This is a genomic window from Paramesorhizobium endophyticum (assembly GCF_014640615.1).
In the GTDB taxonomy this organism is placed as follows: Bacteria; Pseudomonadota; Alphaproteobacteria; order Rhizobiales; family Rhizobiaceae; genus Paramesorhizobium; species Paramesorhizobium endophyticum.
This window is the reverse complement of record NZ_BMHH01000024.1, coordinates 1-57671: the sequence shown is the minus strand read 5'-3', so window position 1 is coordinate 57671 and position 57671 is coordinate 1. Positions and strand designations below refer to the sequence as shown.

Here is a 57671-nt window from a genome sequence, read left to right as displayed (position 1 = left end):
TCGCCCGGCGGCAGGATGCGCTGCACGACAAAGGACTGGTTCTTGTCGAGCGGCACGATGCCGTCGAGCGCCTTCACCTGATAGCCTTCCGGCACGTTACGGCCAAAGACCGTCACGGCGCCGCCGTTCACCTGGATGTTGCGCGAGCCTGTATTGTCCTCGCCCATGCCCGGCGCGGGAGCGTCGGTGACCTTGGTGTCTTCCTTCGGCAGCTCCCTCTCCGTGCGGGCAATCGTGCGCGGCAGCGTCTCGTCATACCGGCCCTTGTTATCATAGACGCGCAGGACATATTTGAACCGGGTCTTGTCGTTCTCGGTTTCCGGCATCACCCATTCCGCCTCGCCATTGATGGCGACGGATATGGTCGCCACCGGCTCGTCCCTTAGCGGCTTGTCCGCTTCCAGAATGCGGATTTCCGAGCGCGTGATGAACGCCGGATAGTTGGAGGTCGCGAGGAAGCGCACCGGTTCGCCAGCCTTATATGCGCGCCGGATCGGCGTGGTCGAGACATTGAGGGTCGGCTTGGCCTCGAGCCCGTCGAACTTCACCTGGATATCGACGGCGGCAAGGCCGGTATCGGTCTTGCGCTGCTTGTCGGCCTGGGTCTTGCCGGGCTCCGCCTTCTTTCCGGATTCGGCAAGCGTCTCCCCGTCCACGCTGATGGAGAACGGGATTTCGCCTTCCTCGCCGGGGCTTTCCTGCTCGGTGTTGGGCGCGGGCGCGACATTGCTGACCGTGCTGTTATCGAGCACCTTGCCGCGAAGCCGGTCCTCGGCGTGAGCCTCGATAACCGCCGCATGGGCCGCAGCCAGGGCGCAGCCTGCCAGAAGCAGGTTGCGCTTTTTCGTGATCACGCGGGCGAAGGTGGATGACGTCGAGGACATCGTTCTCATTGACCTGCCTCCACGCGGGTTTCGATGTTGAGTTCGTACCGGCCCCTGACCGATTTCCATCGTTTGGCGATGTCCTCCTGCAGGGCTTCGATACGCTCGCGGGCAAGTGCCGCATCCGCAGCCGCGCCATAGCTGAGCCGCAACGTCGACGGCTCGCCTTCAAGCGCCTCGAACAGTTGCTCGAGGCCCTTCAGCCACTTCTGCTTCAGGCTGGTGGTGCCCGGCTCGAAGGCCGCGTCCGTCAGGTCGAGACGGACGACGCGACCGATCGAGGCGCCAAAGTTCAGCGTCGACATCTTGCCGGCGGTCAGGCGGATGACGCGCGGGTTTTCCGTCGTCAGCCGGTAACCGGCAGGCAGGGTGCGCGGATCGAGCTTCATGATGAAGTTCGTGCCGATACGGTTGTCGGGCAGGTCGGCGCAGGCCACGTGGAAGCGGCCATGCTTGTCGGTCGTCACCAGCGAGCCGCGGACCGTGGCGATGCGCACGCCCGGCAGGCCCGGCTCGCCCTTGTCCTGATAGCCGTTGCGGTTCTGGTCATCGAACACCTTGCCGACGATGTCGCCGCAATCGAACACCGGCTCGATCATGATCTCGACATCGGCCCGCGCTTCCGGAGCGAGAGACTCGCCATCGGGGGTGTGGACGGTCGCCTTGTTGGTGTGCTTGCCCGGCCCGGCGGTGCTCAGCGCCAGCATGGAGAGCCGGATCTTCACAACCGCGTTCGGACCGAGTTCTACATCGTCGAAGCGCACCTGCCGGCCATTGACGACGGGCTTGATCTCCACGGGATCGGTTCGAGTGGGCTCCTCGTACCAGATGGTCGCCGACCCATCGACGTAGCGGAAACCGGACGGGATGGTGTCGGTGACGCTGACGAGCCCCGCATTGCGCGTGGAGTGGTTGGTCACCGTGATGGTGAACGGAGCCTTCTCGCCACGCTTGATCTGCCGCAGCCCGGCCTGCTTGAGGATCGTGATGTCCGACGGCTGGACCGGCGGGATCGTCACCTTCGATGTCGACGTCGTCGAGGGCACCTCGCCGCCGCCGCCAACGATCGTTCCCTTGGCGGTCGCCGAGTTTTCCATGCCGTCCGTCACGCCGGCGGCGTTGTCGATATCCTCCTGCGTCAGGGCATAGGTCGCCGTGAAGACCTGTTTGCCATAGGCCTCCAGCGTCACGCTTTCCGGTTCGAAGGCGGAAAGCTGGCCCGCGGCGCGCTCGCCGTTGAAGGTCGGCCCCTCGTCAACCGGCGAAACATTGTCAATGACCTGGCCACCGGTATTGGTGATGGTGAAGCTGTAGGTGATCGTGTCACCGAGGCTTGCATAGCCATTATTGTCATTGTCGTTGAACTTGCCGGTCTTCTCCACCTCGAGGCGGGAAGCTTCGACTGGCGGAACCGTGACGGTGTCAGGCGGGCTGTCGATCGGCGTGCCGCCATCAGGAGGCGTACCGGTGCCGGTCGCGGTGTTCTCCACCTTGCCGCCGTCAATGTCGCGCTGCGTCGCCGTATAAGTCGCCGTGAACGTGGCTTCCTCACCCGGAGCAAGCGTCTGCGGACCCGGCGTTACCGTCAGGTTGTTCCGCTTCAGCATCGGGTCGTTGACGGTCACGTCCGTCATCGTCACCGCGCCGGTGTTTTTCACGACGAAGGTGTAGACGATCTCTTCACCCGGATCGACAAGCTTGTTGCCGTTCGTGTCCTTGAGCTCGCCGGACTTGCGCATCGACAGGCCTGTCGCTTCGTTCGGCGGCACGACGACCGTCGAGGGCGGGCTTTCGATCGGCGTGCCGCCGTCAGGAGGTGTGCCGGTGCCGGTCGCGGTGTTTTCCACCTTGCCGCCATCGATATCCTCCTGCTTGGCCGTATAGGTCGCCGTGAAGATGGCTTCCTCGCCCGGAGCAAGCGTCTGCGGACCAGGCGTTACCGTCAGATTGTTCCGCTTCAGCATCGGGTCGTTGACGGTGACATCGGTCATCGTCACCGCACCGGTGTTCTTCACAACGAAGGTGTAGATGATCTGCTCACCCGCATCGGCAAGGTTATTGCCGTTCGTGTCCTGCAGTTGGCCCGACTTGCGCATCGACAGACCCGTCGCCTCGTTCGGCGGAACCGTCACAGTGTCCGGCGGGCTGTCGATCGGCGTCTTGCCGCCCGGAGGCGTGCCGGTGCCGGTCGCGGTGTTCTCCACCTTGCCGCCGTCGATGTCTTCCTGCTTCGCCGTATAGGTCGCCGTGAAGATGGCTTCCTCACCCGGCGCAAGCGTCTGCGGGCCTGGCGTTACCGTCAAATTGTTCCGCTTCAGCATCGGGTCGTTGACGGTGACATCGGTCATCGTCACCGCACCGGTGTTCTTCACAACGAAGGTGTAGACGATCTGCTCACCCGCATCGGCAAGGTTATTGCCGTTCGTGTCCTGCAGTTGGCCCGACTTGCGCATCGACAGTCCCGTCGCCTCGTTCGGCGGAACCGTCACAGTGTCCGGCGGGCTGTCGATCGGCGTCTTGCCGCCCGGAGGCGTGCCGGTGCCGGTCGCGGTGTTCTCCACCTTGCCGCCGTCGATGTCTTCCTGCTTCGCCGTATAGGTTGCCGTAAAGATGGCTTCCGCACCCGGAGCCAGCGTCTGCGGGCCCGGCGTTACCGTCAAATTGTTCCGCTTCAGCATCGGGTCGTTGACCGTGACATCGGTCATCGTCACAGCGCCGGTGTTCGTTATCACGAAGGTGAAGACGATCTGCTCACCTGCATCGACAAGGTTATTTCGGTTCGTGTCCTGCAACTGGCCAGACTTGCGGAGTTTCAGCCCCGGAACCTGGTCCGGCGGGACCTGTTCGGTGTCCGGATTGCTCTCATACGGCGTGCCTGATGGCGTCGTGCCGGTCGCCGTCGCGGTGTTGACCACCTTGCCCGCGTCGATCTCCGCCTGGCTTGGCTCATAGCTCCGGGAGAGATGGAAAGTGAAGCTTTCGCCCGGCGCAAGCGTCCGCGGGGCCTCGACCACGGTCAGTCCAGCCGCCACCAGCTTCGGATCGTTAACAGTGACGTTGTTCATCGTCACGGTGCCGGTGTTCGTCACCTTGAAGGTGTAGTCCACCGTTTCGCCCGTATCGATGACATTGTCGCCGTCCAGATCGTTCAGCGTGCCGACCTTGTCGATTGTCAGGCGCGGCATCTGATCGGGCGGCACGGTCGCCCGGTCCTCATTACTTTCCACCGGCGTGCCGGTCGGCGTCGTGCCCGTGGCCGTAGCCATGTTCACCACATCGCCCGCGTCGACATCGGCCTGCGAGGGCGGATAGACCGCCGTGAACGTCACCGATCCGCCGGGCGCAATCGTCTGGGGTCCCGGCGTCACCGTGATGCTGCGGTCGGCCAGCAGCGTGTCGTCCACCGTCACATTGCTTAGCGTCACAGCGCCGGTGTTCGTCACCAGGAACGAGTAGCTGATCGTTTCGCCAAGATCGATGTGGTCGTCGCCATCATTGTCGTTGAGCACGCCCGACTTCTTGATGGTCAGCCCCGAAACCTGGTCCGGCGGGACCTGTTCGGTGTCCGGATTGCTCTCATAGGGCGTGCCTGATGGCGTCGTGCCGGTCGCCGTCGCGGTGTTGACCACCTTGCCAGCGTCGATCTCTGCCTGGCTTGGCTCATAGCTGCGGGAGAGATGGAAAGTGAAGCTTTCGCCCGGCGCAAGCGTCCGCGAACTCTCGATCACGGTCAGACCAGCCGCCACCAGCTTCGGATCGTTAACAGTGACGTTGTTCATCGTCACGGTGCCGGTGTTCGTCACTTTGAAAATGTAGTCCACCGTTTCGCCCGGATCGATGACATTGTCACCGTCCAGATCGTTCAGCGTGCCGACCTTGTCGATCGTCAGGCGCGGCATCTGATCGGGCGGCACGGTTGCCCGGTCCTCATTACTTTTCACAGGCGTGCCGGTCGGCGTCGTGCCCGTGGCCGTAGCCATGTTCACTACATCGCCCGCGTCGACATCGGCCTGCGTGGGCGGATAGAGAGCCGTGAACGTCACCGATCCGCCAGGCGCAATCGTCTGGGGTCCCGGCGTCACCGCTATGTCACGGTCCGCCAGCAACGTGTCCGCCACCGTGACGTTATTGAGCGTTACGGTGCCGGTGTTCGTCACCAGGAACGAGTAGCTGATCGTTTCGCCAAGATCGATGCGGTTGTCGCCGTCATTGTCGTTGAGCACGCCCGACTTCTTGATGGTCAGCCCTGGCGTAATATTCGCCGTGACCTCGAAGGAATCCGGCTCACTCTCCACGGGCGTGTTGGCCGGCGTGACGCCTTTCGCGACGGCAGTGTTGAGCACCTTGCCGGCGTCGATGTCGGCCTGCACAGGCGTGTAGGTGCCGTGGAACACGAAGGTTCCGCGCGGTCCCAGCACTTGCGGGCCTTCAACGACCGTCACCAACGGATCGTCGATCGTGACGTTCGAGAGCGTCACCTTGCCCGCGTTGGTGACGGTGAAGGTGTAGGAGATCGTCTCGCCCAGATCGAGGAGCTTGTTGCCGTTGCTGTCGTTGAGCGTGCCCTGTTTCTCGAGGACGAGCCCCGGCGTCTGGTCGGGCGGCACCGTATAGGAATCGGGCTCGCTCCTCACCGTATCGCCTGATGGAACCGTGCCTACGGCATGGGCGGTGTTCTTGACATTCCCCGCGTCGATATCTGCCTGGACGGGTGTGTACGAGCCATGGAAGGTGAACGTGCCGCCGGGCAGAAGCGTCTGCGGCTCTTCGACCACCTTCACGAGCGGATCGTCCACGGTCACGTTCTTCAGCGTGACATTGCCGGTGTTCGTGACGAGGAACGTATAGGTGATGTCCTCGCCCTCATCGATGAGGCCATCGCCGTCCTTGTCCTGAAGCGTGCCGGTCTTGTCGATGGTAATGCCGGGCGTACGATCCGGCGGAACCTGGGCGGTGTCCTCAGGGCTTTCGATCAGGTTCCCCTCGGGGTCGGAGCCCGTGGCGGTCGCCGTGTTCTTGACGAACTCGCCCTCGATATCAGCCTGCTCAGGCGTATAGACAGCGGTGAACACTACCTGTCCGCCGGGAGCCAGCGTCTGCGGACCGGGCGTCACGGAGATGCTGCGCGCGGCGAGCAGGTCGTCCTTCACGGTGACGCCGACCAGCGTGACATTGCCGGTGTTGCGCACGGTGAAAGTGTAGGTGATCGTCTCGTCCGGATCGATCTTGTTGTCGCCGTCCTTATCGTTGAGCAGGCCTTCCTTGTCGATCGTCAGCGCAGCGCTCTGGTCGGGCGGCACCGTCTCCTCGTCCGGATTGCTCACCACCGGATCGCCAGAGGGCGTGACGCCCCTCGCGGTGGCGGTGTTCTTGACCTCGCCGGCGTCGATTTCGCCCTGCACAGGCGTATATTCCGTCGCCGTGAAGACAAAGCTTGCGCCGGGCGCCAGCGTCTGTGGGCCTTCCACGATCGTCACGCCCACCACCGTCAGCTTCGGATCGTCGACCATGACGTTGTCGAGCGTCACGGCTCCAATATTGGTGACGCGGAAGGAATAGCTGACCGTCTCGCCCGGATCGATCTTGTTGTCGCCGTCGAGATCGTTGAGCTTGCCGATCTTGTCGATGAGCAGCCCGGCATTCTGCGCCGGCGGCACGGTTTCCGTATCCGGATCGCTCCGGAACGGGCTGCCCTGCGGCGTGGTGCCAGTGGCCGTGGCCGTGTTGACGATTAGGTTTGCGTCGATCTCCGTCTGCCCCGGCTGGTAGCTGCCGGAGAGGTGGAAAGTGAAGCTCTGGCCGGGAGACAGCGTCTGCGGGGCCTCGAGCACGGTCAGGCCCGCCGCCTTCAGCTTAGGATCGTCGACTGTGACATCCGTCATCGTCACCATGCCGGTGTTGGTGACCGTGAAGGTATAGTCCACTGTCTCGCCGGGACCGACCTTGCCGTCATTGTCCGTGTCGTTGAGTTCGCCAACCTTGTCGATGGTGAGGCCGGGCGTCTGCTGCGGCGGCACCGTCTCGGTGTCGGGATCGCTTTCAACTGATGTGCCTGATGGCGTCGTGCCGATGGCTTTCGCCGTGTTCACGACATCGCCCTTGTCGATGTCTGCCTGATCGGGTTCGTAGGTGGCCGTGAAAGTCACCACGCCGCCGGGCGCGAGCGTCTGCGGGCCCGGATCGATGGCGATACCGCGGTTGGCCAGTAGCGTGTCCTCGACGGTGACGTTGTTGAGCGTTACCGCGCCGGTGTTGCGGACGATAAAGCTGTAGCTGATCGTCTCGCCGAGATCGATCTTGTCGTCGCCGTCGAGATCGTTGAGCTTGCCGATCTTGTCGATGGAGAAGCCTGGCGTCTGGTCCGGGGGCACCTGCTCGGAGTCAGGATTGCTCCGGTAGAACGTGCCGGACGGCGTGTTGCCGGTGGCCGTCGCGGTGTTGATGACGAGGTTGGCGTCAATCTCCGACTGCTCAGGCTCGTAGCTGCCCGAGAGAGTGAAAGTGAAGCTCTGGCCGGGAGTCAGCGTTTGCGGGGTCTCGAGCACCGTCAAGCCAGCCGCCTTCAGCTTCGGGTCGTCGACGGTGACGTTCGACATCGTCACGGTGCCGGTGTTGGTGACCGTGAAGCTGTAGTTCACCGTCTCGCCCGGATCGATGACGCCGTCGCCGTCCGTGTCGTTGAGCGTGCCGACCTTGTCGATGATCAGGCGTGGCGTCTGGTCGGGCGGCACGATTTTTGTGTCGGGATCACTGTCGATGGCCGGCCCGGAAGGCGGCGTGCCGGTGGCATGGGCCGTGTTCACGACATTGCCCTTGTTGATGTCCTCCTGCGTCGGCGTATAGCTGCCGTGGAAGGTGAAGGTGCCCTTCGGCGCGAGTGTCACCGGGTCTTCCTCGACCTCCACCAAGGGGTCGTTGACCGTGACATCAGTCAATGTGACCGTGCCGGTATTGGTGACGAGGAAGGTGTAGGAGATCGTCTCGCCCAGATCGATGAGGCCATCGCCGTCCTTGTCGTTGAGTACGCCTTCCTTGTCGATGGTCAGGCCCGGCGTCTGGTCGGGCGGCACGGTAGCCGTCGAGGGATTGCTCGGAACGGGATCGCCCACGGGCGGCGTGCCTGTGGCGGTCGCGGTGTTCACCACGCTGCCTGCGTTGATGTCGGCCTGAGTGGGCGTATAGGTGGCCGTGAAGGTCACCACGCCCCCGGGCTGGATCGTCTGCGGTCCCGGCGTCACGGAGATGCCAGCGCGGGCAAGAAGATCGTCATTGACGGTGACGTTCGTCAGCGGCACGTCGCCAACGTTCTCGACGCGGAACGAATAGTTGATCGTCTCGCCCAGATCGATGAGGTCGTTGCCGTTGCGGTCGTTGAGCTTGCCGGTCTTCTCGAGCTTCAGCTCGGGCGCCTGGTCGTTGTTGATGATCGTGCAGATCGCGTTCTGCCCGTTCACGAGCGTCAGCTCGCTATTGGTGAGGATCGTCTCCGCGCCGCCATCAACGGCGCAGCTATAGGTGCTGGCAAGATAGCCGGGCTGGTTGTCCTCGCCGAGGATGAAGGTACCGGCGGGAACCGAGGCGTTGGTGACGGCCGGCTCGCCCATCTTCCCTACGATCACCTTCGTGAGCGGCGACTTGCCCGTCGCGCGCAGCGTGAAGTCTGTGGGGACAGCGGTACCCTTCTGGTCGTTGATCACTTCCTTGCGCAGCGTGATCTTCGGCTGGCAGATGTTGCCCGCGTCGATCTGCGCCATGAAGCCGCCCACGCCGCCGGTATTAAGCGTGTGGACGATGATCTCGTTGAGGCCCGTCTTGAAGTTCTTGTTGAGCGTGCCGGATGCGCCCCTGCCGGTGGCATAGGCGGAGGTCGCGGAGATGCCCTGCGCGGCTCCGTTCACATAGACCTGAACGACGTTATCGTCAGCGTAATAGTTCATCTTCAGGCTGAGCGAAGACGGATCGACAGCCGCATCCAGATTGAACTGGTAGCGGTAATAGGCGTCATAGGGTCCGTTCGGCGTGCCGGTCGCGCTGCGCGCAATCCAGCGCGCATTGCTGTAGGGCGAAGTCGCCCAGCCGGAATTCGGGTTGCTGACCACCGTCGCGGCGCCGTAGGCCGAGCTGGCCGGCAGCGTGCCGTTCGTGTTGTACGCGACCTGCCAGTAGGTGTCGAAGCCGCTCGGCTTGGCCCCGCCCGCGCCATTATAGGCCGTGTTGAAGAACGCGCCCGGCGTCGTACAGGAAATCGTCTCAGGGAACTGCGGCGTATAGGGCGGCGTCGGCAAATCCACCGAGCATTCCGTGCAGTCCGGCGGCACGTCGCCGCCGCTGACGAGGTTACGGATCTGCGATATGCCGAGCGGGACGGGCGCTGCGACCATCAGGTCGATCTCGACCTCGACGGTTCCGCCTGCCGGGACTTCCGGCACGCGCAATTGCACCGTTGACGCACCTGCCACCGGATCGGTGAATCCATCAGCGCCCGAGACGCGGGTCATGGTCGCGCCGTTCGGGATGTTCTCGATGAAATCGAAATCCTTGAAGGAAGCGCCGCTCACATGGGTGAGCGTGACCCTATAGGTGAGCACTTCGCCCGCCTCGGCCACATTGTTGGCGTTGATGCTTTCGTTGATGAGTTCCTTCTTGACCTTGACGACCGGCTGGCTGTCGGGCGGCATCACGAGCGTATCGGGCTCGCTTTCGATCGGATCGCCGAAGGGCGGCGTGCCGACGGCCGTCGCCGTATTCGTGACCTGGCCAGCCTCGATATCGTCCTGGAGCGCCGTGTAGGTGGCGGTGAAGGTGATTTCGGCGTCGGGCTGCAGCGTCTGCGGCCCCGGCGTCACCGTCAAGCCGGCGCGGGCAAGGAGATCGTCCTTTACCGTCACATCGGTCAGCGGCACATTGCCGGTGTTCTTGACCAGGAAGCTATAGGTGATCGTGTCACCGGCATCGACGAAGCCGTCGCCGTCCCGGTCGTTCTTGAAAGCGCCGGTCTTGTCGATGGTCAGCGACGGATTCTGATCGTCATTGACAATCGTACAGATAGCGTTCTGCCCGTTTGCGAGCGTCAGCTCGTTGTTTGCAAGAACCGTGGACGCACCGCCGTCGACCGCGCAGCTATAGGCGCTGGCGACATAGCCGGGCTGGTTCACCTCGGCGAGCGTATAGGTGCCCGCGGGGATCGAGGCGTTGGTAACCGCCGTATCGCCCATCGGCCCCTGGATAGCATTTGTCAGCGGCGATTTGCCGGTGGCGGTGAGCGTGAAATTGGCGGGTGTCGCGGTGCCTTCCCCGTCATTGATCACTTCCTTGCGCAGCGTCAGCTTGGGCTGGCAGATGGAGTCCGAGGTAATCTGCGCCATGAACGCCTGTGCGCCCGGGCCGGACTTGACGTGCACGATGATGGTGTTGAGGCCCGTCTTCCAATCCTTGTTGAGGATCCCGCTGGCGACCCCATTAGCGGCGAAGCCAGCATAGAAATAAGGGTCTGCCGAGCCATATCTGGAGCGGATATTCTGCGCGACCCCGTTCACCCAGACTTGATAGACGGAGTTATCGGAATAATAGTTCATCGCCAGGGCGAGCGACTTCGGATCGACCCCCGGATCGAGGTTGAACTGGTAGCGGTAGAATACATCGACGTTGCCCGTGTGCCCTCCATTCGCCTGATGCGCAATCCAGTTCGCGTTGCCGAAAGGCGATTTGATGTAGTTGGCGGGCGGAGCGGAAACGACCGTTGCGGCACCATAGGAAAGGGTGGCCGGCGGGGTGGTGACGTTCGCCGCGGTGAGCGCAACCTGCCAGTAATCGTCGGAGCCGCTGGCTTTCATGCCGCCGCTACCGTTGAAGGCGGTGTTGAAGTACGCACCCGTTGTCGAGCAGGAGATGGTTGGAGGGCTGACCGGCGAATATGGCGGTGTGGGTGTCGCCACCGAGCAATCCGCGCAATCCGCGGGCACATCGCCGCCGCTGACGAGATTGCGGATCTGCGACACGCCGAGCGGGATGGGCGCGGCGACCGTCAGGTCGATCTCGACCTCGGCCACGCCGCCGACAGGCACTTCCGGCACACGCAATTGCACCGTAGACGCGCCCGCCACCGGGGCGGTGAAGCCATCAGCGCCCGAAACGCGGGTCATGGTCGCGCCGTTCGGGATGTTCTCGATGAAATCGAAATCCTTGAAGGCGATGCCGCTCTCATGGGTGATCGTCACCTTGTAGGTGAGCACCTCACCGGGCTCGGCGATATTGTTGGTGGTGACGCTTTCGCCGATCAGCTCTTTCTTGACGCGCACCTTCGGCGCACCGGCCTTGTTCGTGTCGGTCGCGCTGTTGTTGGAGGGGTCGGAATCCGTCAGCCCGGCGGGCGGAGCGACGGTCGCCGTGTTGACGAGGTCGCCGGTGAAATCCGCCGGCACGCTCATCGTCATCTGATAGGTCAGAGATGCTCCCGCGGGGAGGTCCGCCGTGGTGGACATTGCGCCCGTGCCGCTGGGCGCGCGGCAGACCGCGCCGCCGGTGGCATTGCCGCAGGTCCAGCTTGCCGTGGTGATGCCGGCGGAAAGAGGATCGCGGATCACGGCATCGGTGACGGCGGTCGGGCCGTTATTGGTGACGGTGATGTTGTAGGTAACGTCGGTGCCCGGACCATATTCCGCCGCGCCGTCATCTTTGGTGATGGCAAGGTCGGTCGCGGTGGTGTTGGTGAAGCGGCAGAGAATATCGGCCTGCGGGCGCACGCTCGCCGCCGGAATGGTGAGCGCGGGCGAAGTGAAGCTGCCGATGACGGTCGGGTTTCCCGTGCCGCCGGCGTTCCGGTCGGTACAGACCGCAGAGGAGACGCTCCAGCCGGCAGGAATGACCTCGCTCAGCACCATGTTGGCGCCGGGACGTGCATTATAGGCGGGCGTCGAAACGGCCGTGCCGGGAGTCGTAGTGGTCAGCGTGGCCGACGGCACCGCCGTGCCGTTCGCCTGCACCACATTGCTCATATTGAAATTAAAGCTGCCCGTGCCGTTCTGGCTCACCTTCTCCATGGTGATGCAGGCGGGACGCGCATATAGCGAATTGCCAATGTAATCACCGGCGAGAATACCAGTGGCTGTAATTGTCAGGGTCCTGACGGTATCTGCCGAATTTCCGCGCAGCGTACCGGCCGCTTTCATTTCATCGCTTCGGGGGATGTACCGGAAAGCACCCGTCGAGGCATTGTAGGCCATATCGGCATACAGCGTGGAGTACCCCCCCGGAACGAGAGAGAAGTCAGCTGTAGTTGCCGTGCCGCCCGACACTGTGACTCTGATCGAGGGTAGCGTGGTGGCCGTATATGTGTTTCTGCCGCCGACATCCCAAACTGCGAATTGAATCCAGTTTGCCGGAATCGGCTGCGCGAAGGTCCAGGTAATCGAGTAGTCCCTGCCCATCGTTGTCCACGCGGGATCCCATCCGGTGGGGGAGCCAGTTTTGGTGACTTGACCGGTGATGCCCAAAGGGGCAAACGAGAAGGTCGCTCCCGGAGTTATCTCGCGGGGCGAGCACGCCCCCGACACAGGCGGCGGCGCCATCGTGTTGGTATCGCTGGCGGAATTGTTGCCGGGGTTCGTATCGGTCACGCCGTCAGGGGCGGTCACCGTGGCGGTGTTGGTCAGCGCGCCGCTATAGCTCGACGGTATGCCTGTGCTGAATGCGTAGGTGACGGAACTGCCAGCCGGCAGATCCGCCGTGGTGTTGAGCGAGCCCGTGCCGCTCGGCGCGCCGCAGACCGCGCCGCCCGTGGCATTGCCGCAGGTCCAGGTGCCGGTAAAACCCGCAGGCAGTGGATCGCTGACTTTCGCGCCGGTTACGCCATGGGAACCATTGTTGGTAACGACAATGGTATAGCTCGCGTCGAGGCCGGGAGTATAGACTGTGACGCCATCATCCTTGGTAATTGAAAGGTCGACAGGCAAATTCACGGGCGAATTCACGCACTTCGCGCCATCGCCCCCCGCTGCTGCCATATTGGAAATAAGCGTAGCAGCACCGGTATTCACATCGAACTGGTAGAATCCGCCATTATTATTCCGGCCAAAAACGCCATTCGTAGCGCCAATCATACTTCCGAAAGCATCCGCTCCGGATAGGCCCGTGTTTCCTATTTGCGTCACCGCGCCTGTCCGCGGATTGACCGCGTTAAGGATGCCGGTCACCTGGTCGTGCGCATACAGGAATCCGTTGTGCCACGCCCAATCTCCCGAGGCGAATGATCGGCTCATCGTGATGAGCGTGGCCGTTCGGGTTGACAGATCAACCCGGAACATCTGATTGGAGGTGGAATTGTGCTTTAGATAAAAATAGCCGTCCGCACCGATCTCGCCCGAGGCGATACCGCTGCCATTCAAAAGACCGCCGCCGGCGTTAATCCCGCCCCCTCCAATGACCCCTAAATCCTGTACGGAACCATCGGCACCGACGCGCAAGAGCTTATAGGCACCCGCACTGGCATCCCACCGCGTCGCATAGATATAATTGGTAGAAGGGTCATACGCCATGGCGTTGTAGCCAAGGCTATTCGGCCCGCCTATAGGCGTAAGGGTGAAGGGGGTCGTGGTGGTATCCGTGCTTACCAGTTGCGTCGCACCATCCTGACCAAAATAGATGGTAGGCGCACAGGCCGGAAAAGTCGGCTGGGCAGCCTGCGCCCGCGCTTCACTATTTGAAAAGCCCACTAAGGCCGCCGAAACCGTCAACATCGCCATGGCAGGCATGAAGGCGCGCTTTGCAATGGCAGGCTTGAAACGGCGCACCATCGTCGGCAGCAGGGCAATGTGAAACATGAGCGGTCCCCTCGAATGCGAATCCATCCGATGACCGCGCTGCCTCATGCAAAAGGACCGTCCAAACCCAGGCAGCAGCCTCTTGCTGCCTGATTCGCTTCCGGCCGAGGCTTTTCGAGCATCGGATAGTCAATCAAGGGGTAGGTGAAGACTGATTTGCGCCGGGCTGTATTTCAACATCCTACGGTTTTCATAAGCAGTCGCTGAAAAAGAGACTTCGAAATGAACGGCGTCGTTAACAACGGCTTAATAGAAGGGCAAGAATTTGCGAGAAAGCTTTTGGGGTGGATGGGCGGAGCCGCTATTTCTGCCGTCCTGACGGCGGAAAGGTCGAGGCATGGATTCCTGTGACAAGCACAGGAATGACGGATGGTTTGGCTGGCGGTGATACCCACCAACCTCGTAGTTTGCATGACTGCTTCATGTCGCGACCTGCCTCTCGGTGGCAAGCGCTACCGGTTCCGGGCGAGAGGACACCCTCCACCACGTCCTGTGCTCGTCACAGGAATCAAGGTCTCAACGTTTAAAACCGCACGGCGTTTTAAGCTTGCCTGAAAGCATTCTGCATATGTATCGTAGAATTCATGGCACGGCGTGGGTATGTTTATATATTGGCGTCGCAGAAAAACGGAACGCTTTACGTCGGGATGACGAGCGATCTAGCAGGCAGGCTGTTGCAGCACCGCTCCGGGCAGGGCTCGAAATTCGCTTCCCAGTATGGGGTGATGCGGCTGGTGTGGTTTGATGAGTTCGAACTCATCACAGCCATCACCCGAGAAAAGACCATCAGAAATGGCCGCGCCAGTGGAAAGATCAACCTGATCGAGCAGAACGATCCTCATTGGCATGATATAGCCTGGCAGCTTGTATAATGGCCCCCTGCGCGGCGCCGCCCTATTTCCTGCCGCGGATCATGGAGGGGGTCTTGCCCTTCATCTTCTTCATCGCCGTGGTCAGGTGGCTCTGGCTGGAGAACCCGCTCAGATAGGCCACCTCCGCGATCGGCATGTCGCGCTGGGTCAGCAGCCTTTCGGCATGGGCGAGGCGCAAATTCAGGAGATAGCCATAGGGCGCCTGCCCGAAGGTCTCGGTGAAGGCACTGATGAAATGGCTGGGGGAAAGGTCGCAAATTTCGGCGAGATCGGCCACGGTCAACTTCCGCGCAAGATTTTCGCGCATGAAAGCCTGCACCTTCCTCGCATTATAACGGGATAGCTCGGTCTTGAGCTTTGTCGGCGACTTTTCGTCCATTCCCACCGCACGGACCGCGATGCCGCGATCCAGATCAGCCTTGCGCCGTCCCTCTATGGAACTGGACGAAACGTGATTTGCCGTTGTCACTTTATTTTGAACCGCCCCGGTTGTCATTCCGGAACCGGCCGCCCCCTGGCACACCGATTCTCCGCCCACATTCTCTATATTTAAGTATATTCTGATTCTCTGTAAATTGGCAAAAAATTGGGAATAGTTTGGCGAATTTGTGTCACGTCAAGGCGGCGAGCGCGCTGGTAGGAAATAGCGGGCCATTATTCGCACTTGACCCGCTCCCCATATCAGGAGATGTTTCTCTGATTCGTGTGTACAACTTTAAGGGGCAGGGGCGGCAGGCAGAGGAGGCCCTTCGGCATGAATTACAGCAACCGCTCGATTACCGATGTACAGGTTTCCGGATTGCGGCATCATGAAGGTTCGGACGGCATAACGGTAAGCGGCGTGGTTCGGCTTCAGCTCTCCGCCGAGGACGGCAACGAATTCGGCCCTTGCGCCACGATCGAGCTTGCCGCCGATCTTCCTGAAAACGCCACCTTCATCGACGTCGAACGCCAGCTCCTCACCGGAGCCATCGGCGTGCTCACCCGCCTCGCCTCCCTAAGCCCGGAGGAAGCCGGCGCCGAACTGCAGAAAAGCCGGTTCCGGGAATATCTGCCGAAGACGCCGTAACGAAGGCGATGGGGGAGCGTTTGGGTACCCACCAGCGCACTTTCTTACAGACCGATCATTCCCCCGTCACCCGCCAGATCACGTCGCCCACATCGTCGGCTACCAGCAGCGAGCCGTCAGGGCCGATGGTCACGCCGACCGGGCGCCCGTGGGACTCCTTCTCGTCGGCGGAAAGGAATCCGGTGAGGATGTCGCGCGCCGGTCCGGAGGGTCTCCCGTTCTCGAAGGGCACGAACACAACCCTATAGCCGCTCAGCTTGCTGCGGTTCCAGGAACCGTGCTGGCCGATGACCATGCCGTCAGGGAAACCGGGCAGCGTGCCCGATGGCATCCAGCAGAGGCCGAGCGAGGCAGTGTGGCCGCCCAGCGCGAAGTCCGGCCTGATTGCTTTGGCGATCATGGCGGGGTCCTGCGGCACGCGGTCGTCCACCGTCTGCCCCCAATAGCAATAGGGCCAGCCATAGAACCCGCCCTCCTGCACCGAGGTCAGATAATCGGGCGGCGTCTCGTCGCCGAGCCCGTCGCGTTCGTTGACCACGGTCCAGAGCGTTTGCGTCGTCGGCTCCCACGCCATGCCGACAGGGTTGCGCAGGCCGGAAGCGAAGATGCGCGTCTTGCCGGTTTCGAGATCGAGCTCATGGATCGCCGCCCTCCCCTCCTCGGCTTCCATGCCCTCCTCGGCGATATTGCTGAGCGAGCCGACGCCGATATAGAGCTTCCTGCCGTCAGGGCTCAGCAGCAGGCTGCGTGTCCAATGGCCGCCGGGCTTCAAATCGTTGAGCTTCCTGCCGTGAGCCGTAACGCGAGTTTCGCCGGTCTTGTACGGAAACGCCACCACGCCATCCGTATTGCCGACATAGAATGTCTCGCCCAGCAGCGCCATGCCGAAGGGCTGGTTGAGGCCTGAGAGGAAAGTCTCGCGCGTTTCGGCAACGCCGTCTCCGTCAGCGTCGCGCAGGAGGGTGATGCGGTTGGCGCTCTCGCCCACCGCGCCTGCGCGCTTCATGGTGCTGTATTGCGCATAGTCGAAAACCGAGCGGATGCCGCCCGGCGTGCTCAGCGCCTCCGCCGTCAGCACATCGCCATTAGGCATGACATGGATCCAGCGCGGATGCTTCAAGCCGCGCGCGAAGGCATTGACCTTGAGGCCCGGCGCGGCCACGGGCGTTTCATGCTCAGCCCAGCCCTTGGCGGTGGGCATTTTCAGCGTCGGTATCCCCTGCGGCCTGGCGGGCGGAATGGCCGGCGCGGTGCCGAAGGCCTGCACTTTCGGCCCGTCCTTGCGATGGCGCAGATAGACCGCCGCATCGCCCACCACAGCCACAAAGCGCGCGAAAAGATCCGTAAAGCCCATAAACCCCTCCATATCGTTGGGCGGAGTTTATGGGATAGGCGGCCAGAAATCCAGCGAAAGAGCCGCGCTCAGGCGCACATCGCCTTCAGCGCCTCCGGTCTCTCGATGATCACACTGCGCGCGCCGTCGAGGCGGATCTGGCCGTTGCGGCGGAATTTGGAAAACACGCGCGAAACAGTTTCGATGGTAAGGCCAAGATAATCGCCGATATCGGCGCGCGACATGGGAAGCTCGATTTTCCGCTCGCCCTCCTGCCGGTCAGCCATGTCGAGGAGGAAGGCAGCCACACGCTCGGCGGCGTTCTGGCGGCCGATCACGAGAAGATGCTCCTGCGCCCGCACCAGGGCCGACACCGCCGCCGAGAGGACACTGCCCGACAAATCGGGCTCGACGGGCGTGCGGTGAACCCGGATCGCCGAATTGCACAGCGCCTCGGCGAAGAAGCGATGATGCCCTTCGGATTCGAAGCCGAAAACCTCGCCCGACAGGTGGAAAGCACTGATCTGGCGGCGTCCGTCCGAGAGGAGGCGATAGATGCGGACGGCTCCAAACTCCACCTGATAGAGCGCGGTCGCCCGCTCGCCCTGAGCGTAAATCTCCTTGTTCGGCGAATAGAAGAGCAGCTGATGCGGCTGCGCGGCCACGAAGGGCTTGTGCATTTGTCTGGGAGCGGTTTCGCTGTGAGCAAGCATCCTGGAACCTCCGATTGGGTCGACCCATCAGTGGCCCGGATCGCCTCGCGGGGAAATTCGGTTATGCCCGTACGGGAAATTACTTAGACAGTTCGCCGCATGATCTTATCCGAAAAGTCTGCAACTTTTCGGGATTATGCTATGGCTCGCTTTCACCCAACACACCGCGCACCGCCTCGACAAGCGTGCGCCCGAGAAGTGGCTTCTCCACCAGGCGGACGGGATGACCCACGACCGTGCCCTCGGCGTGGTTGACGAGCAGCACGACGGGCCGCCCCAGCGTGGAAAGCGCGGGCAGGTCGCCCGGCTTCGCCGCCACGGCGCGGTCGTCTGCAACGATGCAGCCATAGCGGATGATGTCATCAGGATGCGGCAATTGCCCCGCCACCTCGACACGATGCCCCTCCGCCTCGAGGACGAAGCCCAGCGACTGCCGGAAAGCAGAATCCGCCGCGACGACGAGAATGGTGGTACCGATCAGCAAGGCAATTTCCTGAGTTGGCTGGGAATGCGCCATTCGACATCATGTCCAGACGCAAACCAAACTCGCCTTGCGATAAATCAAATGCCTTTCCATCGGCGCAATGGATGGCTTCCCTGCAGCTGCGTTGAACAGCAGGCCATATCATGCTGCAACTGCTCCATCTGCCAAGACAGTTGCAGGCATGACCAACCTATGGTAGGCGTCACGCGTTAAAGATCAAGCATGTCATAGGCTTAATCGAAACGGGACTTGATGGCGGCGTAGGGCATTTACCAATTGATAGCCTGCCGCTTATGAAACTTGAGGGGGTGTAGCCGGCCGGAGGCAACATGGCTAGACCAACGATAGTATCACTCTCGACGATCCCGTCGCGTTTCCATCTACTGGAGCCGACTCTCTTATCCCTGCTGTCACAGAGCCTCAAGCCCGATGATATCCGGCTCTATATCCCGCAGGCATATCGGCGCTTCCCTGGCTGGGATGGCCGTCTTCCTCGCGTCCCACCGGGCATAAAAATTGTTCGATGCGAGAAGGATTATGGCCCCGCGACCAAGGTGCTTCCGGCAGCGGCCGATTTACAAGGACAAGACGTAGATATCCTCTTCTGCGACGACGATAAAATCTATGAGAGCAGTTGGCATCAACGGTTCAAGGACGCCGCGGCGCAGCAGCACCCGGACACCTGCATTGTGGAAGTGGGCGAAAGCTTTCCCGACATCGCGGATAACTGCCGTCCACCCGACCGGCTTCCTCGCGGCGGAAAGCGGCGGAAAGACCTGAATTACCGTCTGCGACGAATTTTCAGCCTCTTCAAGTACAAACCATATCTTACCGTAAGCGGTTATGTCGATCAGATTTCCGGCTACGCTGGCGTGCTTGTCAGACCGGAATGGTTCGATGAATTGTTCTATGACATCCCGGACGTGATGTGGACCGTCGACGATCCATGGATTTCCGGACATCTGGAGCGCGTGGGCATACCGATTTGGATGAACGGATATCCGAAACGGCCCGCCGATTCGACGAACGGCGCAATAGATGCGCTGCACAGCCTCGTGGAACAGGGGCATGACCGCGTCAGCGCCGACTTGCTGGTGATTGAATATTTCCGCCAAAAATATGGCATCTGGAAGCCGTGCGGTGAGATAGACAAATACTACAAATGCCGGGCAAGCTCATCGATGAAGGAGCTCGCCCACCGCGGGCTGGAAAAGGCGGGCAAAAATTAGGGAAACGGTCCCGAAATGGGCCGGTCTTTCCTCAACCCCCGCTATCGCGCACTTCCAGCACCATCCGCACCAGCTCCGGCAGGTTCCGGGCCTGCATCTTGCTCATGACGTTGGCGCGGTGCACCTCGACCGTCCGCGGGCTGATATTGAGATCGTAGGCGATGGATTTGTTGGGAAGCCCGGCGACGATGCCCTCCATCACCTGCCGCTCCCGTTCGGAGAGCAGACTCAGGCGCAAGCGTATGCGGGCGGCCGTATCGCTGTCCCGCGGCTTCTTCTCCAATTCGGCTACGGCGCGGCCGACGGCTTCCAGTAGCACTTCCTCCTCGAAAGGCTTTTCGATGAAGTCGAGCGCACCCGCCTTCATCGCCTCCACCGCCATCGGCACATCCCCATGGCCGGTGATCACGATTGCCGGCAGCATCGCGTTCTCCTCGCGCAGGCGGCGCAGGAGGTCGAGACCGCTCATCTCGGGCATCCGCAAATCGGTGATGAGACAGGCATTGTCCAATTCCTTCGCGATGGCGAGAAAAGAGGGCGCCGAGGCGTGGACGCGCGCGGCATAGCCAGAAACCGTCAGGAGGAAGGCCAGCGACTTCCTCACCGGCTCCTCGTCATCGACGATATGGATCACAACTTCACTGCTCATGGCCTGCCCGCTCCTTGACCGCCGGGAGAGTGAAGCGGAAGCTCGCCCCTCCCTTCTCATTGCGCTGCATCGTCAGCTCTCCTCCATGAGCCTCGATGATCCTTTTCGATATGGAGAGCCCTATTCCCATGCCGCCAGGCTTGGTGGTGACGAAGGGCTGGAAAAGCTGGGCGACGATCTCCTCCGAAACGCCGGGGCCGGTATCCGAGATTTCAACCATGACTTCCCCCTCATTGACGGGCTCGGTGCGCACCACCAGCTCGCGCTGCGGGCTTTCCTTCATCGCATCCATGGCGTTGCGCATCAGGTTGATCAGCACCTGCTGGATCTGCACCCGGTCGACCAGGAAAAGCGTCTGCTCCGCCTTGAAATCGAAGACCGTCCGCACCCCCAGCTCACGCGATCCCACCAGCGCCAGCGCGCCCGCTTCCTCGATCAGCTTGTGAATATCCTCCGGCTTCTTCTCGGTTTCGCCACGGGTGACGAACTCACGCAAGTGACGGATAATCTGCCCGGCGCGCAACGACTGCCGCGCGGTCTCTTCCAGTGCCTCGCGCATGCGGGAGGCGAGCGCATCGTCCATGTTCCGCAGGAGGCGGATGCAGCCCTGCACATAATTGGCGATGGCCGAAAGCGGCTGGTTCAGTTCATGGGCAAGCGTCGAAGCCATTTCGCCCAGTTCGTTGAGGCGCGCGAGGCGGGCAAGCTCGCCCTGGATTTCCTCAAGCCGCGCCTCGGACTCCGCCCGCTCGGTCAGGTCGCGAATAAAGCCGGTGAAAAACACCTGCCCCCCGGTCTTCATCTCGCCGACGGCAAGCTTCATCGGGAAGGTGGAGCCATCCTTGCGCCGGCCCACGACGATGCGGTCGATGCCGATGATCCGGCGTTCGCCCGTATTGAGATAACGGTCGATATAGCCGTCATGCTGGGCCTGATAGGGCTCCGGCATGAGAATCTTGATGTTCTGTCCGACGGCTTCAGTTTCGGTATAGCCGAACTGGCGGATTGCTGCCTTGTTGAAGGAGAGGATGACACCGTGCATGTCGATCACCACAGTGGCATCGGGCACCGTGTCCAGGATCAGCCGAAGATGGGCTTCCCGGGAATTGAGGTTCCGACGGGCCTGACGGTATTTCAGCCCGGTGAAAACAACAAATCCCAGGAGGACAAGGTCCACCAGGAGCCATGTCATGTCGAAAACGGTCAATTCCTGTCACTCCGCAATGCGCGGCATTCTTAAGGCCCGCAACCGGAATGACCAAGGTCAAAAGATGAGATATTGTGCCGCGCCCCTGACAGTTATTTCCTGAGCCAAGGCGTCGAAGGGCTCCAGAAGATGATGTCTGCTCCCAGATAATCGTCAGCGAAGCGGATGAACTCGTCCCTGGTGAAAGGCTTGCCGGTTTTGGGATTCGTGTAGGTGAGCGTCGGCTGCTGGACGGCAAAGGCGGCAAGGTCCAGCTTGCCCTTGTAGCGATTGAAGAAGGGATAGGAATTCTTCATCTGCGCCTTGCGGAACGGCACGATGTCGGGTCCGCCAAGCCCGATCCGGTGCGCCGCTGCATAAGCAAAAATGCGGCCCATATAATTATGGTCATTGTTCCATTCGCATGGCCAGAAATTCACATATTGCACGACATGCGATCGGGTAAAGGCATCTCTGGCCGCTTTCAGGTTCGCCATTTCCGCGTCGAAATATGAATCGCAGCTGAAGCCGGATTTGTCATGTTTCTGGTCGATATCGGCAGCTGTTTCCGGCAGATTTATGCCAAACACCCTGCCGTCAAACTTCGCGGCCAGCGCCTTTAAAAGCGCCTGATAGCGCTCGCGCACGGCGGGGTTCCATTGCATCGCTAGCCAGCCTTGAACAGGCGCCCCCATGCCGGGTTTATCCTTCTGTGCTGCGAGGCCGCCGCCATATTTCGGTTCAGTCAGCAGATAATCGGGAATATCCCGGTCGCCGGGCAAAAAGAAACGGTCTTGTATCTGGATGAAGAGCTTCTTGTGCATGGCATTTGCAGCGGCAAGATCGCGCTCGATATGCGAAAAATCATATTGCCCTTTGGCGGGCTCCAGCGATTTCCAGGTATAAACGACTTGCGCGCCGTCGATATCGGGGCGTTCGAGAAGCGCTCGCGCGTCTTCAAGAGCGCCTGAGTCCAGAAAGAGAAAATTCGCCGGCGCGGCAACGGCTGCACTGCCAAGCGCCAGAAAAACCGTCAGCGCCGCGCTTGAGAGGATCGGTTTCATGTTTCCTCCAAGGCCGCAGCAAACACCTCGGAAATGCCGGAATTATGGCGGTCAGGCGGCGGCCTCCAGCCAGCCATGAATGCCGCGCGCGGCGGCCTTGCCCGTTGCGAGGCAGGCGCTGAGGAGATATCCGCCGGTGGGCGCCTCCCAATCCAGCATCTCCCCGGCGGCGAAAACGCCGGGAAGCGGTTTCAGCATGTAATCCTCGCCGATGCTCGTCCATGCGATGCCGCCCGCCGAGGAAATGGCCTCCTCGATGGGCCGGGGTCGCAGAACAGGAACGGGCAACGCCTTAATAATGCGGGCAAGATGTTCGGGATCGAAACCGGCAGATTCGGGCACGATTTCCCGCACAAGCGCGGCCTTGACGCCTTCGAGACCCGCTCCTTTGCGCAAGCGGTTGGAGAAGCTCATCTTCGCGCCCTGCCGGGCAAGGTCGTGCGCGAGGCGGTCGGCCATGCGACCCGGCGCCAGGTCGAGATGGAGCACGGCGCTGCCTTCCTTTTCCAGCCGGTCGCGCAACGCCGCCGCGTGCATATAGACAAGACCGCCCTCGATGCCATCTCGCGTAATCACGAACTCGCCCGAATACGAGCCTGCGTCTGAGGTCGCGGTCACCGATTTCACCGGCGCGCCGGCAAAACGCTCCCGGAAACTCTCGCTCCACTGAACATCGAAGCCGCAATTGGCGGGGCGAAGCGTGTTCACTTCCACGCCCTTGTCCGTGAGCCGGGATACCCAGGCGCCATCCGACCCCAGCCGCGGCCAGCTCGCGCCGCCAAGCGCCAGCAGCACCGCGTCGCTTTTCACGATTTTCTCGCCCTCCGGCGTACTGAAAATGCAGCCTTCTTCCGCAAATCCCCGCCAGCGATGGCGCGTGAGGATCGTCACGCCCTGCCCTCCCAGCCTCGCCAGCCAGGCGCGCAAAAGCGGCGAGGCTTTCATCATCGTCGGGAAGACTCGGCCCGAAGAGCCGGTGAAGGTTTCAATGCCAAGTCCCGTCGCCCAGGCGCGGATATCGGCGGGCGTGAAATCGTCGAGCGCGGCGCGCAGCCGTTCGAAAGCAGGACCGAAGCGCATCAGGAACCGCGCATGATCCTCCGCATGGGTGATGTTGAGGCCGGACTTTCCCGCCAGCAGGAATTTTCGCCCCACGGTGGGCATGGCGTCATAGACCGTCACGCCGTGCCCCTGCGCCGACAGGACTTCCGCCGCCATCAGCCCCGCCGGACCGCCGCCGATGATCGCAATCTGCTTTTTGCTCATAAATGCTGCTCTGCCCTGTTCGAGGCCGCGCGGACCATGCCGGGCGAATGGCCGACCACCCGCTTGAAGGCCCGGCTGAATGCCGCCTGCGACCCGTAGCCCAGGCGATGCGCCACGCTTTCGATGGGGAGCTTTTCGCGCCCGATCCATTGCGCGGCGAGGCGCATGCGCAGTTCCGTCAGATACCGCACCGGCGTCATGCCGGTGACTTCAAGGAAACGCTCGGCGAAAACGGAGCGGGACGCGCCCATTTCCGCCGCCAGTTCGGCAACCGTCCAGTCGCGGCCCGGATCGCCATGCAGCGCCGCGATGACCCGGCTGAGCTTGGGATCGCGCAATGCATCGACCCAGCCCGTCGCGTCGCCGCAGCCGCATTCCACCCAGCCGCGCACAATTGAAGCAGAGACGACATCCGCCAGCCGCGCCAATATGCCGGCATAGCCCGCGCGCTCCATCCGCGCCTCGCGCTCCATGGCCTCAAGCATCGGCAATATTTCCGGCTGCCGCCCCAGCAGCGTGCCGACATGCATCACTTCGGGCATGAGCGCGACGAGCGGATGCATGGCGCCCAGATCGAAATCCATGCAGCCGCTGAAGATCACCGCATCCGTCGACCGGCAGGTATCTTCCTTGCAGGCATTGATCGCGCCGACCGTGTCGCAGAGCGGAACCGCTTCATAGGTGACGATGTCACGGCTCGGCAAATCCGGCGCGGAGAGCAGTTCGTGCCGCCCACCGCGCGGCAGAAGCACCGCATCCTGCGAATCGAGTTTCTGCACGGTCCCCACGGCTGTGCGCACGATCACCGGGCCGCGAGCCACGAAATGGAACTGCGCCCTCCCCTCCGCCTCGCCATAGCTGATGCCGAAGGGCGGGGACATCTGGATCCGCCGGTATTGAATGCCGTTGAGGCGCATGCCCAAGAGCAGCTCGCTGATGAGATCAGGCGAAGGCTGCGGGCGTGAGGCAGAACGAGTCCCGGACTTTTGATCAAGCATTCCGGATTTACTGGCATGGATAGTCCGGGTTGTCCACTCTATTCTGTTGCGACGCACAAATTCCGAGCGTTTCCTCGAAAGGACAACCCACATGAATGAATGGACACCATCCTCCCCATCGGGCGAACCGGCGCGGGAGAAGCCCGCCTGGGGGGCGGTTGCCTCCATGACGCTCGGCGTGTTCGGCCTGGTTACGGCGGAGTTCCTTCCCGCGAGCCTGTTGACGCCGATGGCGGCAGAGTTGCGTATAACGGAAGGCGCGGCAGGGCAAGCCGTGACCGCAACGGCGATGGTCGCGCTTGTCACGAGCCTGCTGGTCGCAACAGTGACAAGACGCTTTGATCGCCGCCACGTGCTTATGGTCTTCTCGTTCCTGCTGATCCTGTCCAATTTTCTGGTCGCCTTCGCGCCCAACCTGCCCGTGCTGATCGCCGGTCGCGTCCTGCTCGGCATCGCCCTTGGCGGGTTCTGGACCATGGCGGCGGCAATCACCATGCGGCTTGTGCCCGAAGCGCTCATTCCCCGCGCGCTGTCGATCCTTTTCAGCGGCGTGTCCGCAGCCACAGTGCTGGCCGCGCCAATCGGAAGCCTGCTGGGCGAGGCCATGGGCTGGCGCGGCGTCTTCCTTATCGCAGCAGGTCTCGGCGTGCTGACGCTCATCGTTCAGTTCGCCGCGCTGCCCTCGCTTGCCCCAACCGGCACGGCCCGGCTACGCACGCTGATTGACGTGCTGCTACGCCCGGGCGTCGGGCTGGGCATGCTCGCCCTCACGCTGGAGATAACCGGGCATTTCGCGCTTTTCACCTATGTCCGCCCGTTCCTCGAGACGGTGACCGGCGTCGGCATTGCCTCGATCTCTGCCATCCTTCTGGGATTCGGCGTCGCCAATTTTCTCGGTACCTATCTGGGCGGCATGATGCTGGAGCGGAATTTACGCCTTACCCTTTTCACCATGCCGCTGATGATGGGGATCATCGGGCTCGGCCTTACCATCGCCGGCAGCGCGCCACTTCCCGCCGCTGCGATGATCGCCCTCTGGGGTCTTGCCTTCGGCGCCGTGCCGGTCGCCTGGTCGACCTGGCTGACCCGCACCGTCCCGGATGAGGCGGAAACCGGCGGCGGCCTCCTCGTCGCCGCCTTTCAGCTGGCCATTGCCACAGGAGCCGGGGTCGGCGGTGTAATCTTCGACGCGGGCGGCGCCACCGGCGTCTTCACCGCGGGCGGCAGCCTCCTGCTGGCAGCAGCGCTGATGATCGGGCTCGGCGTACGCACCAGGGTGGTTGCTGCCGGCGCAGCGGCCTGACAGAAATCAATACTCGATGAGAAAGCACCTCCTCGGAGGTGCTTTCTATACCGGCGTGCCGGGCAAGGACGGCGGCCAAATCCCATAAGTACGCCGGTAATACTCGATACAGGCAAGATTGGCGGCCCGTCGATCGTGATCTTCATGGACCATATCCAATAATGCCGCCACGCGCCTGCTGGGCCGGTCGGCTCGACGGGGGGCATCGGCATTGAGCCAGATCGGAACCTTGTTTGTCTCCAGATGACCGGAAAGCCAGTAATCGTCTACGGTCCATAGTACTTTTGGGATTTCAAAAGCCGATTCCGAAAAAAAGGCGGGCTTCACCATCACGCCGCTTACACCCAGGAAAACATCGCAATAGCCGCTGGTGGAATATTTCGATGCCCGTCTTTGCCGATGTTTCAAGATGGATGAAAGCCGGAAACGCCAATTGCTGATGTTGCTCCCGAACCTGGGCACGCGGTCAACGGGACGTGCGCTTATATCGATGTCGAACAGGTCTCTACCTGCTTCCGCAAGGCAAATATTCGGCATGGATTTTCGAAGCGCCGCAAATCTACGCGACCATGACGCGTCGTAGATGACATCATCGTCGCAAAAGAGAATATCCACATCGCGCCCTGCGAATTCCCTAACTGCCGGAAGGACTTTCGTTGCTGGCCCGAGATCCTCGGGAGTCCTGCGGACCGATATACCCGGAGGGACGGATGGCAACGCGCCAGTCCACTCTGGAAAACGCCTATAACGCGTGGGAATGTAAAGAATGACCTGATCCGGGGGAGCTTTCTGATTGAGAATAGAAGCGAGTGTCTCTCCTAGATAGCTGAAACGGGGCGGTATCGTCGATAAAGTTACGATCATATACAGCTTCACTTTGCGCACCAATAAAGAAGAAATTATACATGATAATTACTTCTTTTTACTAGATATGCGCGCAAATATAATTACCGACTTGAAACATAACCCCAGTAATTACCCACGAGATACGTCATATCAGGTCAGATCAATCCAATCAGCACGCCACCTGCCGCGCCGATAAGAACGACGCTCCATGGCGGGAGGTTCCACGTCACGAGCAGGACGAAGCAACCGAGCGCGAGCGCAAATTCCCTTGGCCCCGTAATCGCGCTGGTCCAGACGGGGCTATAAAGCGCAGCGCCGAGAATGCCGACGACTGCCGCATTAGCGCCGCGCATCAGGGCCTTTGCGCTCGTCAGGCCCCGGAACGCATCCCAGAACGGAATGATCCCTATGAGGAGCAGGAAGCCCGGCGCAAAAATGGCCGCCAGCGCAATAATTGCGCCCAAAAGGCCATTAGGCGCGGGGTTGAGGACCGCACCGAGATAGGCGGCGAAGGTAAAGAGCGGCCCGGGCACCGCCTGCGCCGCGCCATAACCGGCAAGAAACCGGCTCTCGGCCACCCATCCCGAGCGCACCACCTCCGTCTCGAGCAGCGGCAGGACGACATGTCCGCCGCCGAACACCAGCGATCCCGCACGATAGAAGGCGTCGAAGACCGAAAGTCCTTGGCTGGAAATGGCCCCCGCGAGGATCGGCAGGCCGACGAGAAGCGCGAAGAAGGCGATCACGCACACCGCCCCGGCCATGCGTGAGACGGGAAAGCGCACATGCGTGGCGGCAGTTTCCCCTGAAAGACGGCATAGCAGGAGGCCCGCGAGCGCGCCGAGGAGAATGGCCGTGATTTGCCCGAATGATCCAGCGGCGAGCGTAACGACAAGCACGGCGCCAAGCGCGATGCCGGCGCGGGTTCTGTCAGGGCACAGGGTCTTCGCCATGCCGAACACCGCCTGCGCGACGATGGCCACGGCAACCACCTTGAGCCCGTGTATTATCCCTGAACCGACAGGCCCGCCGAACAGATCCGCACCATAAGCGAAGAGAATGAGCAGCGCCGCCGAAGGCAGAGTAAAGGCCGTGAAGGCCGCGAGCGCGCCAAGAGTGCCACCGCGCAGAAGGCCGAGCGCAAAGCCGGTCTGGCTTGACGTCGGACCGGGCAGGAACTGGCAGAGCGCCACCAGGTCCGCATAGCCTTTTTCATCGATCCAGCGGCGGCGCACGACGAGCTCATTGCGAAAATAGCCCAGATGCGCGATCGGGCCGCCGAATGAGGTAAGCCCCAGCTTCAGGAAAGCGGCAAAAATTTCCGCCACCCGTTCTAATCCGCCCCTGCTCTCCTCCGTCATCGCCGCATCGTTCATGTCATGTCCCCGTTTTTGCGGGAAACTATTCTAGTTTTGTGACGCTTGTCCAAGCGAAACGGCGACATTCACCGCAGCGGCAACGAGCACCATGTTGAAGTAATAGGAAACGATGCCATGGATGAGGTTGGTCCGGCGCATCTCCGTGCTGGTGATAGCGGTATCCGACGTTTCCGTTGCCATACCAATCACATAGGCGAAATATAGAAATTCGACACCTCCAGGCTCCGCACCGCCCTGGAAGGCGAGGCCGCCCGCGTGCTGGTTGCGCCTGTCGCTCTTTTTCCTGTCCGCCTCCCGCCAATAGAGATGCCCGTAATGGACCGCCGCCATCATGTGCAGCGCCAGCCAGCCGAGCGGCACCGCCGCAAGCGTGAGGGCGAGTTCGAGCGGATCGAAACGCCGGGGCGAATTGATGAAGACGAAGAGCGAACCAACAGCGACAACTACTGCGCCGAAGGTAAGGGTGAAGATGAGCCAAACCGGCTCGTCGGAGCGGGCTATGCTGCCCTTCAACTGCTCAGGCGTCGACTTGAGCATTTTCGGCAGAGTCAGCGCCAGATAAGTCACGAAGAACACATCTACCGTGACCGCATAAGCGATATGCGGCGCGAATATCAGGCTCGCCGCCAACATAAGGAAACCGATAGCGGCAGCGAAATAAAATGAATTGTGCCTGCCGTTCAACTTAAGACCCCGAAACTAAACTATAGTAATATGCATTTTAGTTTTCTGCTTCTTGAATAATAGTTTACTCTATTTCAAAATTGCTGCATCCCTATAAAAATGGTTTCCAGCTGGAGCGTTAACATTCGGCACGCCCTCCGATCATGCTGCGTAGCGGGCCCATGCCTCCGCAGCATGGCGATTTCCGGAATCCCGCACGGACATCCCCTCACAATATCGTTCCTGGAACTTGAGCCCGCTTCGTGCATTTTTTCCACGGCGCGGGTGATAGGGCTTGGTGGCGAACAGCTCCATTCCTCCACCATGTACACGGGCGGAGGCGAGATGATTATAGTATATTATACTTATAAAATTACGCCTCCATCAGCAATCTTATAATAATACTTGCGACATGGAGGATTAACTATGCGGCCAGAACCATGATTTACATGGGATTTTTTATGCGAAAATAGGGGGACTATTTTCCAAAACGGAGTTATCCCATGAAACTGAAATCTTTCTCTGCTTATCTTCTCTCAGCGACGATTGTATCGTCCTTTGTCATAGCACCGGTAACCCAGAGCTTTGCACAAGAGCAGACGCAGAAAGCCGCACCGGCGGACAAATCGAAAGCCGCGCAGGCGGACCAGCTGTCTCCCCAGCAGGAAGCCGCCATGAAGAAGCTGGACACGGTTTCCGATGAGGGCTACGCCGCCGTGCGCGGAATTGCCCTCGCCAGGCTGGCGATCTTCCAAGGCACCCCTGACCGCGCCAAGACCATCCTGACGGCGGTCAAGGAGAATATCGACAAGGCACAGGCCGGCACATCCGACCTGGTGCAGAAGCTCAAGCAGGCCAACAGCCCGGCAGAGGAAATTGCCGCCGTGCAATCGGGCCAGGTTCCGATCGATTTCTCCGTCGGCATCAATGACGATTACAATGTGACGCCGGAGAAGGCGAAGCACGTCGAAAACGCCAACAAGCATCTCGGCAGCGGCAAGACCCAGGAGGCCATCCAGGAACTGAAGCTCGCCAACGTCAATGTTTTCATTACCGAGACCGACGCGAAGCTTCCCGCTCTCGCCAAGGTGGTCGAGACCGCGATGAACGATCTCGAGAAGAAAAATTATTATGAGGCGAATCTGAGCCTGATGAAGGCTGACGACGCCATCACCGTCCGGTCGATCACCGAGAAGGAGCCCAGCACCTCGAGCACCGGAACGCAGCCGGCAAAGCCCGCGCCTGCCGCTCCGGCAACCAAGCCCGCCCAGTAATCCAGGGTCAGTCGATAAGACGGCCGGCCATATGCCGGCCGTCTTCGCCTCTTGACGTGCGGCGCGGCGCTGCTAAGTAGAAAGAACCCCGCCTCCAGGCATCGGACCGCGGGATGAACAAAGGTGCCGGGCCCCTCTGGCGAGAGTTTACGGCGCTCTCGTGATGTCGGTACCGCCAGCAAAATCAAGCCGGCGGAATTAGCTATTATGAAAACTTGTCTCATGCTTGACGCATGTGCCTTCCCACGCGCGACCGTTTTCGGGGAGACCCGTCGATGATGCTTCATTATTTCAGATGGGCGTTCATCGTCACCGCCGTGGGATTGATCCTCGGCGCGTGGCTCGGATGGCAGTCCACGGGGACGCTCGCAGGCATCGCCTCGACCTTCTTCATCTGTGCCGTGCTCGCGGTGCTCGAAATCTCGCTTTCCTTCGACAACGCCATTGTCAATGCCAACAAGCTCAAGGACATGACGCCTGTCTGGCAGCAGCGCTTCCTGACCTGGGGCATCATCATCGCGGTCTTCGGCATGCGGATCGTCTTTCCGCTGCTCATCGTGGTCATCGCCGCCAAGATCGGTCCCATTGAAGCTGTTATCCTTGCGGCAAGCCGACCGGAGGAATATGCCCGCATCATGCACGAAGCGCATCTGCCGATCGCTGCCTTCGGCGGCACGTTCCTGATGATGGTCGGGCTCACCTATTTCTTCGACCACGAAAAGGATGTGCACTGGATACAATGGCTCGAAAGCCGGATGGCCCGCTTTGCGACCGTCAAGGGCATCGAGGTCGCCTTCGTGCTGGCGCTCATCCTGGCGTTTTCCAGGCTGCTCCCGCCGGAGGAAGCGCAAACCTTCGTTTATGCCGGCATCTACGGCCTTCTGACCTTCCTTGGCGTGGAAGTCGTCGGCGGGCTGCTCGACGCCTCGCAGCAAACGATGAGCGCGGCGGCGAAGGGCGGCCTCGGCGCCTTCCTCTATCTGGAAGTGCTCGATGCAAGTTTCTCCTTCGACGGCGTCATCGGCGCGTTCGCGCTGACGCAGAACCTCTTCATCATCGCCATCGGCCTTGGCATCGGCGCGATGTATGTGCGCTCGATGACAATCATGCTGGTGGAAAAGGGCACGCTCGCCGAATACCGCTATCTGGAGCACGGGGCTTTCTACGCCATCCTCATCCTGTCGGTCGTGATGTATTTCCAGACATTGGTCCACATTCCGGAAGTCATCACCGGGCTTGGCGGCGCGACGCTGATCGGCATCTCGCTCTGGTCATCAATCCGCTATAACAGGCGGGAAAACGCGAACGCCTAGTACTCGGGCGAACAATTATTGCGAAAGGGCCCCGTGGCGACGCCGGGCCCTTTCTAATTCAGCCAACAAAGCCGGGTCTTAAAACCCAGGAGCATTATTCCGAGTTCACCTCTTTGCCGCGGTATCACTCAGCCATGTCTCCAATTTCGTATAAATGAGGCTTGCTGCGTAATGGGCCTGAAAATAGGCAAGGCTGCGCTCACCGATTTGCCTGCGCTCATCCCCGTTTTTTTTCACCATCGCCGTGATTGCGTCGGCCAATCCTTCGGGAGAGGATGCCTTGGCGACTAGCCCCGCTCCCGCTTCTTCGATTATTCTCGCCCCCTCGCCATTAAGCGCGGCAATGAGCGGCTTGCCGCATGCCATGTAACATTGAACCTTGTAGGGCACTGTCAGCGCAAAGATGGGCGTATCCTTCAGACTGACTAGCATGGCATCAGCATGTGCGAAGAAAAGCGGCATCGTCTCTTCCGGGTGCCGTCCAAGAAACTCGAAGCGGTCTTCGATCCCGGCTTCCGCGATCCTCCGCTTCACGCGCTCCTCATCACGGCCGGATCCGATGACGACCACGGAAAGGTCCACTCGATCCTCCAGCAGGCGCACCGCCTCTATAAGATTATCGAAGTCCTGGCTCTCACCGATGTTCCCGGCAAACATCAATCGAAAACCACTTCCCTTGATGAGTTTGCCCTGCTCGGCGGCATCTTCCGGCGCTACGGGCTTATATGTTTCCGGCGCGGTGTTGGGGAAGACACGGATACGTTCGCGAGGAACACCGAAGCGCTCGATCATAGGCGGAAAGCCTTGGCTCTGGACGAGAATAAGATCGCCTTGCCGGTAGATCCACCCGCAGACCGCATTGAGTATGCCGGCAATGAAGCGGTTTTTGATGCCGAGCGTGTAGATCGCGCTTTCCGGCCATATGTCCTGAACCCAGTAGACGCAGGGAACGCCACGCCATTTCTTCAGAAAAATACCTGCCAAGGCCTGCAGCAGCGGCGATGGCATGGAAACGAAGGAAACGTCCGGACGCCCTTTGAGCTTTCTCAACATCGTCCAGCCGGCAGCGACGGGATAGGTGAGATAATTGGCAATCAGTGATAGTGCCCGCTTGCCGCGAGGGACCGTAAAGGCACGGTATATGTGGACGCCATTCCAGGTTTCTTCGCGTTTTTCACGATTAGAATATCCGTCGAAGAATTTCCCCGCTGGATAGTTCGGCACGCAAGTAATTGCTTCCACCTGATGCCCACGCTTTACAAGTTCCCTTGCAATCGCGTTATTCGAGAACTGTTCAGGAAAAAAATACTGTGTTAACAGGAGAATACGCATACTTATCCTAGGGTCGGACCGGCTCGACAATGCGGGGACCATTACATGAAGAGTAGCGAAAACGCAAAGCTCGCCGTCACGGGTGCGAGCGGTTTTATCGGACGTGCCGTTCTCGATGAATTTTCCAGGCAGGGCATCGAGGCTCGGGGAATTTCACGTGGCCCTGCGCCGGGCTGGGTCAACAGTGCCACGCAATGGGCGCAGGTTTCCTCATATGCCGACACCGAGGCTATGGCGTCGGCTCTTTCGGGCGCGCAGTTCGTCCTGCATCTAGCGGACAACCCGCAGCGGGATACAGCGCGAGGCGTGGGCAATGCTGCCGCCGCTGCAAATGCTCTAGGGGAAGCCGCGAGACGTACATCCGTCCAGGGTATTATATTCGCAAGCAGTGTTTATGCGCGGATGGAGGAAGCGGGAAATTCGTATGGCGAAGGCAAGCGCAAGGCTGAAGAAGCGCTGCTTGCCGATGGAAGCATCCCAACCGTCGTGCTTCGCTTGCCCCCCGTCTACGGCGATGGCGGCAGGGGTGGACTTAACACGCTTGCGGCGCTGGTCCGGCGCGGGCTGCCGCTGCCGCTGGGGTCGGCCAATGAGCCTCGAAATTACCTCTCTCGGCGAAACTTCATCGATCTCGTCCGCAATATGACCGCGGCCGGCAGCGACAGCTGGCGGCAGGCGAACGGCAGGATTTTCGAGCCCTCCGACGCAAGCCCCATATCGACCCGCAATCTCATCATCGAGATGGGGAAGGTGATGGGAAAACCTGCCCGCCTCCTGCCTGTTCCTGTCGGGCTTTTGCGGCTGGCGGGGAAACTCGCGGCGCGGCAAGCTCTGGTTTCCGGCGCGATCGACGGGCTGGCTGTCGAGTCCAACACCGGGCTAACAAATCTGTTCGGCTGGCAGCCTGCAGAGCAGATGCCGCAGAGCCTAAGTTTCCTCATGCCTTGACCGCGTCTCCGCTGCCTCTTCCAAGGGCAGTGTCGATGATGTGGCGCAAATCCTGCCCCAGCGTTATATGCGCCGCATATTGACCATCGACCTCCGCAAGTTTCACCGGGGTGGACATATCTATGCCCCGCAGCTGTGCGAGCCCGGTAATACCCGGCCGCACGTTGAAGACGCCATGCTTTTGTCGCTCAGCGACGAGCTCCGTCTGGCTCGGCAGGCAGGGGCGGGGTCCTACGAAACTCATGTCGCCGCGCAGCACATTAACGAGTTGCGGCAGCTCATCCAGCTTTGTACGGCGAAGGAAATGTCCGCTGCGAGTGATCTGGCTGGCTGTCACCTCATGGCTTGCGCGGTCGCCAGTGCCCTGTGACATGGTGCGCAGCTTATAGAGCGTAAAGGGGCGCTGGTTTCTTCCGACGCGCACCTGGCGGAAGACGGCAGGCCCGCTCCGCTCCATCCGGATCGCAAAGATACAAGCCAGGCAGAGCAAAAGAGCAGGCAGGGCCAGGAGCAGGGCCAGAACAATATCGAAAACGCGCTTTCCGCCAGCTTGATACATGATGATCTCCCTTAGGAGGGATCGTTGAGACGGATGCCGTCCCACCCGTTGGAAAGAAGAGCCGTCCCGGCGATGAGACTCACAACACGTTCAGACGTGTTGGGAACGCAATAGTCGGCCGGGACCGGATGAGGAATGCCTTTCTCCTCCCGCTCGCGGAACAGGCTGGTCACAACATCAATGCCGTTGAGGATCGTGTTGCGGTCGAGGCCGGTCACCATGATGCATCCGACATCCATGCCTTCCGGGCGCTCGATTGCATCCCGCGGGGTGATGGCCGGAAATCCCAGAATGGAGGCTTCCTCGGCGATCGTGCCGCTGTCGGAAATCGCGCAGAAGGCTTCCATCTGCAGCTTGTTGTAGTCATGGAAGCCGAACGGCTTCATATATTGCACGCGCTTGTCGACCACGATGCCGTCGAGCGCATCCAGCCGCTTTCTCGTTCGTGGATGGGTGGACACGATGACCGGCATGTCATGCGTTTCCGCCAGCGCGTTCAGCGTAAGCAGCAATTCGCGCAGCCGCTCCTTGTTGTCTACATTCTCTTCCCGGTGGAGAGAGACGATGAAATAGCCGCGCCGCGTCAATCCCAGCCGTTCAAGGACATCGGAAACCTCGATGGAAGGGCGATAATGATCGAGCACCTCGCGCATCGGAGAGCCGGTCAGATAGATTCGGCGATGCTGGATGCCTTCCGAGAGCAGATGCCGGCGTGCATGTTCCGTATAGACCAGATTGAAGTCCGAGATATGGTCTACAAGCTTGCGGTTCGTCTCCTCCGGCACATTCCGGTCGAACGAGCGGTTGCCGGCTTCCATATGATAGACCGGAATTTTCAGCCGCCGTGCCATGATCGCGGATATGGCCGAATTGGTGTCGCCCAGCACCAGTACGGCGTGCGGACGCTCGGCGAGAAGCACGCGCTCGCTTTCGATGAGGATATTTCCCAGCGTCTCGCCAAGGCTGCCGCCGCCGGTTCCCAGAAAATGGTCGGGGCGGCGCACGCCCAGATCCTCGAAGAAGACTTCATTGAGCTCGTAGTCGTAATTCTGCCCGGTGTGGACGATGCAATGCTCGACATGCTGGTCAAGCCGCGCCATCACGCGGGAGAGGCGGATGATTTCCGGACGGGTGCCCAGAATCGTCATGACTTTAATTCTGGACATGCTCATGCTCCAAGAACGGGGTCGGCATAGGTATCGGGATTGCTGGGGTCGAAAATATCGTTGGTCCAGAACAGAGTGAGAAGCGGCTTCTGGCCCACATTTTCAATGCTGTGGGTGTGAAGGGTCGGCATGTCCACTGCCGCTGGCGTCTGGCCATCGACGCGATAAGCCCAGACCTCGTCCCGCAGAACCTTGCGGATACGGATGACGGCCTCACCCTCGAGAACGAGAAACCGCTCGGCCTTATTGAGATGAAAATGGTTTCCGCGCGTCACCCCGGGCTCCGTCCAGCTGAGAAAGGTCTGCCCGCCGCCGCCGCCTTTGACGGCTTCGAACAGCGTGCCGCGCGGGTCCGTATTCAGCCGCAGGGTCCTGGGGAAGCCATCCGGATAGAGCGCCGACCGATAGCTGTTGAATAGTGCGAGGTCGAAGGCGTCCGACAAATCCGGATATACCCCGGCAGCGTAGAGGGCATGGAATCCGGATATCCGGTCAAGAAGTTCTGCCACGCCCATGGGCCGCGAGGCAGGGCGCACCGTTCCCACCGTACCGTTCAGCGCCGCGTCTATGGCCGCGCCTGCCGCAGCCCCGGCATGCAGCAGATCGACGTGTCCGGCGGGGTTCACCGTCGGCGGGGTGCCGTCGATGACATTGCGGATAAATGTCGCGGTAACATTGTTATAGTTCGGGCGGGCACATTCGCCGAAAATATGCGGAAGCACCAGATCGGTGAACCGGGACGTGCAAGCGGCGAGTATCTCGCCCGCGATCCGCTTGGACCGGCCATAGGGCGTATCGGAAGCGGCGTGCGTAGAGTTCGCATAGACGATATGCGGCTCGATGCCGGCGGCCTTGCATGCTGCGGCAAGCTGGGTTGCAATCTTTGGGTTGCCTTCCTCGACCTCCCTGTCCGGGCCGCGGTTGACTCCTGCAAAATGAAGCACGGCATCCGCACCGCCCAAGGCAGCCGCCAGCTTTTCGGGTTGTGAAAAACTATCGCGGTCCAAACAGACGATGTCGTAGAGCACGGGCCTCGATGCGAAGCGCTCCGCGCAATTCGCCGCATGCAATCGAACTGCCGCATGCCAGCCCAACAGGCCTCCAGATCCCGTGATGACGATCTTCCTCATCGGCTGGCCGTCCAGCTGTCGAGTTCCTGCTTCACTTCCGGCAGCGAGAGCAGAAGCGATTTGATGCCCTCCACATCCAGCCGCTCGGTATTGTGCGAGTGATAGTCCTCCCGCTGTATCGTTTTCTGGTCGCCCTCCGAGAAATAGGCTTGGTAGTTCAAGTCGCGGGCGTCCATATGAATACGGTAATAATTGCCCATATCCTCGCTTTGGGCCAGTTCCTGCGCGCTTGCCAGCGTCTCGTACAGCTTTTCGGCATGACGCCATCCGATCATCTCAACAGGGTGACCAGGCAGGTTGAAAAGTTCCTTCAACGCAGTGACAAGATCTCCGATCGTGGCGGCGGGCGCTTTACGAATAAACAGATCGCCTTGGCCGGCATGCTGGAACGCATGATGCACAAGTGCGACTGAATCCCGCAACGGCATGAGAAACCGCGTCATCGTCGGCTCGGTAACGGTAATCGGCGTGCCGGATTTCAGTTGCTTTATGAACAGCGGGATAGCCGAGCCACGGGAATACATGACATTGCCATATCTGACGATCGACACGGTCGTTGAGGCATCGGGGCCGATAGACCGTGCGATAGCCTGCGCCAGCTTTTCCATCATCGCCTTCGACATTCCCATGGCGTTCACAGGAAAGACTGCTTTGTCGGTGGAGAGGCAAACCACGCTCCGCACGCCTGCGCCAACGGCGGATCGCAGGACGTTCTCCGAGCCCATGATGTTTGTCCGCACCGCTTCGAGCGGGAAAAACTCGCACGAAGGCACCTGCTTCAGCGCCGCGGCGTGGAAAACGCAATCGACGCCCGCCATGGCGCGGTCGACGCTCTCGCGATCCCGGATATCGCCGATGTAAAAGCGTGCCCGGCCATCCCTGAGTTCGTTCCGCAGAGCGTCCTGCTTCTCTTCGTCGCGGCTCAGAATGCGCACTTCCGAAACATCGGATGATAACAGATCACGCAACATCGTCTTGCCGAAGGACCCGGTGCCTCCGGTAATCAGGATTTTATCGACTTTCATCCTCGCCATCCCCATCGCAATTCTGATCCAGCAACCCGACATAGAGCGTATATGGAGTCGTCGACGCCGCAACATTCTCCGTCCGCATAGCACCTCCATGGGAACGCGTCATCCGGTATGGAAGCTGTTCCCTTAATTGCTCAGGGTTTTCTTTGCAGGCTCAGCGATGATGTGCCATCCAGGCGTCCCAGGGTCTTGATACGAGACTTATTCCCACCTGCCCAACAGGCGGTTTGGTGCGCAGGCAAAGCGTAACCGGCGCAGATAGTCGCTTGCCCGGAACATCAATGTTCCGATTCGCTTCCAGGGCGGCAGCTTGGCGCTTGCATAGGCCGCCCGGCCGGCAATGGTGGAGACCGCCTGACCTGACAACGCAACTAATGGCCGGTCAGTTGTAAAAATCGCATAACCACCGCTCCATCCGCGCTCCAGCGCGACATCATAGGGAAGACGCATGGGTTTCAGGGCAGCAAGCATCTTTTTCACCCCCTCACGGCTTACCACATAGGCGGCTGAGCTTCCAAGCGGTCCATGGCCACACCGCCCGATTGAATAACCCGAGCCCGCCCGCCAAAAACGGCGGAAAAGCACGGTGCGGTGACTGACGAGCTTGACGGCATCCCAACCGGACAGCCGCGGGAGTTCTTCGATGAATGGCAGGAAATCGGCGGTGAACTCGATATCGTCCTCGACAATGACGGCGTGGGCGTCATGCGCTTCCACGATCGCCTCGAGCACCCTCAGATGGCTGAAATAGCAGCCGATCTCAGCCAGCATGGCATTCTTGCCATGATAGCGCCTGAACCCTGCCGCGTCGAAATCTCTGAGGGCAGATTGCGGCAGGGTGCTTCCGTCCACGGCGGGAACCCGGCGGATCGCGATGCCGAACCGCGCTGCGCTGGCCTGCACAGCCTTCAGCCGCTCATGCGAGCGATCGAGATTGATGACATAAACGGGTATTGGCAAGGAGTCGCCTTCGAGCCGGTTCGTGTCATTCAGCGGTGAAACGCCTAGACGCGAAAGTCAACAGCCCATAAGGAATCGGCAGATGGAATTAGTCTAATTTTCAGCCTTGCCTCATCCATTCCAGCGAAAGCAATGCCGACAGCCGCTAATCGGGCTGCACCATAGCCTGAACCGTCCACTCGGGTAGTGGGAAGAGCCGATCATAAGCCCAGTTGAAGACGAAGGCGTAGCCCATATAGAAAAGCGCGAATGAGACGTCCATGACGAAAGCCTGCCAGAGCGATACGCCAAGATACCAGGCGATGAACGGCATCAGCACCACCAGAAGGCCGGCCTCGAACAGCACTGCGTGCCAAACCCGCGTCAGGCCGCTTTTCTCCGTGGTCCCGGAAGTGCGTTGGAGGACTACATCGAACAGGTAGTTGTAGATGAAATTCCATGCCGTCGCGATCGTCGCGCTCACGAGGCTGACCACACCCATGTCATGCATAGGCATGTGAAACGCCAGCGCGCCAAGCGGAGTGACGAGCAGAAGTCCGATAATTTCAAAGCTGAGTGCGTGACGGATACGATCGCCGACGGAGCGCATTTTCCAACCTCCGGAAAGCTCGGGTCGTCCCGAGCGAACTAGCCCGATAAACGGGGGAGGCCGTCCTCGCTTTCAAGGGGGCTATATAATGGATTTGCCCGCACTTTCAACCACGCGCCGGTCAGATGTGAATCCCGGATGTTTGTAAGCGCTCCGGCGCAGCGCCGACCTCTGCCTTCACCGTAGCAAACGCCTCGCCGATATATTCCGCCAAAGGCTGCCTGCCGTCATTCTGCAGCCAGGCATCCACGGCAACGCGCATAATTCCTATCGTCATCATGGCGACGAGCCGCAGGCCTTCGCTACGGCCTTCATCAGGACACACCTCGCACAAGCCTTCATGGACGGCCTGCTCGAACTGCTGGTAGCTGAGCGATGCTCGGACGCGCAGCGCTTCGCTATCCGCCATAACTCGGGCAATGGCGATGGCGCGGGATGGTTCGGAACTGGCGGTGAGCGCCTTCAGCGCATCACAGGCGATGTCGAAGGGCGAGCCGGCGGCGGCGTGCTCCACGACCAGTTGCCTCAAAGCCTCCACATAGCCGCTCATATGGGCGAGCAGGATATCGTCCTTGCTCTTGAAATAATGAAAGAAGGTGCGCCGCGAGATGCCGGATGCCTGGGCAATCTCGTCGAGGGTCGCCGCCGCATAGCCCTTGGCGAGGAACAACTCGAGCCCCGTGTCTGCGATCCGGCGGAACGTCTCCCTCCGCTTTCGCGCGCGCAAGCCTTCCTGCGGTGTCAGATCATCGTGCATTCCCGTTTCTTGCATGAATTTTGACGGTGTGGAAGCCGACGCTGGCCGGATGCAGATTTACCGCAGCACTCGAATATTTTTGCACTCAGTGCAAATTGTCATGCAAGTGTTACGAACCGGGTCTAGCCAGCCACCCCATGCGGGGCTTTTCTCGCCTGGACTATTCCAATCTGTGGGGATGAATGATGAAAAGAGTGATTTCTTGCGTAGCGGCGGCCCTCCCGTCGCTACTGACGGCACCGGCATGGGCGCAGGAGGTGATCAATACGCCGATCCTGTCTTCGGTTGACAACTACCGCGATCTTGCCGGGCTAGCCGCCTCCAAGGGAGGAACCGGCTACGCCTATACGACGACCAATGATGGCGTCATGCGCACAGGCGTCTTCTTCCGCTCCAACGCGCTGACGCTCAACGATGCCGATTACACGACGATCCAGAGGCAGAACATCTCGACCGTCATCGACCTGCGCACGCCGGGCGAGATCGCCACGGCGCAAGACCGCCTGTGGCCGGACGTGACCTATTTCAACAACAACGTCTCCGGCGGCAATACCTCGGACACGCCACCGCTCAACAGTCCCGCCGACTCCATCGCCATTCTTGAGCAGGGCAACCGCAGCTTCGTCGCCGACGAGCGTACGAGAGGCGTCCTGCGCGAGGTGTTTCTGGAGCTTGCCCATGCGGATGCCGCGGCGCTCTATCATTGCACCGCCGGCAAGGACCGCACCGGCTGGATTTCCGCTGTGCTGCACAGCATCGCCGGTGTCTCGCAGGAAGACATCATGAAAGACTATCTCGCCTCCAACACCTATTCGGCGGCCCGCATCAAGGCCTCTCTCGACGCCATCGCGGCGCAGGCCGGCGGTGGGGCGGCAGGTGAATATGCCAAGGCGATCTATGCGCCGCTCATGGGCGTACAGGCGAGCTTTCTGGAGGCCGGGTTCGACCAGGTGGCGCAGAGCTACGGCTCGATGGACAATTACCTGAAGGAAGGGCTTGGGCTGACGCAGGCCGATATCTACGTGCTGCGCGCCAAGATGGTCTATTACAAATCGCTGCCTGAAGAAGACGAGATGACCGGCAACGCCGCCACAGGCGCCGCGTTGCTGAAGGCGCTACAGAATTCCGAACTCTCGGGCGATTATACGGCTTACAACTACTACCTTCAGTCGGCCATCGATGCCGGCACGCTGGGCGGCGTCCAGATGCAAGTGGGCGGGCAGGTCCATGCCGACGCCGGCAGCTGGCTCACGCGCCTGCCTTCGCAGCTTGGCGAAACCATCCAGCCCTATGCGCGGGGCAAGGGTCTCGACATCGGCCACGCCGCCTTCTGGCAGACGACGCTGGGCGAAAGCTTCTCCACGGATGGCGATTCGGGCACGGCGAAGAGCTCGCAGCGCAGCGTCATGCCCCTCTTCGGCGCGACATACCGCATAGACGAGCGCGCGCTCGTCTATGGCGCGCTCGGTTATGGCGGCGCGTCGATCTCGGCGGCGGGCGGAAAGGTCGATCTCGACGGCTTCCTCGCCACCATCGGCGGGCGCTACGGCTTCTCCTCGCTCGATTCCGGCCTCTATGTGGCGGGCGGGATCAATGCCAGCATCATGAACTATGACAGCTCGCGCGCGCTCGGTGGCGGTTTCGGCAACGCCGATGGCAGCACGGACGGCTCCGTCTTCGGCGTCAATGCCGAAATCGGCCATATCTTCCGCTCGGGCGAATGGGCGATCACGCCCTTTGCCGGGGTGGACGTGGCCCGTGTCAAGCTCGACGCCTTCCAGGAAAAAGGCAGCGAACTGGCGCTCGCCGTCGACGAGTTCGAGGAAACGGCGGTCCGCCTCAAGGCCGGTGTCGAACTCGGCCTCGATCAGCGCAAAATCGGCGAATGGACGCTTGCCACCACCTCGCGCCTGACTTTCGAGCATCTCGCATCGACGCCGGAAACCGTTAGCACCGGCTCTCTGCAAGGCTTTGCCATCAGTCAGGAATCGGCCTTCAACAGCCGCAATCTCGGTCGGATCGGCTTCGACGTGGCGCTGCAGCGCGACGCACTCACGGTGAAGGCCGGAATCAACGGCGCGATCGGCGACGGGCGCGACAGCAAGAGCGTCGGCGGGAAGCTTTCGATCGGCTATTCGTTCTGATAGGCGTGAAGGGCAGCCGTCGCACGCCGGCTGCCCCCACCCACAATACACACAAAAAGAAACCGGGCGGAAAATCTCGGCTGCCGCCTTGATTTTACCGGCAATTGTCTCTATATAGTCGTTATCGACTTTTGCTTGTGGTTTTTGTTCGTGGACTAACCGCCCCACAAATCTCCCTTCATCATTCGATCCTCAGGCGGCCTCGCGGTCGTCTAAATTCAACAATTGATGAAAGGAAATCATCATGAACACTGGCACAGTAAAGTGGTTCAACGCCACCAAGGGTTTTGGCTTCATTCAGCCGCAGGACGGCTCCAATGACGTTTTCGTGCATATCAGCGCTGTCGAGCGCTCGGGCATGAGCAGCCTGAACGAAGGTCAGAAGATCTCTTATGACCTCGTGCAGGACAAGCGGTCGGGCAAGAATTCCGCCGAAAACCTTCGCGCCGCCTAATCGGCGAGCGATATGTCATTCCCCGTCGCTGACCACGGATGTACTGGCAGTGTGCGGTGCGGATGAGAGGAAGAGGTCGGGCAAGCCCGGCCTTTTTTGTTTGTCCGCCAACCCAAAACATGCGCCATCCCGGCGCTCCATGAAAGGATGAGACTTTTGCAGGTACTCGTAAGAGACAACAATGTCGATCAGGCGCTTCGCGTGTTGAAGAAGAAAATGCAGCGCGAAGGCATCTTCAGGGAGGCCAAGGCGCATACCGCCTATGAGAAGCCGTCGGAAAAGCGCGCCCGCGAGCATGCAGAGGCCATCCGGCGCCACCGCAAGCTGGCCCGCAAGAAGCTGCAGCGCGAAGGTCTCATTCCGGGACCGAAGAAGAAAGTTGCTTCGCCCGCGCGCCCCGGCGCGTCCACTCGCTAACAGGAGTTTAGCATGGTCGCCACCAAGGAAAGCTTTTTCAGCCCATCCAAGCTCAGCAGCCATCAAAAGGCTCAGCATACGCATGACGCGGCCATGCAGATCGTAGACGCCGAAGCGGCCGCGCGGGCCAAAAAGACCGCGCGGCTGCGCCAGCAAAGACTCGATCACGAAGCCGCCAACCCGCCACCCGAGGCGCCCGCGCCGCGCCGGCGGAAGAAAGCCTGATACGCTGCGCGATTACCGCGAATCGGTGTAATTGATACCAAGCAACCAGTTCATTTCATCGTTAGAGCGGCTTCGTTCTTTTATCGTTGTGGCCATTGCTGCCGTAGAGGAATGGATCCCAGCGACGAGCCTTGGGGTGATGGGTCGCGTTGCTGTTGGCAGGCTGACCTCGCAGCTCCGCCGCTTGGCAAAAGCATATCCGGGAGTGGAGAGAACACCTCCTCTGCGTCATCCCAGTGCTCGTCACTGGGATCCATTCCTCGACGTCTCCATGACAACAACGGTCCCAAACAGAATTCGGGCGATTCCATCAAAACATGAACCGCTTAGAGTCTGTCAGAACTCGCTTGAAACAGCGCCCGGTTCGAGGCTCGTTCCGTTACGTACACGAGCATCTCACCATGAGGGCTGTTGAAACGCCGCGCTTCAGTTCATTCTGAAGCGCCGACGCCCCTTCACCTTACATCTATAGCGATACGTGACGTTACCGCGCCCAGCAATAGCCGAGGGCGCAGCCGGAGATCGACACCTTCTGCGACACCGCGAAAGGATTCTTCTCATCGAGCGAGATGCGCACCAGGCGCGAGCGGTCCCGGGGCCGGAACATGTTCTGGAATTCCGCCGGTAAAGCGTCGGCGACGGTGAGAATCGCATCAATCCGCCCGTTTGCCGATTGCGCGCCGCCCTTCACATTGACGGGCATCCCTTCCCAGATATTGAACAGATATTCGTCGGGCAGATAGGCGAGAATATAGGATTTGCCGCCATTGATCTGCATCAGCTCGTCGCCAAACTTCACGACCTGCCCGGGAATCGGCACCTTCGCGCCCACGATGCCCGACGTGCTGGCGCGCAGATAGCCATCGTCATAAATCCCGTTGAGCTTTTCGATGGCCTGGCGGAAGACCGAACGGGATTGCTGCAGCAGCTTCAGTTCGTTCTGCGTCGCCGCCTTTTCGCTTTGCAATTGCGCCACCCGCTCCGCAGCCTGAAGGCTGTTGCGCAGCGCGTCGTCTTTCGAGAGCGAGGACACGATACCCTTGCCCGAAACGGTATCGAACTGGCTCGAGGTCGCCTTCGTCTCGCGGGCGGTGCGCTCAGCCAATGGATACACCGCATCGATCGAGGCAAGCTTGCCCTGGAGCTGGCCTTCGCGAATGGCGAGATCGCTATCGCGGAAAGCGATGTTTGACAGTTCCTGGATCATCTCGAAGGATTCGATACGGGCAAGCGGGGTTCCCGCTTCAACCTTGTCGCCCTCCTTCACATAGACCGCCGTCACCTTGCCCGGATAGTTGGCGCCGACCGAATAGCGCTCCTTCAGCACGGTGCCGTCAATCGACAGCACGAACATGCTGCCGAAGAGATAATAGGCCAGCGAACCGAGGAAGACGATGACGAGGCCGAGATAGACCGTTCGTCCCAGCTTGCCGGACGACGAGCGTTTCTGAGCATCGAGAACGTCGATGCGGGGTTGTTTGCGCAGGCGTTTCATTGATTTTCCGTTTTACCAGGGGCGTTGCATGCGGACTTTTATGGGGGTGTAATTATCCCGATGAGAGCCGGAGAATGCCCATTCGTCGATATAGGCGATAAGCCTGACGGGCCGCATGACATAGGTCATGAACAGGGAATAGCCCGGCAGGAACAACAGGTTACGAAGGAACACATGCCGCCCCGTGCACCAGGCCGAGGCCGCGAGGATGAGAACGTCGATAACCAGGAGGCCGATTTGCATGCCTATGAGAATAGCCGGCGTGAATGCCCCATATTGCAGGAACAGCCACACCAGATAGACGGGGAAAATGAATGCTCCCAGAACGTTGAAGAGCAGGAAATCCCACTGATGGACCGCTTCGCTCAGGCGAAACGCCGGAGAGAAGGGATTCATCAGCCGCGCATGCTTGCGGTAGCGTATCCAGATCGCGTCGCGCTCCCAGCGCAAGCGCTGGCGGATGTACTGGTACATCGTGACCGGCACGTCGGTATAACAGATGGCATCCGGCGCATATTCGATGCGCCAGCCTTTCAGCCGAAGCCGGATCGTCGTGTCGAGATCTTCCCCGCCGCCCACGTCGAAGCCGCCGATATCGTCGAGGGCTTGGCGCCGGAACGCGCTGAACGCTCCTGACGCGCAGACGACCTGATTGACCGCGCTCGAAATACGCTTGCCAACCGCGATGGACTGCAGATACTCGATCTCCTGAAACTGCGCGATCACGCTGGCGTCGCTGTTGCGCGGAGCGATGTCGCCGCAGACGGCTCCGACGCGCGGGTCAGAGAAAGGCCGCAGCAGATATTCGAACGCATGGCGGTCGAACGAGCAGTCGCAATCGACATTGATGATGATGTCGCCGGTGGCATAGGCGCAGGCCAGATTGATGCCGCTCGACTTGCCGCCCCGAAGATCGGTCGAAAGCACCCGCGCGGCGAGGCCCTGCTTGACCAGGCCGCGAGCGACTTCCGTCATCCCGTCCGTGGAGCCGTCGCTAACGATAACCACTTCGAAATCCCGCATGGATTGCTCATGCAGGGAGCGCAAGCAAGCTTCCAGCGCGTCCTCTTCATTATGGCCGACGAGAATGACGCTGACGCTGGGGCACCCGGTTGCGGAAGCTGCCGAGGACTCTTCTTCAAGCACAGCTTCGCTATCGGGCGAGCGCATGGACATGCCTGCCACCAGAAAGGGCAGGATGTATCGCGGAAACTCGAAGATCAGCGTATACCAGAAGACCGACATAATGCTGAGGGTCGTCTGGCTCAGCAGGAAGGCGAAGCCCAACTCCAGTATGTTCACGGGTCACGCTCTTCCGAAACGCTGGATAATCGTCAGCCTGGGCGACAGTTTCAGCCGGAGAACCTCCTCGCCGCGCGCGATCAAAGCCTGTAATTCCCGCTCAAGCTCGGCGTCGAAGGCTTCGGCGAAAATATAGGCCATATCGCCATCCACATGGAGAGAGCCGGTATTCCCAAGACCATTGCGGAGGGTTTCGAAAAACAGGTCGCGCGACTTTTCGAACATGGGACGACCGTTCGCAGCGATGACCTCTTCGCCCTTGGCGAAGCGGACCTCGGCGAGGCCTGCCTGCGTCCGCGCCAGCGCGCCGATATCAGCAATTTCCCTTTGCAGCGGAGCAGGCAGGGAGGATGGGACCGCGGGGGCACTCCCTTGTAAGAATGCAACGGCCGCATCCGTCAGCATATAGCTGTGGAGGTCGACATGCGTTGCGGCTCCGCCGTCCATGCGCGCGTTGCAATCAAGGCAGACGAACCCGACTTCGAGTTCCGACGAGGTGGCCTCGCAGCTGTTGCAGGTGAAGGCCTGTCCGGGCCTGTCATAGTCTTTTCCGTAATTGCGCAACTGCCGCTGGCATTTCGGACAGACAAGCGACATGCCTCGGCGGAACTGTTCTTCCGGCAGAACCGCCGCGCAATGGAAATGGTGGAGAAGCGCACTTTCCCGCAAATCCGCCGAACGGCAGGACGGGCATTCCTCGCGGACGCTGAGGCGGCGGGATTGGCAGGTTGCGCATTCATGCAGGCGGTCGAAAAAGCGCCGTTTCAGGAAACCGCGCAACACCAGGCTCTCGGCCAGGGGAACGATCTTCGGCGCGGAGAAAAACCCCGGATAGCACACGGCTTCCGGCGCGAGCGGATAGCGCATGCCGCGCAACTCCCGGCCCGAGACATACATATGCGCCAGAAGCTGCACCTCGGGATCGACGCTGTGGCGATGCTGCGCCGCGAGCGCCTCCCGGCCTTCTCGGAACTTGAGGATGCGCCGGGCGGTGTCAGTCCAGGTGCGCGGTTCGAGAAGATCGAAATGGGCATCGGCGAAATCACCGGCGCGGCCCTTGAGATCGATCATCGGCGCCTGAAGAGAACCCGCAAAATCCCTGATATTGTGAAGCGGCGAGGAAAGCCGCTCGTCGGAGAAAAGAACGGCGTCGATATCGCCGCCCGCATCGGCTTCGAAAAGAAGGCCGAATATTTCATCGAGATGGGCAGGCACGCGCGGAAACCAGCGCGTCCTCGGCTTCCAGGTCAACCCTGTCTCATACCAGGCGTTCCGGATTTGGTCGGCTAAATGTTCTGGCTTGGCTATGGCGCCATGCGACGGAAATGCATGGCCTACGGATGATGGAATCATTGGGGTCTCTTATCAATCGGCAGGGAATCGCGAAAAGTCCGTTACCGGGTGTCTGCTTCGCGAACCGCTGTAAGAAAGGTTACATGAACAGAAGCTGAATTAGTTTCAGCTTAAGCCCAGTTCCTTAGAACGGGCGGTATAGATCGCTTCCATGGGGCGAAATAATGGTTGGACGGAGCGTCCGGCATGCTGCGTATCCTTGCCGCGCCGAGAATCGTGAACAGCGCGGCGCCGCCGAATCACAAGAAGCCTGCGTCAAAAGCCTGGAATGGATCGCGGGCGGAAGCGATTTGCCAGCATTATCCGCGCCGGAACTGCGGAGATCGCCCCGACTGGGCGACGCATGTTCAAAATTACATCAAGTTGTCGGGATCACCGATTTGAGAGCGGGCCGAAATGAAAAACAGGCTCCCGGTTGCCCGGGAGCCTGTTCAATCGCATCTTCGCCGGCAAAGGGGAAATTACTGGAAGAGGACGATCGATTTCTGGAACGTCACCCACACGCCCCAGAGAATGGGAATGCCGACCGCCGCCCAGGCAAGCGCGGCCTTGGCATCGAGCCCGCCGGTGCCGATGCCGAAGGAACCGCTGGGGCCGGTAGCAGCCGCGGCGGTCTTGGCCTGGAGTGCAGCGACTTCCGCATCCGACATGAACCACTTTTCCGATAGCGGCTTGATGAACAGATTGGCGAGGAAGCCCAGCGCCAGCATTCCGGCAAGGATGTACATGGTGAAATTATAGACCAGCTCGCGCGGCACGCCCGCATCGATCTGGAACTCTCTGATATAATTGACCACCACCGGGCCGACGATGCCCGCCGTCGCCCAGGCCGTCAGCAGCCGCCCGTGAATCGCGCCGACGAACTGCGTGCCGAAGATATCTGCCAGATAAGCCGGAATCGTCGAGAAGCCGCCGCCATACATCGACAGGATGATGCCGAACGCGAGCACGAACAGCGCCTTGCTGCCCATGCCGGCAAGGGTCGGCGCCAGCGCATAAAGCACGATGCCGAGCAGGAAGAAGGTATAGTAGGTGTTCTTACGCCCGATCCTGTCGGAAAGCGAGGCCCAGAAGAAACGTCCGCCGATGTTGAAGAGCGATAGCAAGCCGGTGAAACCCGCCGCAATCGCCGCGATGGCAGTCTTCTGGGAAGCATCGAGCTGGGTGAAGGTCAGTTCGGGCAGGCCGATGAGCTTGCCGCCGAAAATCTCCTGTAGCATGGGCGATGCCATGCCGATGACGCCGATGCCGGCGGAGACATTGAGGCAGAGCACCGCCCAGATGAGCCAGAATTGCGGGGTCTTGTGAGCGTCACGTAAGTGCACGTGCCGGGTGGTGATCATCGCCTTCTGGCTCGCGGGCGGTGTCCAGCCCTCGGGGCGCCAGCCGGCAGGCGGGATGCGATAGCCGAACGCGCCGCACATCATGAAGACGAAATAGATCGCAGCCATGACGATGAAGGTTTCCCAGACGCCAACCGACGTGGCCGTCTTGAAATGGTTCATCAGCATGTCGGCGAGCGGAGCGCCGATCATCGCGCCGCCGCCGAAGCCCATAATGGCCATACCGGTCGCCATGCCGCGCCGGTCCGGGAACCATTTGATGAGGGTCGAAACCGGCGAGATATAGCCAAGCCCCAGCCCGATACCGCCGATGACGCCCGCGCCCAGCCACATCAGCCAGAGCTGATGCATCATGACGCCCAGGGCCGCAACGAGAATGCCGCCGCACCAGCAAAGCGCCGCGACGAAGCCCGCCTTGCGCGGACCGGCGCGCTCCAGCCAGCCGCCCCAGAGCGCTGCCGAACAGCCGAGCAGCACGAAGAACAGCGTGTAGATCCAGCCGAGATCCGCGACGCGCCAGTCGCAAGTCGCGGTGAACAGGGCCGTCATCAGGTTCAGGTCGGGGCACGCGGCCGGCTGCGTGACGCCGAGCGACCGTGAAAGCGGCAGCCAGAACACGCTGAAGCCATAGGCCATGCCGATGCACAGATGAATGGCAAGCGCCGCCGGCGGAACCAGCCAGCGGTTGAAGCCCGGTTGCGCGACGATGCGCTCCCGGTCGAGAATTCCGGCGCCTGTGAGGACGCCTGCTGTGGTGTCTGTAGACATGACAATAATCCTCTCCTACCGCCGTGGTTCTCCTCCCAGGCGGGTTACCTCATTGTCGGGTTTTCAAGGGTGTTGCCGGCCCGGCCCGAAGGCTCAGCCGGTTGAAGCTGGTTTCAAACTTTCGGTCAATCGCTCCTCCCTGTCGCGTTTAAGAGTGTTCGCTTTCTTTACGGAGTGACAACATTACCGTTGAGGCATGGATGCCAGTGACAAGCACTGGCATGACGGGATCGAAGTTTTTCGCACTCAACGACAACGATTGTGGCAAGCAATGACGTTTGGACTTGAGCGGCAAGGCCCATCCCTCCGTCATGCCAGTGCTTGTCACTGGCATCCATGCCTCGACATTTCCATTGTCACGGCAGGTGAAAATAGAACCGATCCCGGACAATTCCATCGAGACAAATCCTCTCTAATTCACCTTTTCAGGCCTGCGTATCTGCTTTGCCGCCTCTATGACCAGCTCGTTCAGCCCCTTGCCACCCTCGTCCTCAAGAACGGCAAAAAGCTGGGTGCGCATGCGCGGCTCCCAGAAGAGATTGATGTGATTGGCCACCCCCGCCACTTGGCTCTCGCGCGGCTGCGAGGAAAAGAAGGTGGCAATCTGATTGGCCATGTAGATGAGCTTATCGTGGGTGCCGCTATGCGACATGGGCCGTGCTCCTGATATCGATACGGTCTGGATGGGTATAGATGTCGAACTCCTCGCCACGGACAAGCGCGATGAGCGTGATGCCCGCTTCCTCCGCCGTGCGGATGGCAAGCGCCGTGGGGGCGGAAACCGCCGCCAGCACGGATGCGCCGATCACGGCCGTCTTCTGCACCATTTCCAGCGAAACGCGGCTGGTGACGACGATCACGCCGGTCCGGCCATCGACGGCTTGCCGAGCTAGCGAGCCAATGAGCTTGTCGAGCGCATTGTGCCTACCGACATCCTCCCTCGCCGCGATAATGCCCCTGCCCGGCACATAAAACCCCGCCGCATGGACCGCGCCGGTCTCCTTGTGAAGCGGCTGTTGCGCGGACAGGAGTTGGACGGATCGCGCGATATCATCCGCCGTCAGATGCAGTTTTGTGTTTTGGACCGGCGTAATCGGCTTCAGCGCCTCGTCGATCGACTCGATGCCGCAAAGCCCGCATCCAACAGGCCCGGCCATATGACGGCGGCGCGCGGCGAGGTGCTGGCCCTTGGCTTCCGCAAGCGTAATCTGGATATCGATTCCGCGTGCATGTTCCTCAACCGCGATTTCCTCCATATCCGAGGCCTTGTCGATGATGCCTTCCGACAGGCTGAACCCGACCGCGAAATCCTCGAGATCATCAGGCGTCCCCATCATCACCGCATGGGTCGTCCCGCCATAGCTGAATGCGACCGGCACCTCCTCCGGCACCATCCGCGCCGCCTGCGAAAGCCCATCCTTGCGGCGGGCGATGCGCGATACGGATATGATCGGGCGGCGGTTCATGACGATCCTGTTATTACGGCCATTGTCCGGAGGGCCAATCTCGGGCGGTGTGGATGATATGCACGATAAACACGCTTTCGCATCCGTTCATTGGTCGCAACGCATACGCAATTATGTGAGGCGGGCGACCCAGCGATTTTTCATAAATACCGGCAACACGACCACGGCGCCCTGTAGGAACCTCTCCGAGCGCTTTGGCTGCGTCACGGATACGATCCGCAACCCGGCGCGCCGCAGAAGGGTTATCGCGAGCGATAAGTTCCGTCTGCTCTCGCAGCTCCTGCAGCGCTTCGCGCGCCCAGATGACTGGTCGCCTCACGATTTGGCAGACCGCTTTGCTTCCACGGCGTCAATAGCGGCATAGATTTCCGCCATGGCTTCGTCATGTGGTACAACGCGGCCAGCTTCGATATCAGCCATACCCCGCTTGATCCCCTCGATGATTTCCAGTTCGCGGTCGACATAAGCCTCGATTGCCTCCCCGGCGAGAAAGGATTTGCTGCGCTGCGTATCGGCGGCAATACGTTCCAATTTTTCTTTCAGCTCGGGGCGCATCCGAATGGTGATGGTCGTGCTAGTCGTCATTTCGAAAACTCCTGTGTTGAGATGTACACAACATAGCACACTTGCGCTGCACTAACCAGTTTACTCCGCGGCTTCCAGCTTGGCCGCAACCCGGCGGCTTTGCTTCGCCTGCGCGTCATATTCCACCTGCCATTCGGTCGGACCGTTGGACGGCGCGACCTGGACGGCGGTCACCTTGTATTCCGGGCAATTCGTGGCCCAGTCGGTGAAATCGGTGGTCACGACATTCGCCTGCGTCGCCGGATGGTGGAAGGTGGTGTAGACGACGCCGGGCGCGACGCGGTCCGTTACCTTCACCCGCAAAGTGGTATCGCCGGACCGGCTTGCGAGCTTCACCCAATCGCCGTCGCGTATGCCGCGATTTTCGGCGTCGTGCGGATGGATTTCCAGCCGGTCTTCCTCATGCCAGATGACATTCTCGGTGCGCCGCGTCTGCGCGCCAACATTATATTGCGAGAGGATACGGCCCGTGGTCAGCAGGAGCGGGAAGCGCGGGCCGGTCCGCTCGTCGGTCGCCACATATTCGGTGCGGATGAACTTGCCCTTGCCGCGCACGAAGCCATCCACATGCATGACCGGCGTGCCCTCGGGAGCCTTTTCATTGCACGGCCACTGCACCGAGCCGTCGCGCTCCAGAAGCTCGTAGGATACCCCGGCGAAGCTTGGCGTGGTGGCGGCGATCTCGTCCATGATCTGGGACGGGTGCGTGTAATCCCAGCCGTGCCCCATGGCCCTTGCCAAATTCTGCGTCACCTCCCAGTCAGCATAGCCGTTCTTCGGGCTCATCACCTTGCGCACGCGGTTGATGCGGCGTTCGGCATTGGTGAAGGTGCCGTCCTTTTCCAGGAAGGTCGAGCCCGGCAGGAAGACATGGGCGTAATTGGCGGTCTCATTGAGGAAGAGGTCGTGCACCACGACGCATTCCATCGCCGCCAGCCCTGCCGCTACATGCCTGGTGTCGGGATCCGATTGCAGAATGTCCTCGCCCTGGATGTAAATACCCTTGAACGAGCCGTCCACGGCGGCGTCGAGCATGTTCGGGATGCGCAGGCCCGGCTCGTTGTCGAGCTTCACGCCCCAGAGCTTTTCGAAAATATCGCGCGTCGCGTCTTCGGAGATATGGCGGTAGCCCGGCAGCTCGTGCGGGAAGGAGCCCATGTCGCAGGAGCCTTGCACATTGTTCTGCCCGCGCAAGGGGTTCACGCCGACGCCGGAACGGCCGATATTGCCGGTCGCCATGGCGAGATTGGCGATGGCGATGACCGTGGTCGAGCCCTGGCTGTGCTCGGTGACGCCTAGGCCGTAATAGATCGCGCCATTGCCGCCGGTGGCGTAGAGACGCGCCGCGCCGCGGATCAGATCGGCGGAAACGCCGGAAAGTTTCTCCACCGCTTCCGGGCTGTTTTCCGGCAGGGAGACGAAGGAAGCCCAGTCCTGGAACTCCGCCCAATCGCAGCGCTCGCGAATGAAGGCTTCGTTGAACAACCCTTCCGTGACGATGACATGGGCGAGCGCCGTCAGCACCGCGACATTGGTGCCGGGTTTCAGCGGCAAGTGATAGGCCGCTTCCACATGCGGCGTGCGCACCAGATCGATGCGGCGCGGGTCGATGACGATAAGCTTCGCGCCCTGCCGCAGCCGCTTTTTCAGCCGCGAGCCGAACACCGGATGGCCATCGGTCGGATTGGCGCCGATGACGAGCACCACATCGCTATGCTCCACGCTGTCGAAATCCTGCGTGCCGGCGGAGGTGCCGAAGGTCTGCTTCAGGCCATAGCCGGTGGGTGAATGACAGACGCGGGCACAGGTATCGACATTGTTGTTGCCAAACCCCTGCCGCACCAGTTTCTGCACCAGATAGGTTTCCTCATTGGTGCAGCGCGACGAGGTAATGCCGCCAACCGCGCTCTTGCCATATTGATACTGGATGCGGCGGAACTCATGGGCGACATGGGCATAGGCCTCTTCCCATGTGACCTCGCGCCAGGGATCGGTGATCTTCTCACGGATCATCGGATTGAGGATACGGTCCTTGTGCGTGGCATAGCCATAGGCGAAGCGGCCCTTGACACAGGAATGGCCGCGATTGGCCTTGCCGTCCTTGTAGGGCACCATGCGGACGAGTTCCTCGCCGCGCATTTCCGCCTTGAAGGAGCAGCCGACGCCGCAATAGGCGCAGGTGGTGACCTTCGAATGCTCGGGCTGGCCGATTTCGATCACCGATTTCTCGGTCAGCGTCGCGGTCGGGCAGGCCTGCACGCACGCGCCGCAGGAGACGCATTCGGAGCCGAGGAAGGATTCATGCATCCCCGGCGAGACGCGCGAGTTGAACCCCCTGCCCTCGATGGTCAGCGCAAAGGTGCTCTGCACTTCCTCACAGGCGCGAACGCAGCGCGAGCAGACGATGCATTTCGAGGGATCGTAGGTGAAATACGGGTTGGACTCGTCTTTCGGCAGGAAGCGGGCATTGACCGCATCGCTGTTATGCGCCTTGACGTGGTTCTCGCCCTCATAGCCGTAGCGCACCTCGCGCAGACCCACAGCGCCCGCCATGTCCTGCAATTCGCAATCGCCATTGGCAGCGCAGGTCAGGCAATCGAGCGGATGGTCGGAGATGTAGAGCTCCATCACGCCGCGGCGGATATTCTTGAGCCGGTCTGTCTGGGTGCGGACGACGAGCCCATCCATCGCTGGCGTGGTGCATGAGGACGGCGTGCCGTTGCGCCCCTCTATTTCCACGAGGCAGAGGCGGCAAGAGCCGAACGCATCCACCATGTCAGTGGCGCAGAGTTTGGGGATTTCGATCCCAGCCTCCATCGCCGCCCGCATGATGGACGTGCCTTCGGGGACGGTCACCGCGACGCCGTCAACCGTGAGCGTGACGGACTTCTGCGATTTGGAAGCCGGGGTGCCGTAGTCTATTTCATGCACGAGAGCCATGGGGTTTACTCCGCTGCTTCGGCGATAGGCGCCGGCCCGAAATCCTGCCTGAAATGCGTGAGCGCGCTCATGACCGGATAGGGCGTGAACCCGCCGAGCGCGCAGAGCGAGCCGAATTTCATGGTGTTGCAAAGGTCGGTCATGACGGCAATTTGCTTTTCCGGCGCGATCCCGGCGGCAATGCGGTCTGCGAGCTCCACGCCGCGTGTCGAGCCGATGCGGCAGGGCGTGCACTTGCCGCAGCTTTCCACGGCGCAGAACTCGAAGGCGAAACGGGCCTGTTTCAGCATGTCGACCGTATCGTCGAAGACAACGATCCCGGCATGGCCGATGAGCCCGTTTTTAGCCGCGAAGGCCTCATAGTCGAACGGCGTATCGAACAGCGCAGGCGGAAAATAGGCCCCGAGCGGTCCGCCGACCTGCACCGCCTTGACCGGACGCCCGGATGCGGTGCCGCCGCCGATCTCGTTCACCAGCTCGCCCAGCGTCAGCCCGAAGCCCGTCTCGAACAGCCCGCCATGCCTGGCATTGCCGGCGATCTGGATGGGGATCGTTCCGCGCGAGCGGCCCATGCCGAAATCGCGATAGAACGCCGCGCCCCTATCCATGATGACAGGCACGGAGGCGAGCGAGATGACATTGTTGATGACCGTGGGCTTGCCGAACAGCCCCTTATGCGCTGGAAGAGGCGGCTTGGCTCGCACCACGCCGCGCCTGCCTTCAAGGCTTTCGAGCAGCGCCGTCTCCTCCCCGCAGACATAGGCCCCTGCCCCGACACGCACTTCCAGATCGAAGGCATGGGCGGAACCCATGACGCTCTTTCCGAGCATACCGGCCCGTTTCGCGACCGCGATGGCCGCATTCATCGCCGCAATTGCATGCGGATATTCCGAGCGGGTGTAGATGTAGCCCTTCGTCGCGCCGGTGGCGATGCCGGCGATGATCATCCCCTCGATCAGCACCAAGGGATCGCCTTCCATGATCATGCGGTCGGCAAAAGTGCCGCTATCGCCCTCATCGGCATTGCAGACGATGTATTTCTGCGGCCCCTGCGCTTCGAGCACAGTCTTCCATTTGATGCCGGTCGGGAAACCCGCGCCGCCGCGCCCGCGCAGGCCGGAGTCCGTGACTTGCGTCACAATCTCGGCAGGCGAGAGCTTGAGCGCATTCTCCAGCCCCCGCAACCCGCCATGGGCTCGGTAATCGTCGAGCGACAGCGGATCGACGATGCCGCAGCGGGCGAAGGTCAGCCGTGTCTGGCGGGCGAGAAATGGAATTTCCTCGGTGAGGCCCAATGAGAGGCGGTGCCCACCGCCCTCAAGGCACCCGGCATCGAGCAGCGAGGCGACATCGGCAGCCTTCACCGGGCCATAGGCGACACGGCCTTGCGGCGTCGCCACCTCCACCATCGGCTCCAGCCAATAGAGGCCGCGCGAGCCGTTGCGCACGATGCGCGCTTCGATCCCTCGCGCGCTCATCTCCCTGGCAAAGGCCTTCGCCACACGCTCCGCGCCCAGCGCCAGCGCCCCGGAATCGCGCGGGATATAGACCGTCACGCTCATATCAGCACCTCCGCCGCGATTTCCTGCAATTGTTCTTCGTCGAGCCTGCCGATCACCTCGCCATCCAGCATGGCGGCGGGGGCACAGGCGCAAAGGCCGAGGCAATAGACCGGCTCCAGCGTCACCGCGCCATCGGCACTGGTTTCATTCCAATCGATGCCAAGAAGCTCCGCAGCGCGTTCGGCCAGCCTCTCGCTGCCCATGGATTGGCAGGCCTCTGCCCGGCAGATTTTCAGCACATGGCGGCCTGCGGGGTTTTCGCGGAAATCATGGTAGAAGGTGAAGACGCCATGCACTTCCGCACGGGAGAGGTTCAGCGCGCCCGCGACAATCGACAGCGTTTCGCTCGGCACATGGCCGAACTCCTCCTGCAACCCGTGGAGAATGGGCAGGAGCGGACCTTCGACGTCCTTGAATTGATCGATAATCTCTATCGCCCTTGCGGCAATATCGGTACTTGCGGTCTGCATGTCTGCAGCGCCCTCCCTGTTTCTCCCCTCTTTTTTAGAATGAGACCAAAAAGTCGGCTTATAATCAATAGCGCAGTATCGTTGAGCGATAGAAGAAATCTATCAAAGCTCCCGGAATGTTGAGCATGCCGTTATCCAACGCTGCCTGGCAGCGGCACGTCATGCCTTGAAACTCTCCGCAAGCGTCTTCGCCTGATGCAGGAGAGCGGACACGAGCGGCGTGTAAGGCGTGCGCTCGGCGGCGACGAGTCCGACGAGATGCCGCGCGTCCGGCTCCACGATGGGGATGGAGCGGATCGGCTCGGTGAATCCAAGCGTTTCCGCGAGGTTGAGCGGCATGATGCTCGCCCATTTCCCCGTGCGGATATGGGAAAAAAGCACGATCATCGAGTTGGATTCGAGCGTCGTCTGCAGCTCGACGCCCGCATCGCGCAGGTGGAGATTGATGATACGGCGGTTCTGCATGTCGGGGGTGAGCAGGCAGAGCGGCAGCCTGCCCACTTCCGCCCAGGTGACGGTTTCACGGTCCGAGAAAATATTGCCGCTCGAAGTAATCAGGTGATAGCGCTCGTCATAGAGCGGTACGGTCGTCACTTTCCCGAGAGGCTCGTTGTCGATGTAGGTTATGCCGGCGTCTATCTGGAAATTGGAAAGCAGAGACAGCACTTCCAATGACGTGCGCGAGAGGATCGAGAAGGTTACATCCGGATGCCGCTCGCGAAAAGGCGTGGTGATTCGCGAGACCATGGCGAGCGCCGTGGGAATGGCGGCGATGGTGATGTGTCCGGAAAGCCCGAACCGCGCGGCGCGGATCTCCTCGCGCATGGTGCGGGCATCGCCGACGATACGCCGCGCCCATTCGAGCACCCGCTGCCCCTCCGGCGTCAGCCCCTTGTAGCGCGAGCCGCGCTGCACCAGCATGACGCCGAGCGTATCCTCCAGCTGGCGGATCGCTGCCGAAAGAGTCGGCTGCGTGACGCCGCATTCCTCCGCCGCGCGCCCGAAATGCCCTTCCCGCACCAGCGCAATGAAGAATTCCAGCTTGTCGATCATGGCCTTGCTCCCCCTGAAGCAACGCTATCGCATATACGCCGAATGCGATAGCCGGCCAGGGGGATATGGGCGTAGGTGGCTTTGGGGGAATTGCGAGGCAACCCCCTCTGCCCTGCCGGGCATCTCCCCCTCAAGGGTAGGGCTATCGCATATGAGTAATGAGAGTGAGGAAATCCTGGTCGGCCCATCTTGCCTTGAGCCGTTTGTGACTGGGGGGAATATTTTCGGGGTCTGCCCTGAGCACATTGAGAGTAAGGCGGCGAAGGATAGCTTGATTAG

The 57671-nt window shown here is 60.8% G+C and carries 45 protein-coding genes and 1 pseudogene (1 of these 46 running past the window's edge); 12 read left to right on the top strand and 34 right to left on the bottom strand.

Going from position 1 to position 57671, the window contains the following annotated elements; translation table 11 throughout:
* Together IEX53_RS20385 and IEX53_RS20380 are read right to left on the bottom strand one after the other, a co-directional pair.
* A protein-coding gene (locus tag IEX53_RS20385; RefSeq protein ID WP_188826025.1) for a TonB-dependent receptor crosses the window boundary here: on the bottom strand, positions 1 to 893 show its beginning. The gene continues 2875 nt to the left of window position 1, outside the view; 893 of the gene's 3768 nt are visible here — the first part of the coding sequence; its start codon is at positions 891 to 893; its stop codon lies beyond the left edge, outside the window.
* Positions 890 to 13702 (bottom strand): CLIPPER-2 domain-containing protein, encoded by a 12813-nt coding sequence (locus IEX53_RS20380; protein WP_188826024.1) that lies wholly within the window; start codon positions 13700 to 13702, stop codon positions 890 to 892. The genes IEX53_RS20385 and IEX53_RS20380 overlap by 4 nt, the downstream gene beginning before the upstream one ends.
* Positions 13703 to 14286: 584 nt before the next feature.
* On the opposite strand from IEX53_RS20380, the gene IEX53_RS20375 reads away from it, so the two are divergent.
* Positions 14287 to 14574 (top strand): GIY-YIG nuclease family protein, encoded by a 288-nt coding sequence (locus IEX53_RS20375; protein ID WP_188826023.1) that lies wholly within the window; start codon positions 14287 to 14289, stop codon positions 14572 to 14574.
* 22 nt (positions 14575 to 14596) lie between these two features.
* Here the strand turns inward: IEX53_RS20375 and IEX53_RS20370 are convergent, their stop codons facing one another.
* A complete protein-coding gene (locus tag IEX53_RS20370; protein WP_236016298.1) occupies positions 14597 to 15043 on the bottom strand; it encodes a helix-turn-helix domain-containing protein in 447 nt (148 codons plus the stop codon).
* A 285-nt stretch (positions 15044 to 15328) separates the two neighbouring features.
* On the opposite strand from IEX53_RS20370, the gene IEX53_RS20365 reads away from it, so the two are divergent.
* Positions 15329 to 15643: a hypothetical protein gene (locus IEX53_RS20365; RefSeq protein WP_188826021.1), complete on the top strand. Its 315-nt coding sequence runs from the start codon at positions 15329 to 15331 to the stop codon at positions 15641 to 15643.
* Positions 15644 to 15698: 55 nt separating this feature from the next.
* Here IEX53_RS20365 and IEX53_RS20360 read toward each other — a convergent pair whose 3' ends face one another.
* The 3 genes from IEX53_RS20360 to IEX53_RS20350 all read right to left on the bottom strand — a co-directional run bounded on the left by IEX53_RS20360 (position 15699) and on the right by IEX53_RS20350 (position 18173).
* Complete coding sequence (locus IEX53_RS20360; RefSeq protein ID WP_188826020.1) at positions 15699 to 16997, bottom strand: PQQ-dependent sugar dehydrogenase; 1299 nt, start codon at positions 16995 to 16997, stop codon at positions 15699 to 15701.
* 68 nt (positions 16998 to 17065) lie between these two features.
* Complete coding sequence (locus tag IEX53_RS20355) at positions 17066 to 17689, bottom strand: helix-turn-helix domain-containing protein (protein ID WP_188826019.1); 624 nt, start codon at positions 17687 to 17689, stop codon at positions 17066 to 17068.
* Positions 17690 to 17828: 139 nt separating this feature from the next.
* Complete coding sequence (locus IEX53_RS20350) at positions 17829 to 18173, bottom strand: response regulator transcription factor (RefSeq protein ID WP_188826018.1); 345 nt, start codon at positions 18171 to 18173, stop codon at positions 17829 to 17831.
* Between the two features lie 329 nt (positions 18174 to 18502).
* Between IEX53_RS20350 and IEX53_RS20345 the strand changes: the two genes are divergently transcribed.
* Positions 18503 to 19402 (top strand): glycosyltransferase family 2 protein, encoded by a 900-nt coding sequence (locus IEX53_RS20345; protein WP_188826017.1) that lies wholly within the window; start codon positions 18503 to 18505, stop codon positions 19400 to 19402.
* Between the two features lie 31 nt (positions 19403 to 19433).
* Here IEX53_RS20345 and fixJ read toward each other — a convergent pair whose 3' ends face one another.
* The 5 genes and pseudogenes from fixJ to IEX53_RS20320 form a co-directional block, all read right to left on the bottom strand.
* Positions 19434 to 20051: a response regulator FixJ gene (fixJ, locus tag IEX53_RS20340; protein ID WP_188826016.1), complete on the bottom strand. Its 618-nt coding sequence runs from the start codon at positions 20049 to 20051 to the stop codon at positions 19434 to 19436.
* Positions 20041 to 21261 (bottom strand): annotated as a pseudogene (locus tag IEX53_RS20335) (PAS domain-containing sensor histidine kinase); the annotation flags it as partial. The pseudogene IEX53_RS20335 and the gene fixJ, both read right to left, overlap by 11 nt.
* A gap of 89 nt (positions 21262 to 21350) precedes the next feature.
* Positions 21351 to 22301, bottom strand: coding sequence for a hypothetical protein (locus IEX53_RS20330; protein WP_188826015.1), 951 nt, complete (start codon positions 22299 to 22301; stop codon positions 21351 to 21353).
* A gap of 51 nt (positions 22302 to 22352) precedes the next feature.
* Positions 22353 to 23567 (bottom strand): TIGR03862 family flavoprotein, encoded by a 1215-nt coding sequence (locus IEX53_RS20325; RefSeq protein ID WP_188826014.1) that lies wholly within the window; start codon positions 23565 to 23567, stop codon positions 22353 to 22355.
* Positions 23564 to 24565, bottom strand: a complete 1002-nt coding sequence (locus IEX53_RS20320; protein ID WP_188826013.1) for an AraC family transcriptional regulator — start codon at positions 24563 to 24565, stop codon at positions 23564 to 23566. Before IEX53_RS20320 ends, IEX53_RS20325 begins: the two co-directional genes overlap by 4 nt.
* Before the next feature lie 91 nt (positions 24566 to 24656).
* Here IEX53_RS20320 and IEX53_RS20315 point away from each other — a divergent pair, with 91 nt between their 5' ends.
* Positions 24657 to 25868, top strand: a complete 1212-nt coding sequence (locus IEX53_RS20315; protein ID WP_188826012.1) for an MFS transporter — start codon at positions 24657 to 24659, stop codon at positions 25866 to 25868.
* 45 nt (positions 25869 to 25913) lie between these two features.
* Here IEX53_RS20315 and IEX53_RS20310 read toward each other — a convergent pair whose 3' ends face one another.
* From IEX53_RS20310 to IEX53_RS20300, 3 genes are all read right to left on the bottom strand, one after another.
* Complete coding sequence (locus IEX53_RS20310) at positions 25914 to 26483, bottom strand: hypothetical protein (protein ID WP_236016297.1); 570 nt, start codon at positions 26481 to 26483, stop codon at positions 25914 to 25916.
* 386 nt (positions 26484 to 26869) lie between these two features.
* Complete coding sequence (gene chrA, locus IEX53_RS20305) at positions 26870 to 28090, bottom strand: chromate efflux transporter (RefSeq protein WP_236016296.1); 1221 nt, start codon at positions 28088 to 28090, stop codon at positions 26870 to 26872.
* A 30-nt stretch (positions 28091 to 28120) separates the two neighbouring features.
* Positions 28121 to 28726, bottom strand: a complete 606-nt coding sequence (locus IEX53_RS20300) for a DUF1345 domain-containing protein (protein WP_236016295.1) — start codon at positions 28724 to 28726, stop codon at positions 28121 to 28123.
* Between the two features lie 533 nt (positions 28727 to 29259).
* Between IEX53_RS20300 and IEX53_RS20295 the strand changes: the two genes are divergently transcribed.
* Together IEX53_RS20295 and IEX53_RS20290 are read left to right on the top strand one after the other, a co-directional pair.
* On the top strand, positions 29260 to 30030 hold the full coding sequence (locus tag IEX53_RS20295; RefSeq protein WP_188826009.1) for a YfdX family protein: 771 nt from the start codon (positions 29260 to 29262) through the stop codon (positions 30028 to 30030).
* Between the two features lie 275 nt (positions 30031 to 30305).
* Positions 30306 to 31343, top strand: coding sequence for a DUF475 domain-containing protein (locus IEX53_RS20290; protein ID WP_188826008.1), 1038 nt, complete (start codon positions 30306 to 30308; stop codon positions 31341 to 31343).
* Between the two features lie 105 nt (positions 31344 to 31448).
* Here IEX53_RS20290 and IEX53_RS20285 read toward each other — a convergent pair whose 3' ends face one another.
* Positions 31449 to 32675 (bottom strand): glycosyltransferase family 4 protein, encoded by a 1227-nt coding sequence (locus IEX53_RS20285; RefSeq protein WP_188826007.1) that lies wholly within the window; start codon positions 32673 to 32675, stop codon positions 31449 to 31451.
* A 45-nt stretch (positions 32676 to 32720) separates the two neighbouring features.
* On the opposite strand from IEX53_RS20285, the gene IEX53_RS20280 reads away from it, so the two are divergent.
* Entirely contained in the window at positions 32721 to 33623 is a 903-nt protein-coding gene (locus IEX53_RS20280) for an NAD-dependent epimerase/dehydratase family protein (protein ID WP_188826006.1), read from the top strand.
* On the opposite strand, the gene IEX53_RS20275 is transcribed toward IEX53_RS20280, so the two are convergent.
* The 7 genes from IEX53_RS20275 to IEX53_RS20245 all read right to left on the bottom strand — a co-directional run bounded on the left by IEX53_RS20275 (position 33613) and on the right by IEX53_RS20245 (position 39815).
* Positions 33613 to 34182 carry a sugar transferase gene (locus IEX53_RS20275; protein ID WP_188826005.1) on the bottom strand — a complete coding sequence of 190 codons (570 nt, stop codon included), beginning with the start codon at positions 34180 to 34182 and terminating at the stop codon, positions 33613 to 33615. The genes IEX53_RS20280 and IEX53_RS20275 overlap by 11 nt on opposite strands.
* A gap of 11 nt (positions 34183 to 34193) precedes the next feature.
* Positions 34194 to 35348, bottom strand: coding sequence for a non-hydrolyzing UDP-N-acetylglucosamine 2-epimerase (wecB, locus tag IEX53_RS20270; protein ID WP_188826004.1), 1155 nt, complete (start codon positions 35346 to 35348; stop codon positions 34194 to 34196).
* 2 nt (positions 35349 to 35350) lie between these two features.
* Entirely contained in the window at positions 35351 to 36478 is a 1128-nt protein-coding gene (locus IEX53_RS20265; protein ID WP_188826003.1) for a polysaccharide biosynthesis C-terminal domain-containing protein, read from the bottom strand.
* A complete protein-coding gene (locus tag IEX53_RS20260; RefSeq protein WP_188826002.1) occupies positions 36475 to 37503 on the bottom strand; it encodes an SDR family NAD(P)-dependent oxidoreductase in 1029 nt (342 codons plus the stop codon). Before IEX53_RS20260 ends, IEX53_RS20265 begins: the two co-directional genes overlap by 4 nt.
* A 207-nt stretch (positions 37504 to 37710) precedes the next feature.
* Positions 37711 to 38469, bottom strand: a complete 759-nt coding sequence (locus IEX53_RS20255) for a glycosyltransferase family 25 protein (protein WP_188826001.1) — start codon at positions 38467 to 38469, stop codon at positions 37711 to 37713.
* A gap of 145 nt (positions 38470 to 38614) precedes the next feature.
* On the bottom strand, positions 38615 to 39058 hold the full coding sequence (locus IEX53_RS20250; protein WP_188826000.1) for a PACE efflux transporter: 444 nt from the start codon (positions 39056 to 39058) through the stop codon (positions 38615 to 38617).
* A gap of 121 nt (positions 39059 to 39179) precedes the next feature.
* Entirely contained in the window at positions 39180 to 39815 is a 636-nt protein-coding gene (locus IEX53_RS20245) for a TetR/AcrR family transcriptional regulator (RefSeq protein ID WP_188825999.1), read from the bottom strand.
* Positions 39816 to 39997: 182 nt separating this feature from the next.
* On the opposite strand from IEX53_RS20245, the gene IEX53_RS20240 reads away from it, so the two are divergent.
* The 4 genes from IEX53_RS20240 (at position 39998) to IEX53_RS20225 (ending at position 43055) form a co-directional block, all read left to right on the top strand.
* Positions 39998 to 41959 (top strand): tyrosine-protein phosphatase, encoded by a 1962-nt coding sequence (locus tag IEX53_RS20240; protein WP_188825998.1) that lies wholly within the window; start codon positions 39998 to 40000, stop codon positions 41957 to 41959.
* A 244-nt stretch (positions 41960 to 42203) separates the two neighbouring features.
* A complete protein-coding gene (locus IEX53_RS20235; protein WP_188825997.1) occupies positions 42204 to 42413 on the top strand; it encodes a cold-shock protein in 210 nt (69 codons plus the stop codon).
* Positions 42414 to 42569: 156 nt separating this feature from the next.
* Positions 42570 to 42830, top strand: coding sequence for a 30S ribosomal protein S21 (gene rpsU / locus IEX53_RS20230; RefSeq protein ID WP_188825996.1), 261 nt, complete (start codon positions 42570 to 42572; stop codon positions 42828 to 42830).
* 12 nt (positions 42831 to 42842) lie between these two features.
* A complete protein-coding gene (locus IEX53_RS20225; RefSeq protein ID WP_188825995.1) occupies positions 42843 to 43055 on the top strand; it encodes a hypothetical protein in 213 nt (70 codons plus the stop codon).
* Between the two features lie 484 nt (positions 43056 to 43539).
* On the opposite strand, the gene IEX53_RS20220 is transcribed toward IEX53_RS20225, so the two are convergent.
* From IEX53_RS20220 to IEX53_RS20210, 3 genes are read right to left on the bottom strand one after another with little or no spacing between them, the layout of a single operon-like run.
* Positions 43540 to 44550, bottom strand: a complete 1011-nt coding sequence (locus tag IEX53_RS20220) for an HlyD family secretion protein (RefSeq protein WP_188825994.1) — start codon at positions 44548 to 44550, stop codon at positions 43540 to 43542.
* A 12-nt stretch (positions 44551 to 44562) separates the two neighbouring features.
* Entirely contained in the window at positions 44563 to 45852 is a 1290-nt protein-coding gene (locus IEX53_RS20215; protein ID WP_188825993.1) for a glycosyltransferase family 2 protein, read from the bottom strand.
* A 3-nt stretch (positions 45853 to 45855) separates the two neighbouring features.
* Complete coding sequence (locus tag IEX53_RS20210) at positions 45856 to 47103, bottom strand: TackOD1 domain-containing metal-binding protein (RefSeq protein ID WP_236016294.1); 1248 nt, start codon at positions 47101 to 47103, stop codon at positions 45856 to 45858.
* Positions 47104 to 47391: 288 nt separating this feature from the next.
* Here IEX53_RS20210 and IEX53_RS20205 point away from each other — a divergent pair, with 288 nt between their 5' ends.
* Positions 47392 to 47589: a hypothetical protein gene (locus tag IEX53_RS20205; protein WP_188825991.1), complete on the top strand. Its 198-nt coding sequence runs from the start codon at positions 47392 to 47394 to the stop codon at positions 47587 to 47589.
* Positions 47590 to 47666: 77 nt separating this feature from the next.
* Here IEX53_RS20205 and IEX53_RS20200 read toward each other — a convergent pair whose 3' ends face one another.
* From IEX53_RS20200 to IEX53_RS20160, 9 genes are all read right to left on the bottom strand, one after another.
* Positions 47667 to 49316 (bottom strand): OFA family MFS transporter, encoded by a 1650-nt coding sequence (locus tag IEX53_RS20200; RefSeq protein WP_188825990.1) that lies wholly within the window; start codon positions 49314 to 49316, stop codon positions 47667 to 47669.
* A 412-nt stretch (positions 49317 to 49728) separates the two neighbouring features.
* Complete coding sequence (locus IEX53_RS20195; protein WP_188825989.1) at positions 49729 to 49968, bottom strand: formate dehydrogenase subunit delta; 240 nt, start codon at positions 49966 to 49968, stop codon at positions 49729 to 49731.
* Positions 49958 to 50782 carry a formate dehydrogenase accessory sulfurtransferase FdhD gene (gene fdhD, locus IEX53_RS20190; protein ID WP_188825988.1) on the bottom strand — a complete coding sequence of 275 codons (825 nt, stop codon included), beginning with the start codon at positions 50780 to 50782 and terminating at the stop codon, positions 49958 to 49960. Before fdhD ends, IEX53_RS20195 begins: the two co-directional genes overlap by 11 nt.
* A 13-nt stretch (positions 50783 to 50795) precedes the next feature.
* Positions 50796 to 51101 carry a type II toxin-antitoxin system RelE/ParE family toxin gene (locus tag IEX53_RS20185; protein ID WP_188825987.1) on the bottom strand — a complete coding sequence of 102 codons (306 nt, stop codon included), beginning with the start codon at positions 51099 to 51101 and terminating at the stop codon, positions 50796 to 50798.
* The gene (locus IEX53_RS20180; protein WP_188825986.1) at positions 51098 to 51367 is read right to left on the bottom strand and encodes a CopG family ribbon-helix-helix protein; all 270 of its coding nucleotides are present in this window, start codon (positions 51365 to 51367) and stop codon (positions 51098 to 51100) included. The genes IEX53_RS20185 and IEX53_RS20180 overlap by 4 nt, the downstream gene beginning before the upstream one ends.
* A 60-nt stretch (positions 51368 to 51427) precedes the next feature.
* Positions 51428 to 54307 (bottom strand): formate dehydrogenase subunit alpha, encoded by a 2880-nt coding sequence (fdhF, locus tag IEX53_RS20175; protein ID WP_188825985.1) that lies wholly within the window; start codon positions 54305 to 54307, stop codon positions 51428 to 51430.
* A 5-nt stretch (positions 54308 to 54312) separates the two neighbouring features.
* Entirely contained in the window at positions 54313 to 55869 is a 1557-nt protein-coding gene (locus IEX53_RS20170; RefSeq protein WP_188825984.1) for a formate dehydrogenase beta subunit, read from the bottom strand.
* A complete protein-coding gene (locus IEX53_RS20165) occupies positions 55866 to 56339 on the bottom strand; it encodes a formate dehydrogenase subunit gamma (protein WP_188825983.1) in 474 nt (157 codons plus the stop codon). The genes IEX53_RS20170 and IEX53_RS20165 overlap by 4 nt, the downstream gene beginning before the upstream one ends.
* 159 nt (positions 56340 to 56498) lie before the next feature.
* Positions 56499 to 57392: a LysR family transcriptional regulator gene (locus tag IEX53_RS20160; protein ID WP_188825982.1), complete on the bottom strand. Its 894-nt coding sequence runs from the start codon at positions 57390 to 57392 to the stop codon at positions 56499 to 56501.
* Positions 57393 to 57671: the final 279 nt, after the last annotated feature.

Excerpts from the sequence above, each read along its gene's own strand:
- IEX53_RS20380 (WP_188826024.1), bottom strand. The coding sequence starts at position 13,702 with ATGTTTCACATTGCCCTGCTGCCGACGATGGTGCGCCGTTTCAAGCCT.
- IEX53_RS20375 (WP_188826023.1), top strand. The coding sequence starts at position 14,287 with ATGGCACGGCGTGGGTATGTTTATATATTGGCGTCGCAGAAAAACGGA.
- IEX53_RS20365 (WP_188826021.1), top strand. The coding sequence starts at position 15,329 with ATGAATTACAGCAACCGCTCGATTACCGATGTACAGGTTTCCGGATTG.
- IEX53_RS20360 (WP_188826020.1), bottom strand. The coding sequence starts at position 16,997 with ATGGGCTTTACGGATCTTTTCGCGCGCTTTGTGGCTGTGGTGGGCGAT.
- IEX53_RS20355 (WP_188826019.1), bottom strand. The coding sequence starts at position 17,689 with ATGCTTGCTCACAGCGAAACCGCTCCCAGACAAATGCACAAGCCCTTC.
- IEX53_RS20345 (WP_188826017.1), top strand. The coding sequence starts at position 18,503 with ATGGCTAGACCAACGATAGTATCACTCTCGACGATCCCGTCGCGTTTC.
- fixJ (WP_188826016.1), bottom strand. The coding sequence starts at position 20,051 with ATGAGCAGTGAAGTTGTGATCCATATCGTCGATGACGAGGAGCCGGTG.
- IEX53_RS20330 (WP_188826015.1), bottom strand. The coding sequence starts at position 22,301 with ATGAAACCGATCCTCTCAAGCGCGGCGCTGACGGTTTTTCTGGCGCTT.
- IEX53_RS20325 (WP_188826014.1), bottom strand. The coding sequence starts at position 23,567 with ATGAGCAAAAAGCAGATTGCGATCATCGGCGGCGGTCCGGCGGGGCTG.
- IEX53_RS20320 (WP_188826013.1), bottom strand. The coding sequence starts at position 24,565 with ATGCTTGATCAAAAGTCCGGGACTCGTTCTGCCTCACGCCCGCAGCCT.
- IEX53_RS20315 (WP_188826012.1), top strand. The coding sequence starts at position 24,657 with ATGAATGAATGGACACCATCCTCCCCATCGGGCGAACCGGCGCGGGAG.
- chrA (WP_236016296.1), bottom strand. The coding sequence starts at position 28,090 with ATGAACGATGCGGCGATGACGGAGGAGAGCAGGGGCGGATTAGAACGG.
- IEX53_RS20300 (WP_236016295.1), bottom strand. The coding sequence starts at position 28,726 with ATGTTGGCGGCGAGCCTGATATTCGCGCCGCATATCGCTTATGCGGTC.
- IEX53_RS20295 (WP_188826009.1), top strand. The coding sequence starts at position 29,260 with ATGAAACTGAAATCTTTCTCTGCTTATCTTCTCTCAGCGACGATTGTA.
- IEX53_RS20290 (WP_188826008.1), top strand. The coding sequence starts at position 30,306 with ATGATGCTTCATTATTTCAGATGGGCGTTCATCGTCACCGCCGTGGGA.
- IEX53_RS20285 (WP_188826007.1), bottom strand. The coding sequence starts at position 32,675 with ATGCGTATTCTCCTGTTAACACAGTATTTTTTTCCTGAACAGTTCTCG.
- IEX53_RS20280 (WP_188826006.1), top strand. The coding sequence starts at position 32,721 with ATGAAGAGTAGCGAAAACGCAAAGCTCGCCGTCACGGGTGCGAGCGGT.
- IEX53_RS20275 (WP_188826005.1), bottom strand. The coding sequence starts at position 34,182 with ATGTATCAAGCTGGCGGAAAGCGCGTTTTCGATATTGTTCTGGCCCTG.
- wecB (WP_188826004.1), bottom strand. The coding sequence starts at position 35,348 with ATGTCCAGAATTAAAGTCATGACGATTCTGGGCACCCGTCCGGAAATC.
- IEX53_RS20265 (WP_188826003.1), bottom strand. The coding sequence starts at position 36,478 with ATGAGGAAGATCGTCATCACGGGATCTGGAGGCCTGTTGGGCTGGCAT.
- IEX53_RS20260 (WP_188826002.1), bottom strand. The coding sequence starts at position 37,503 with ATGAAAGTCGATAAAATCCTGATTACCGGAGGCACCGGGTCCTTCGGC.
- IEX53_RS20250 (WP_188826000.1), bottom strand. The coding sequence starts at position 39,058 with ATGCGCTCCGTCGGCGATCGTATCCGTCACGCACTCAGCTTTGAAATT.
- IEX53_RS20245 (WP_188825999.1), bottom strand. The coding sequence starts at position 39,815 with ATGCACGATGATCTGACACCGCAGGAAGGCTTGCGCGCGCGAAAGCGG.
- IEX53_RS20240 (WP_188825998.1), top strand. The coding sequence starts at position 39,998 with ATGATGAAAAGAGTGATTTCTTGCGTAGCGGCGGCCCTCCCGTCGCTA.
- IEX53_RS20235 (WP_188825997.1), top strand. The coding sequence starts at position 42,204 with ATGAACACTGGCACAGTAAAGTGGTTCAACGCCACCAAGGGTTTTGGC.
- IEX53_RS20225 (WP_188825995.1), top strand. The coding sequence starts at position 42,843 with ATGGTCGCCACCAAGGAAAGCTTTTTCAGCCCATCCAAGCTCAGCAGC.
- IEX53_RS20220 (WP_188825994.1), bottom strand. The coding sequence starts at position 44,550 with ATGAAACGCCTGCGCAAACAACCCCGCATCGACGTTCTCGATGCTCAG.
- IEX53_RS20205 (WP_188825991.1), top strand. The coding sequence starts at position 47,392 with ATGCTGCGTATCCTTGCCGCGCCGAGAATCGTGAACAGCGCGGCGCCG.
- IEX53_RS20200 (WP_188825990.1), bottom strand. The coding sequence starts at position 49,316 with ATGTCTACAGACACCACAGCAGGCGTCCTCACAGGCGCCGGAATTCTC.
- IEX53_RS20195 (WP_188825989.1), bottom strand. The coding sequence starts at position 49,968 with ATGTCGCATAGCGGCACCCACGATAAGCTCATCTACATGGCCAATCAG.
- fdhD (WP_188825988.1), bottom strand. The coding sequence starts at position 50,782 with ATGAACCGCCGCCCGATCATATCCGTATCGCGCATCGCCCGCCGCAAG.
- IEX53_RS20180 (WP_188825986.1), bottom strand. The coding sequence starts at position 51,367 with ATGACGACTAGCACGACCATCACCATTCGGATGCGCCCCGAGCTGAAA.
- fdhF (WP_188825985.1), bottom strand. The coding sequence starts at position 54,307 with ATGGCTCTCGTGCATGAAATAGACTACGGCACCCCGGCTTCCAAATCG.
- IEX53_RS20170 (WP_188825984.1), bottom strand. The coding sequence starts at position 55,869 with ATGAGCGTGACGGTCTATATCCCGCGCGATTCCGGGGCGCTGGCGCTG.
- IEX53_RS20165 (WP_188825983.1), bottom strand. The coding sequence starts at position 56,339 with ATGCAGACCGCAAGTACCGATATTGCCGCAAGGGCGATAGAGATTATC.
- IEX53_RS20160 (WP_188825982.1), bottom strand. The coding sequence starts at position 57,392 with ATGATCGACAAGCTGGAATTCTTCATTGCGCTGGTGCGGGAAGGGCAT.